The organism is Paracoccus shanxieyensis, from assembly GCF_009711265.1.
GTDB classification, from domain to species: domain Bacteria; phylum Pseudomonadota; class Alphaproteobacteria; order Rhodobacterales; family Rhodobacteraceae; genus Paracoccus; species Paracoccus shanxieyensis.
In genome coordinates, this window is the sequence record NZ_WMII01000021.1 from 1 (window position 1) to 53,678 (window position 53,678).

At 63.8% G+C, this 53,678-nt stretch carries 55 protein-coding genes, 1 tRNA gene and 2 pseudogenes; 46 read left to right on the forward strand and 12 right to left on the reverse strand.

Features of this window, described 5'->3' with window-relative positions:
• Window positions 1–151, reverse strand: a 151-nt coding sequence (locus GL284_RS17365; protein WP_155045905.1) for an FAD-dependent oxidoreductase, incomplete at its 3' end; no start/stop codon positions are given.
• Between the two features lie 293 nt (window positions 152–444).
• Here GL284_RS17365 and GL284_RS21350 point away from each other — a divergent pair.
• Together GL284_RS21350 and GL284_RS21580 are read left to right on the forward strand one after the other, a co-directional pair.
• Complete coding sequence (locus tag GL284_RS21350) at window positions 445–726, forward strand: hypothetical protein (RefSeq protein WP_196216802.1); 282 nt, start codon at window positions 445–447, stop codon at window positions 724–726.
• Window positions 707–1,220, forward strand: a pseudogene (locus tag GL284_RS21580) (integrase core domain-containing protein); the annotation flags it as partial. The gene GL284_RS21350 and the pseudogene GL284_RS21580, both read left to right, overlap by 20 nt.
• 934 nt (window positions 1,221–2,154) lie before the next feature.
• Here the strand turns inward: GL284_RS21580 and GL284_RS17380 are convergent.
• From GL284_RS17380 to GL284_RS17400, 5 genes are all read right to left on the reverse strand, one after another.
• The gene (locus GL284_RS17380; RefSeq protein ID WP_155045865.1) at window positions 2,155–2,979 is read right to left on the reverse strand and encodes an N-acetylmuramoyl-L-alanine amidase; all 825 of its coding nucleotides are present in this window, start codon (window positions 2,977–2,979) and stop codon (window positions 2,155–2,157) included.
• Between the two features lie 3 nt (window positions 2,980–2,982).
• A complete protein-coding gene (locus GL284_RS17385) occupies window positions 2,983–4,197 on the reverse strand; it encodes a hypothetical protein (protein ID WP_155097805.1) in 1,215 nt (404 codons plus the stop codon).
• The gene (locus GL284_RS17390) at window positions 4,188–5,006 is read right to left on the reverse strand and encodes a hypothetical protein (protein ID WP_155045867.1); all 819 of its coding nucleotides are present in this window, start codon (window positions 5,004–5,006) and stop codon (window positions 4,188–4,190) included. Before GL284_RS17390 ends, GL284_RS17385 begins: the two co-directional genes overlap by 10 nt.
• A 10-nt stretch (window positions 5,007–5,016) precedes the next feature.
• Window positions 5,017–5,397, reverse strand: coding sequence for a hypothetical protein (locus GL284_RS17395; RefSeq protein ID WP_155045868.1), 381 nt, complete (start codon window positions 5,395–5,397; stop codon window positions 5,017–5,019).
• A 419-nt stretch (window positions 5,398–5,816) separates the two neighbouring features.
• Window positions 5,817–6,257, reverse strand: a complete 441-nt coding sequence (locus tag GL284_RS17400; protein ID WP_155045869.1) for a hypothetical protein — start codon at window positions 6,255–6,257, stop codon at window positions 5,817–5,819.
• A 264-nt stretch (window positions 6,258–6,521) separates the two neighbouring features.
• On the opposite strand from GL284_RS17400, the gene GL284_RS17405 reads away from it, so the two are divergent.
• Window positions 6,522–7,793 (forward strand): tyrosine-type recombinase/integrase, encoded by a 1,272-nt coding sequence (locus tag GL284_RS17405; protein ID WP_155045870.1) that lies wholly within the window; start codon window positions 6,522–6,524, stop codon window positions 7,791–7,793.
• Between the two features lie 3 nt (window positions 7,794–7,796).
• On the opposite strand, the gene GL284_RS17410 is transcribed toward GL284_RS17405, so the two are convergent.
• Window positions 7,797–8,399 carry a hypothetical protein gene (locus GL284_RS17410; RefSeq protein ID WP_155045871.1) on the reverse strand — a complete coding sequence of 201 codons (603 nt, stop codon included), beginning with the start codon at window positions 8,397–8,399 and terminating at the stop codon, window positions 7,797–7,799.
• Between the two features lie 621 nt (window positions 8,400–9,020).
• On the opposite strand from GL284_RS17410, the gene GL284_RS17415 reads away from it, so the two are divergent.
• From GL284_RS17415 to GL284_RS17490, 17 genes and pseudogenes are all read left to right on the forward strand, one after another.
• Complete coding sequence (locus GL284_RS17415) at window positions 9,021–9,269, forward strand: helix-turn-helix transcriptional regulator (protein ID WP_230383153.1); 249 nt, start codon at window positions 9,021–9,023, stop codon at window positions 9,267–9,269.
• Window positions 9,266–9,502, forward strand: a complete 237-nt coding sequence (locus tag GL284_RS17420) for a hypothetical protein (RefSeq protein WP_155045872.1) — start codon at window positions 9,266–9,268, stop codon at window positions 9,500–9,502. Before GL284_RS17415 ends, GL284_RS17420 begins: the two co-directional genes overlap by 4 nt.
• Window positions 9,502–9,897: a VRR-NUC domain-containing protein gene (locus tag GL284_RS17425; RefSeq protein ID WP_155045907.1), complete on the forward strand. Its 396-nt coding sequence runs from the start codon at window positions 9,502–9,504 to the stop codon at window positions 9,895–9,897. Before GL284_RS17420 ends, GL284_RS17425 begins: the two co-directional genes overlap by 1 nt.
• On the forward strand, window positions 9,894–10,901 hold the full coding sequence (locus GL284_RS17430; protein ID WP_155045873.1) for a helix-turn-helix domain-containing protein: 1,008 nt from the start codon (window positions 9,894–9,896) through the stop codon (window positions 10,899–10,901). Before GL284_RS17425 ends, GL284_RS17430 begins: the two co-directional genes overlap by 4 nt.
• Window positions 10,902–10,972: 71 nt before the next feature.
• Window positions 10,973–11,368 (forward strand): annotated as a pseudogene (locus tag GL284_RS21585) (DNA cytosine methyltransferase); the annotation flags it as partial.
• A gap of 49 nt (window positions 11,369–11,417) precedes the next feature.
• Complete coding sequence (locus GL284_RS21590; RefSeq protein ID WP_230383154.1) at window positions 11,418–11,990, forward strand: DNA methyltransferase; 573 nt, start codon at window positions 11,418–11,420, stop codon at window positions 11,988–11,990.
• Window positions 11,987–12,667 carry a hypothetical protein gene (locus tag GL284_RS17440; RefSeq protein ID WP_155045875.1) on the forward strand — a complete coding sequence of 227 codons (681 nt, stop codon included), beginning with the start codon at window positions 11,987–11,989 and terminating at the stop codon, window positions 12,665–12,667. Before GL284_RS21590 ends, GL284_RS17440 begins: the two co-directional genes overlap by 4 nt.
• Window positions 12,668–12,733: 66 nt before the next feature.
• On the forward strand, window positions 12,734–14,272 hold the full coding sequence (locus tag GL284_RS17445; RefSeq protein ID WP_155045876.1) for a class I SAM-dependent DNA methyltransferase: 1,539 nt from the start codon (window positions 12,734–12,736) through the stop codon (window positions 14,270–14,272).
• On the forward strand, window positions 14,269–15,528 hold the full coding sequence (locus GL284_RS17450) for a restriction endonuclease subunit S (RefSeq protein WP_155045877.1): 1,260 nt from the start codon (window positions 14,269–14,271) through the stop codon (window positions 15,526–15,528). Before GL284_RS17445 ends, GL284_RS17450 begins: the two co-directional genes overlap by 4 nt.
• 157 nt (window positions 15,529–15,685) lie before the next feature.
• Window positions 15,686–16,312 (forward strand): NYN domain-containing protein, encoded by a 627-nt coding sequence (locus GL284_RS17455; protein WP_028030966.1) that lies wholly within the window; start codon window positions 15,686–15,688, stop codon window positions 16,310–16,312.
• 9 nt (window positions 16,313–16,321) lie between these two features.
• Window positions 16,322–19,456 carry a type I restriction endonuclease subunit R gene (locus GL284_RS17460; protein WP_155045878.1) on the forward strand — a complete coding sequence of 1,045 codons (3,135 nt, stop codon included), beginning with the start codon at window positions 16,322–16,324 and terminating at the stop codon, window positions 19,454–19,456.
• 3 nt (window positions 19,457–19,459) lie between these two features.
• A complete protein-coding gene (locus GL284_RS17465; protein WP_232419302.1) occupies window positions 19,460–19,852 on the forward strand; it encodes a hypothetical protein in 393 nt (130 codons plus the stop codon).
• 92 nt (window positions 19,853–19,944) lie between these two features.
• Entirely contained in the window at window positions 19,945–20,952 is a 1,008-nt protein-coding gene (locus GL284_RS17470; RefSeq protein ID WP_026155156.1) for an exonuclease domain-containing protein, read from the forward strand.
• Window positions 20,953–21,284: 332 nt separating this feature from the next.
• Window positions 21,285–22,040, forward strand: a complete 756-nt coding sequence (locus tag GL284_RS17475; protein ID WP_143794888.1) for an SDR family NAD(P)-dependent oxidoreductase — start codon at window positions 21,285–21,287, stop codon at window positions 22,038–22,040.
• Window positions 22,041–22,226: 186 nt separating this feature from the next.
• On the forward strand, window positions 22,227–23,489 hold the full coding sequence (locus GL284_RS17480; RefSeq protein WP_155045879.1) for a site-specific DNA-methyltransferase: 1,263 nt from the start codon (window positions 22,227–22,229) through the stop codon (window positions 23,487–23,489).
• Window positions 23,486–24,808 (forward strand): site-specific DNA-methyltransferase, encoded by a 1,323-nt coding sequence (locus GL284_RS17485; RefSeq protein ID WP_155045880.1) that lies wholly within the window; start codon window positions 23,486–23,488, stop codon window positions 24,806–24,808. The genes GL284_RS17480 and GL284_RS17485 overlap by 4 nt, the downstream gene beginning before the upstream one ends.
• A 21-nt stretch (window positions 24,809–24,829) precedes the next feature.
• Window positions 24,830–25,906: an HNH endonuclease signature motif containing protein gene (locus tag GL284_RS17490; RefSeq protein WP_155045881.1), complete on the forward strand. Its 1,077-nt coding sequence runs from the start codon at window positions 24,830–24,832 to the stop codon at window positions 25,904–25,906.
• 4 nt (window positions 25,907–25,910) lie between these two features.
• Here the strand turns inward: GL284_RS17490 and GL284_RS17495 are convergent, their stop codons facing one another.
• The 3 genes from GL284_RS17495 to GL284_RS17505 form a co-directional block, all read right to left on the reverse strand.
• Window positions 25,911–26,480 carry a DUF3489 domain-containing protein gene (locus GL284_RS17495; protein ID WP_155045882.1) on the reverse strand — a complete coding sequence of 190 codons (570 nt, stop codon included), beginning with the start codon at window positions 26,478–26,480 and terminating at the stop codon, window positions 25,911–25,913.
• Between the two features lie 95 nt (window positions 26,481–26,575).
• Window positions 26,576–26,800, reverse strand: coding sequence for a hypothetical protein (locus tag GL284_RS17500; RefSeq protein ID WP_155045883.1), 225 nt, complete (start codon window positions 26,798–26,800; stop codon window positions 26,576–26,578).
• A gap of 111 nt (window positions 26,801–26,911) precedes the next feature.
• Entirely contained in the window at window positions 26,912–27,127 is a 216-nt protein-coding gene (locus GL284_RS17505) for a hypothetical protein (RefSeq protein WP_036708719.1), read from the reverse strand.
• A gap of 133 nt (window positions 27,128–27,260) precedes the next feature.
• Between GL284_RS17505 and GL284_RS17510 the strand changes: the two genes are divergently transcribed.
• From GL284_RS17510 to GL284_RS17550, 9 genes are read left to right on the forward strand one after another with little or no spacing between them, the layout of a single operon-like run.
• Complete coding sequence (locus tag GL284_RS17510; protein ID WP_155045884.1) at window positions 27,261–27,797, forward strand: hypothetical protein; 537 nt, start codon at window positions 27,261–27,263, stop codon at window positions 27,795–27,797.
• Complete coding sequence (locus tag GL284_RS17515) at window positions 27,745–29,811, forward strand: phage terminase large subunit family protein (protein WP_155045885.1); 2,067 nt, start codon at window positions 27,745–27,747, stop codon at window positions 29,809–29,811. Before GL284_RS17510 ends, GL284_RS17515 begins: the two co-directional genes overlap by 53 nt.
• Window positions 29,811–30,023, forward strand: coding sequence for a phage head-tail joining protein (locus GL284_RS17520; RefSeq protein WP_155045886.1), 213 nt, complete (start codon window positions 29,811–29,813; stop codon window positions 30,021–30,023). The genes GL284_RS17515 and GL284_RS17520 overlap by 1 nt, the downstream gene beginning before the upstream one ends.
• Window positions 30,024–30,025: 2 nt before the next feature.
• A complete protein-coding gene (locus GL284_RS17525) occupies window positions 30,026–31,537 on the forward strand; it encodes a phage portal protein (RefSeq protein ID WP_155045887.1) in 1,512 nt (503 codons plus the stop codon).
• A complete protein-coding gene (locus GL284_RS17530; RefSeq protein WP_155045909.1) occupies window positions 31,537–32,859 on the forward strand; it encodes a S49 family peptidase in 1,323 nt (440 codons plus the stop codon). Before GL284_RS17525 ends, GL284_RS17530 begins: the two co-directional genes overlap by 1 nt.
• Window positions 32,860–32,912: 53 nt before the next feature.
• Window positions 32,913–33,293 (forward strand): head decoration protein, encoded by a 381-nt coding sequence (locus tag GL284_RS17535; protein WP_155045888.1) that lies wholly within the window; start codon window positions 32,913–32,915, stop codon window positions 33,291–33,293.
• Window positions 33,294–33,321: 28 nt separating this feature from the next.
• Complete coding sequence (locus GL284_RS17540; RefSeq protein WP_155045889.1) at window positions 33,322–34,347, forward strand: major capsid protein; 1,026 nt, start codon at window positions 33,322–33,324, stop codon at window positions 34,345–34,347.
• 11 nt (window positions 34,348–34,358) lie between these two features.
• Window positions 34,359–34,673, forward strand: coding sequence for a head-tail joining protein (locus GL284_RS17545; RefSeq protein ID WP_155045890.1), 315 nt, complete (start codon window positions 34,359–34,361; stop codon window positions 34,671–34,673).
• A complete protein-coding gene (locus GL284_RS17550; RefSeq protein WP_155045891.1) occupies window positions 34,670–35,302 on the forward strand; it encodes a DUF6441 family protein in 633 nt (210 codons plus the stop codon). The genes GL284_RS17545 and GL284_RS17550 overlap by 4 nt, the downstream gene beginning before the upstream one ends.
• Before the next feature lie 97 nt (window positions 35,303–35,399).
• Here GL284_RS17550 and GL284_RS17555 read toward each other — a convergent pair whose 3' ends face one another.
• Window positions 35,400–36,470 carry a hypothetical protein gene (locus GL284_RS17555; protein ID WP_155045892.1) on the reverse strand — a complete coding sequence of 357 codons (1,071 nt, stop codon included), beginning with the start codon at window positions 36,468–36,470 and terminating at the stop codon, window positions 35,400–35,402.
• A 210-nt stretch (window positions 36,471–36,680) separates the two neighbouring features.
• On the opposite strand from GL284_RS17555, the gene GL284_RS17560 reads away from it, so the two are divergent.
• From GL284_RS17560 to GL284_RS17635, 17 genes are all read left to right on the forward strand, one after another.
• Window positions 36,681–37,103: an acyl-CoA transferase gene (locus tag GL284_RS17560; RefSeq protein ID WP_155045893.1), complete on the forward strand. Its 423-nt coding sequence runs from the start codon at window positions 36,681–36,683 to the stop codon at window positions 37,101–37,103.
• A gap of 27 nt (window positions 37,104–37,130) precedes the next feature.
• Window positions 37,131–38,069 carry a phage tail tube protein gene (locus GL284_RS17565; RefSeq protein WP_155045894.1) on the forward strand — a complete coding sequence of 313 codons (939 nt, stop codon included), beginning with the start codon at window positions 37,131–37,133 and terminating at the stop codon, window positions 38,067–38,069.
• 2 nt (window positions 38,070–38,071) lie between these two features.
• Window positions 38,072–38,509 (forward strand): hypothetical protein, encoded by a 438-nt coding sequence (locus GL284_RS17570; protein ID WP_155045895.1) that lies wholly within the window; start codon window positions 38,072–38,074, stop codon window positions 38,507–38,509.
• A gap of 68 nt (window positions 38,510–38,577) precedes the next feature.
• Window positions 38,578–38,739: a DUF7697 family protein gene (locus GL284_RS21800; protein ID WP_425274247.1), complete on the forward strand. Its 162-nt coding sequence runs from the start codon at window positions 38,578–38,580 to the stop codon at window positions 38,737–38,739.
• Window positions 38,732–41,194: a phage tail tape measure C-terminal domain-containing protein gene (locus GL284_RS17575; protein ID WP_155045896.1), complete on the forward strand. Its 2,463-nt coding sequence runs from the start codon at window positions 38,732–38,734 to the stop codon at window positions 41,192–41,194. The genes GL284_RS21800 and GL284_RS17575 overlap by 8 nt, the downstream gene beginning before the upstream one ends.
• A complete protein-coding gene (locus tag GL284_RS17580; RefSeq protein WP_155045897.1) occupies window positions 41,194–41,820 on the forward strand; it encodes a DUF2460 domain-containing protein in 627 nt (208 codons plus the stop codon). The genes GL284_RS17575 and GL284_RS17580 overlap by 1 nt, the downstream gene beginning before the upstream one ends.
• Window positions 41,817–42,701 (forward strand): DUF2163 domain-containing protein, encoded by an 885-nt coding sequence (locus tag GL284_RS17585; protein ID WP_155045898.1) that lies wholly within the window; start codon window positions 41,817–41,819, stop codon window positions 42,699–42,701. Before GL284_RS17580 ends, GL284_RS17585 begins: the two co-directional genes overlap by 4 nt.
• Window positions 42,698–43,144 carry an NlpC/P60 family protein gene (locus GL284_RS17590; protein WP_155045899.1) on the forward strand — a complete coding sequence of 149 codons (447 nt, stop codon included), beginning with the start codon at window positions 42,698–42,700 and terminating at the stop codon, window positions 43,142–43,144. The genes GL284_RS17585 and GL284_RS17590 overlap by 4 nt, the downstream gene beginning before the upstream one ends.
• A gap of 9 nt (window positions 43,145–43,153) precedes the next feature.
• Entirely contained in the window at window positions 43,154–47,152 is a 3,999-nt protein-coding gene (locus GL284_RS17595) for a baseplate multidomain protein megatron (RefSeq protein ID WP_155045900.1), read from the forward strand.
• A gap of 11 nt (window positions 47,153–47,163) precedes the next feature.
• Window positions 47,164–49,089: a DUF2793 domain-containing protein gene (locus GL284_RS17600; RefSeq protein ID WP_155045901.1), complete on the forward strand. Its 1,926-nt coding sequence runs from the start codon at window positions 47,164–47,166 to the stop codon at window positions 49,087–49,089.
• 32 nt (window positions 49,090–49,121) lie between these two features.
• Window positions 49,122–49,430 carry a hypothetical protein gene (locus tag GL284_RS17605; RefSeq protein WP_143794867.1) on the forward strand — a complete coding sequence of 103 codons (309 nt, stop codon included), beginning with the start codon at window positions 49,122–49,124 and terminating at the stop codon, window positions 49,428–49,430.
• Between the two features lie 72 nt (window positions 49,431–49,502).
• Complete coding sequence (locus GL284_RS17610; protein WP_155045902.1) at window positions 49,503–50,177, forward strand: YcbK family protein; 675 nt, start codon at window positions 49,503–49,505, stop codon at window positions 50,175–50,177.
• Window positions 50,174–50,419: a hypothetical protein gene (locus GL284_RS17615; RefSeq protein ID WP_341870497.1), complete on the forward strand. Its 246-nt coding sequence runs from the start codon at window positions 50,174–50,176 to the stop codon at window positions 50,417–50,419. Before GL284_RS17610 ends, GL284_RS17615 begins: the two co-directional genes overlap by 4 nt.
• Window positions 50,406–50,573 carry a hypothetical protein gene (locus GL284_RS17620; protein ID WP_341870498.1) on the forward strand — a complete coding sequence of 56 codons (168 nt, stop codon included), beginning with the start codon at window positions 50,406–50,408 and terminating at the stop codon, window positions 50,571–50,573. The genes GL284_RS17615 and GL284_RS17620 overlap by 14 nt, the downstream gene beginning before the upstream one ends.
• Before the next feature lie 337 nt (window positions 50,574–50,910).
• Entirely contained in the window at window positions 50,911–52,695 is a 1,785-nt protein-coding gene (locus GL284_RS17625; protein WP_155045904.1) for a DUF262 domain-containing protein, read from the forward strand.
• A 121-nt stretch (window positions 52,696–52,816) separates the two neighbouring features.
• Window positions 52,817–53,071, forward strand: coding sequence for a ribbon-helix-helix domain-containing protein (locus tag GL284_RS17630; protein ID WP_155045911.1), 255 nt, complete (start codon window positions 52,817–52,819; stop codon window positions 53,069–53,071).
• 4 nt (window positions 53,072–53,075) lie between these two features.
• Window positions 53,076–53,387 (forward strand): type II toxin-antitoxin system RelE/ParE family toxin, encoded by a 312-nt coding sequence (locus GL284_RS17635; RefSeq protein ID WP_341870499.1) that lies wholly within the window; start codon window positions 53,076–53,078, stop codon window positions 53,385–53,387.
• A gap of 137 nt (window positions 53,388–53,524) precedes the next feature.
• Here GL284_RS17635 and GL284_RS17640 read toward each other — a convergent pair.
• Window positions 53,525–53,601, reverse strand: a tRNA-Met gene (locus GL284_RS17640).
• Window positions 53,602–53,678 lie beyond the last annotated feature (77 nt).

Here is a 53,678-nt window from a genome sequence, read left to right on the forward strand (position 1 = left end):
TGGTCGAGGCGCTGGAGGTCCCCTGCGCCAGATCGCCCTTCTCGGCCACGGTCACGGACAACCCCCGCCCCACCGCATCCCGCGCAATCCCGCAACCGTTGATCCCACCGCCAAGGATGAAGAGATCCGCCACCGCAGCTTGCGCCGACATGTCTGCCCGTTCCGTCACGAAATCCCCCCTGCGAAGTCCTCCAACTTCGTAAGCGCGAAACTGCACCCGCCTCACGCCTTCGTCAACAGATATTTTCGTTTATGTTTTATTTCGCGTATAAACGAACATTAACTCCGGATATGACGTGGCGTTTTCGCGTATTTCAGCAGAGGCGCGCATTGGCGAATGACCTAGGGTCACGGCTGGCGTGCGGGCGGCAGAACGGGCGGCAGCGGTGGGATTGAGCATCCGGCAGGGGAGATCCTGAAGCTGCCCGGGCCAGGTGCAGGGTTATGGTCGAGGATCTGGCCGGGCGTTTCGACGTTACCCAGCAGACCATCCGCCGCGATAATGGCCGAGGCGAGCTTGCCGGACCGAGCGGTGCGGCGCTGCGTGAGGGCGCGGTCAATCTGGGCGATGGATCGCGCCACCGTATGACTGCCGAAGGACAAGGCCGCCATCGGTGCCGCCTGCCCCCGGCTGAACAGCGCAGGATCATCTTGCCGTTGCCGGTGAGAAGGTTGCCGCTGATCCGGTTGGCGCTGCAATGGCTCATTGATGGACGTGGAGGATGATGTCACGCGCGACTGCCTGACGGCGATCCCTGACACATCAATCTCGGCCGCCGGGTGGCGCGCGAGCTGACAGCCCTGATCGAGCAGCGCGGCAGGCCGGGATGATTGTTTCTGACAATTGCACCGAACTGACCCCGAACGCGATCCCGAGATGGCGCGCCGAGCAGAAGATCGAATGGCATGACATCGCGCCGGGAAAGCAAATGCAGAACGGCTTCGTGGAAAGCCTCGATGGTCGGATGCGGCACGAATTTCTCAATGAGACGCGGTTTCAAGCGATATCACCCATGCTCTCGCATCTGATCGCCGCATAGGTCACCGATGACAACACCGAACGGCCAAACTCAATCATCGGTTGTCAGATCCCGGCAGGCTTCGCCCCAGCCTTCGCAATGGCTCGCCCCGCTGCGCTATATGAAAGGTTAAGCTCCGCGCGCCAGATGATTGTTCAAACCGCGCACAAGAGCGTAAGTGACCAAAGGGCTGCGGTCGCACTGGATGAAGGTTCAGTGGCAGGGCGTCTGAATGTGGACCTGATACCCGCACAGCAAAAAGCCTCCCGATTACGGGAGGTTGTTGAAAGTGTAGGATTTGGTTGCGGGAGTAGGATTTGAACCTACGACCTTCAGGTTATGAGCCGAACTCCTTAATTCTCATGACTCTTTTCTTTTCAGAGACTTAACGTGCAAGCCTTTGAGACGGCAGACTTTTTCGAGAACTATCGGCGCTTCTCGCCGGATTTGGACGGATCAACGTGCGCACAGCGACGCATTCGCGGGTTGACCAGACGTTGACAAGCGATGTTCATCGAACGCGAAAGCCATCCCTACATCCCTTGGATCGGTCTCGACGCGAAGGGCGAAGAGCGGACGGTCGCTGCGCAAAGGATGGAGGTCAGCAATGCGGGACAAACCGGCCGTTCGCGCCCGCAGCACGGGAGTGTTCGCACTTGCAACATGAACAGTCCGCCGGGCGGTTAGCGGCCCGCTGCGGGGCATCATGGCAATCAGGACATGGCTGCGGAAGCAATCATTCAAGTGCCGCGCAGCGAAACCAGATCGGGCAGTGAACGGTCGTTTGCTGCATCCTGAACGAATGGAAACGACGAGCATGAAGCGGGATTTGACTAAGCAACTCAGAGATAGCTGGGCAAGACGCCTAGACGCCATGATCGGGCAGTATGCTAAACTAGGTTGGCGGCCTCTCCCGCGACACTCTCCGTTCGAGGGTTGCACCAGTTTGGCTGGTGCCAAGCCTCATGTTTTGATTCCCCCTTCGAACGCTTGATCACCTCCGACAAAGTCCTGCCGGCGATGAATCATGTTCTGCAATCCGCGTCGAGAGCCAACTATTTTCAGCAGGCTGATAACCGCCGGATTACTCGAGACTCTCGACCACAAAAACAAGCTGAAAATTCTGGTTCAGAAGCTAATTTTCAGACGATGGTAGTGTTACTATATACCTCAGTGAAGCCGCTAGGTTGCTTGCTATTACTGGGGATGTTTCAATGAGCTTATCCTCGATTTCGGGGCAGGTTAATTCACCAATTTCCAGTAGTCCAGACATGATATCCGCATTGACTTTAGGATACATATAGTATTTGGCAGAATTCGCAGTATATCCATCTTTCATGAAATCATCATATTCGTATCCAAACGCTCTCGCAAGCGAAAAACCAACAGCATGCATCGCGTGCAGAGAACTCGTATCCTTATATGCCAAACTTGGGCCTACGACGCAGCCTTTTGCGTTGCCATCTGCGTGTACGCTCAAGAATACCTTCGCTTTAAGTGGAGAAGATACTCCATCTGCCGGCACGACGAGCACATTGAATTGCTCATCCTTAAGTTTTTTAGCAGCGTGAGAAACTATGTATGCGACAATTCTTTGCTCGGAAACTCTTGCTCCCTGCGCCCCTGTGGCGCCGGTTTTTCTCTTGTAATGTCCAGGCTGAAGAATGATATCGTATTCCGCTCCCACTTCACCCGTAGAAGTACCTTCAATTTCAGGGAGAGAGTTTATTTCAGATAAGAGAACTGAAAATTGGTCATCAGACATTGCCCCTAGTTCTATGCTGCTCAACTCGGAAGCTAAGCTCGATAACCTAAGAGCTTGGATGTTCTCTGTAAGTGATTCTATAATCTCTTGAGATGTTTCCTCTATGATAGGCACTTCAGCCTCCTCAGCGCTTAATCCACTAGGAAGAGAAGCTAGCAAAATCGCAGCGACTACTATGGTTGGCACAGTTTTCATAAGTCATTCCTCCGTTAGACTTTCTATATCGTCTTCTATATCATTCATTATTTTATAGTACTCCGCCTCCACATCTTTAGAACATTCGCCAACGCCAAGGATTATAAAGAAAATAGACCCATACTGCCCGGGCTGGCCGTCTCCATATCGAACGGGCATTGCAAGTGCCACCATTAAGCCGGCACTGGGATCACACCGAGGTGTCCCTGGAGTATAAGAGGTAACTCCGACTAGTTCACCATAGCTTATCAATTTACTCGGCACCACTCCAGAAATATTGTTTAAAATAAAATCAGAGGAGGCTGTTCCGAACAGCTCAACTTCCTCGGCTGGGGTTAGGCGATTGAAGCTGCTATTCAGTAGAATGTTATCTAGCCATTCACCCGCCTTACTAAGGGTGTACGATCTCCTATCAGATATCTCTAGTGCTCGCCGGAAACCGCTCATCAGATTGAGGGAGATGACTCTTGCTTTGAACATTGTATCAACTCCGTGCGCCTTGGCGGCTCGGTCGATTTCGTAATTAAAATCCGTAGTGTCATCCAGTTCGGCAAATGCAAGTGTATCAGACCTGGAGGGGTCAATTTTTTTAGCTATTAGACCAGGAGGTAAGCCGCCATCAAAGTAATATACGAGTTCGTAAGAGTTAAAAGAACTAAATTTAAACCTCTCATCAAGTGTGTTAAATGAATGCAAAAAGTACCCACCTTTCCTCGCCCTGTCCGCGACGAACCCAACTCGCTGCGATGAAATCATTTGCAGCGGAATCGGTAGCAATGTTGGCGGCGCAAAGGATACGGTTTCCATTTCCGATCCACACATCGTCGCTTCGGTTAAGTAATCATTTACAGTGTTAACGTATTTATCCCGATAGTTGAGCACCAAGTCCTCGGAGAAGTCAGGACTTATAGGGCGTGCACACACAACCGTCATTCCGCTTGAGGATTCTGAATAAAAGCATGAAAAATCGGTAGGCAAGCCTTTTGGACTTTCACGCAAACATAAAGTTTCTCCCAGATGATGCGCAAACAACTTTTCAAGCGCATTAACGGGCTCTCTGCATGAAATAGACCCATCGCCCTCTGGTGGATCCGCAATTTCACGCGAAAGCTCGCAATTGTTTAAAACACTTAATTCACTAGCACCAGCGGTTAGCGGCATGAGGAGGTTGGCGTGACTGATTGCGACAATGGTTGCCAATGCCTTGATCAATCGCATTTCTCCACTGCCCCTTTGAAATCATTAAGCCGAGACGTTAAAACTATATTCTTAGCATACTGATAAACATCCTCGATTTCCGTTGCTTGAATTGTCGTAGGAGCGTAATAACCGAACCTAAACGCAATCGAACGATCATGTGGCCTTCCGTGTGCGTCTCGAATGCTCGGATCAAAATCACCAATCAATTTCAGATTATGATTAAACAAGTTTATGTTGCCCTCGTCGAGGGCTGTTTTAAACAAGAATCCCGCTAGGACATCCGCTCCAAGCTCTAATTTGAGTCTGCATTCCTTTATGGCCGCGGCCATGCTTCCTGATCGTTTGAACTGATAAATGTGTGATAGTTCATGCGTAATTGGAGCGATATAGCTTTCATGAGGCGCGGCAATCTCTTCATAGATGGGATACCTAATAGTATAGGTTCTTTCTCCACTTGGCTTTGAAACTCCCTCGGTTGATGAAAATTTTCCGTTCAAACATCCGATGAAAGCTATGTTGTTCAAATCTAAACCAAGGGCATTTGACGCAAGTCGCACATATTTCTCATCTTTAATTTTGTAAGGGTCATCCTGACAGGGCGGAGTTGATGGGCTGTGGACTAAAGATTTGGCAAAAGTGCTTTCTGGTGTGGTTAAAGTTGCAATGGTTAGAGTTATAAAAGCCCCAGCAGATCTGCTGGATTTATTTGAGCACCCAACGAATGAGAACGCTCCGTAAATCCAAGAAAACATAGCACCTGCAGTATTGCAGCAGCTTAAGCCCGATAATGGCTTGTCCTTGTATATTTGATATCTGAATTTTTCCACTGATTTTCAATTAGTTTGACGGTGTAAAGCTGATGAAATAAACCTTTCCCGTCGACGGCCGAATTCCAATCGTCCAATCTATGATATTTCCGCCTGCGTGCCTCGCTCTATAGAGTGACATGGTTCCGTCATTATGATCTTTTTGATCTATCAAATCCATGTCGATAGCCGGACCTGCAACTGCGATTGCTTGATAGCAACCCATGCCGCCCGTCTGGCTGGCAATTATATTGAAGACGTTTTGTTCCAGCACTTGGTATGCTTCAGGGGGGCCGCATTTCTGAAATGCGGAGATCAGACTCGCTAAAATTTTGTCTGGTTGAGACTGCGCATTGCTTGCCGTTGGTATCGAAAGCGCAATCAATAATGAAGCCAGAAGCTTGGTTAACATTTACATTCCCCCTCGTAAGCAGAGGTATTGTCAGTGCGAATCGGTTTTTTTTCAATTATTCTTTTCGGTGTCGGCATTCGCCGCCCTTGAGCGCCGATAGATATGCGTCCCGGACCGCGTTCCAACCCAGCGACTACCATGCATTGTTTATCGTCATGGGTATGCTGCACCCACGAACGACGGCTTCGTCCGGCTCCGCTGTAAGCTCACCAAGGATTTCGCTGTGCCTTGTCTCAGCGGCCGCTTCAGAGAGATGCGGCAGGGCAGCATGCGTCTCGGTAGGGGGGTGTGTGGCTCACTTCTTCGCTGCTCCCGCGAACGCACGCGTACGCTGCGGGCAGGACGAGTGTCTGCGAAGGGCTCCAAGTGGACCTTCGTTGCAATGAAGTCGAACGGCAGCTCTGGGCAACTCTCCGCCCCTACCCCTTCGGCGTCACATCCTTCATCCCATGCTGCAGCAACAATGAGACCTGTTCTGCGGTGAACTTGAACTCCTGGCCATCTGGGATCCGCTCGGCTGACACCGGGTATTTCGGGCGGCGGGGGTCGATGCCGGTGATGCGGAACTGCTCGCGCCCGGTGCTGAACTGGCGGCCGTAATCGGCGGGGGAAAGCCCAAAGGCCTCGGACAGCGCCTCGAACCGAAGCCGCTCGGGATCGAGAGCGCTGCCATCCGGCAGGGGGATCGAGACGCGGAAGGTGGCATCGAACCCCCAGCGCAGGTCGGCGCCGGTGATGTCGCGCGGCTCGACCACCAGGCCATGACGAGCGGCGACGGCTTCGCAGGCCTTCAGCATTTCAGCTTGCAGGCGCCGGCACAGCACGGGCGTCAGGTTTCTTGGTGGCTTGGCGCTGGGCATGGAAGTTTCGTGTTTGGGGTGTGCCGACAGGATTACCTCTTGCGCGGCCTCCGATCAAACCATCGGCGCAGAAGGGGGCGGGCGTCCGTCTGTTCCCCACCCCGTGCGCAGGGCAAAGTCACCTAACACCTTGTTTTTCTTTTTTAGGAATTGTCACCCGGCCTTCAATTCCACCTTCCGCCTATATTCCGGTCCCGGTCCCGTGATCCGACTTGATCGTGGCGCGGGTCTACGCCTGTGTCGTCGGGCAAGGAGGCGGGATGGATGGTCAAACGACTGAAACTGAGTGAGAAAACTCTGCGCGAGGCGGAACCCAAGCCCGGCGTCAGCTATCAGATTTTTGACACGGAGGTTATCGGCTTCGCCGCCCGGGTGCAGGCTTCCGGGGCGCGGACCTTCACCATCGACTACCGGCACGCCGGTCGGCAGCGGCGGATGACCATCGGGCGATGGCCGGAATGGAGTGTCACGGCCGCGCGCGAACGCGCCAAGGAACTGCGCCGCGCCATCGACGAAGGGCAGGATCCTCTGGCGGCGCGCGACGAGTGGCGCGGGGCCCCGCGCGTCACGGACTTGATCGACCGCTACATCGCCGAGCACCTGCCAAAACTTGCCAAGACCAATGCGGGCGACCAGGTCTCGATGCTGAAGAAGATGGTGGAACCGGCCTGGGGCACCCGGCTGGTGACGGAAATCACCAAGTCCGACGTCGCGAAGTTTCTCGATTTCGTGGCCGAGGGCCGCCCCCGCCCCTGCAAGCCAAAGCCCAACAACCGGGCCCGCAAGCTGCAGGGTCACAAGCCTACCCCGATCCGCGCCAACCGCATGGGCGAGGTGCTGCGCAAGATGTTTACGCTGGCGATGGAATGGGAATGGCGGGCGGACAATCCGGCGCAGGGGTTCCATCGGAGGCTCGAACATGCCCGCGAGCGGTTCCTGTCGCCCGAAGAACTGACCCGGCTGGCATCCGTGCTGGATGCCGCCGAGGATCAGCGCGCCGCGGCGATCATCCGCATGTGCATGTTGACGGGCGCCCGGGTGGGCGAGGTCCGAACGGCCCGGTTCGAACAGTTCAACCTCGACTATGCCATCTGGTCGAAACCCGCCTCTACCACCAAGCAGCGCAAGATCCACCGCGTGCCGATTTCGCAGGACGTCGCAGCCATCGTGCGCTTGCGCCAGCAGGTGGTGCCGAGCGGCAATCCGTGGCTTTTTCCCGGCGACACGGTTGGCCAGCCTGTGCGGGAAATCCGCCGCTTCTGGGCCAAGGCTCAGAAGGATGCCGGGCTGGCCGACGTCCGCATCCACGATTTACGCCACACCTTCGCCTCGCTTCTGGTCAGCGGCGGCGCGTCGCTGGAAATGATCGGCAAGCTCTTGGGCCACAGTCAGATGCAGACCACCCAGCGTTATGCGCACTTGATGGATTCCCCCCTGCGGGCGGGCGTCGATACGGTGGCCAGCCTCCTGCGCCCCCGGCCGCGCCTCGTGCATGACGCGGCGCAGGACGGGGCCGACCTGCCGAAATCGGCCTGACCCTCACACGGTTTCCTCGCCGCGCAGCTTGCGCCAGAGCGAGGTCAGCCGTTTGCGGATGGTGCTTTCATCCGGCACCTCGCCCGACTTCGAATTCTGGACGAACCAGTCCTGCACCAGTGAAACCAACGCTGTCTGTGTGTCCGGAACGCCTTTTTCGAACAGGAGAACGGTCAGCCACGCGTACATGGAATCCCAGTCGTACCGCGGGCTGGCACCGACGGTGGAGGCCGGGCGGCGCAGCAGATCGCGCTCTTCCTCGAACTGCTGCAAGGATCCTGCCGACAGGAGAAGGTCCGACGACCGGATCGGCACGCCGTCGGGAGGGTCGGTCACCTTGAGCCAGTTCTTGGTCCCGGGCGGCATCACGCGCCGCAGCCACGCCTGTTCGTCGCTCGGGCCGATCCTTCTGAACATTGGCATCAGCTCTGCAATCGGCACTTCGACCAGACCGGCGACCGTTTCCTCGCCGCAACTGACCGGTGGAATGCCAGCCAGAACCTGAAGGTGTCCTGCCGCGGCCCAACCTGCGACGTCGGCCGGGGGACAACCCCAGCGCACGGCAATTTCGTAGATCGAATAGAAGGCGACGGGCGGCAAAGGCATGATCGAACTCCTCTCAGACATACGGCATCCTTCGGCCAGGGCCGTTGGATTGCGGGTTACAAAAACCCGCCGTGCCAAGCACGCGGGTGGACCGGCTGCAGCCCACGTCGTCGAGGAAAACTGCCTGAAATTGGGCACCCCACCCCAAGAGGCGCGGCACCTGACTGCGGTTGCCTTGTCGATTCTTATGTTCTGCTCAACCACGAATCTACGCATCCGGAAGGCGAGCGATCAACCAGAATCCTACGCTGGTGCGACGGAACAAAAAAAGAACTTGTGGATATCGTCCAGAACCCCCGGAACCCGACCGGAACGGTCCATTCCGGCAATTCCGGTCGCTGCGAAACCGGCGAAACCGCCTCAGCGCCGCCCAATCAGCCCCAAGCCGACGAAGCGATGGCGACGAAGTGCGGATCGCGCCAGGAACCGGCGCTTGGGATGCGCTGCGAGGGCTGCGGCAACGCCTGTCGCGCCGCGCGCTATCCGCTGAAAGTCCAATAAAACAAGGGGTGGAATTGGGAGATAGCGGCCAGTTCCACCTTCCGCCTGTCTTCCGGTCCTCGCGCTCTGCTTCGCTGGAACCGCCCCCGGCAGAGGGGCGCGAGGCGAACGGAGCAGCCCATGAAAGACATGCAAGATGACCCGGTGGAGGAGACCCCTGACCTCCTGGCCGACTGGATCAGCCGCGAGCAGCTGGCCCGCGCGCTGGGTTTGACCACAGACACTTTGTCGCGGTGGGAGGCTCGCCGCCAAGGGCCGCCCTGCACACGCATAGGTCGCAAGACCTTCTATCGCCGCGCCGCCATCCAGGAATGGATCCGCGCGCAGGAACAGGCCCACCCGGTGCGCAAGACGCGGGGGCGGTCATGACCATCCAGCCCCGCAATTCAGCCTGGCCCGCTGAGCGAGTGACCGAAGCCCGCGCCATCATCGCCGATGTCGCCCATCACAGCGACCAGCTGATCCGACTCGCCTGCAACGTACTCGTCCAGCATGGCGAGACCTCAGCCGAGCGGGAGGAGGCGCAGCGCCTGCTGGTTGTCGTCGACGCACGACGGCCGGTTCGGCGCGCCCAACGTGAGGACCAGGGGAGGGCCCCGTGATGATGCGCCGTGGTACCCCCGAAGCCGATCTGCAGCGCGCAGTGGTTCAGGCCCTGCGCATCGCCCTACCCCGCTCGACCATCATCCATCACTGTGCCAACGAGGTGACCGAGGCCGGGCCTCGCGGCGCCAAGCGCCAGGCGATCCTCGTCGGCATGGGCGTGCACGCCGGGTTCGCCGACCTGATGGTGATCTGCGATGGCCGCATCCTGTTCCTCGAGCTGAAAGCGCCGAAAGGGCGGCTGCGGCCGGAGCAGGTGGCGTTCCGCGAAGCGGTGCAGGCGCAGGGGTTCGGCTGGGCGCTGGTGCGCAGTCTCGACGATGCGCTGGGCGCGCTGGCCGATCACGGCTTCACCACGCGCATCACCCTTTCCCAGCGGAGGCCCGCGCCATGAGCCACGAGGCCACCAACTGGGCCATCAAGCAGCGTGGGTTGAAGCCGACGACCAAGATCGTGCTCTGGCATCTCTGCGACCGGTTCAACCCGGATTACGGCTGCTTCCCCTCGCAGGACCGGCTGGCGCATGACTGCGAAATCAGCCGGTCGACGTTGAACGAACATCTTGGCCAGCTGGAGGCGGTAGGCTTGCTGCGCCGCGTGCCGCGGCTCGATCCCGTGACCAAGCGCCAGCTGCCCACCCGCTACATCCTGGGGTTCGAGCCGGGCTTTACACCTGTGGCTGTAGTGCCGTGTCCGGAAACCGGACACGGGGAATGCCCCCATGCAGAAATCGCCGACATGGCAGAGGGTTCGCACGTCGACGTGGGGTCGGAGGGGCTGCCGTGTCCAGATTTCGGACACGGGATCGACGCCGGAGCCGTGTCCGATTTTCCGGCCGAGCCGTGTCCGGAAAATGCCCAAAGCCGTGTCCGGATTTCGGACACTAACCCTGTAAGGGAACCTCTAAGTAAACCAGTAAAGGAGGAGGAGGGCGCGCGGGCGCGCGCGGCGATTTCCGATCAGGTTTTCGGGGAACTGCTCGACGCGCTAGGCCTCGACCCCGACGCCCTGCCCGGCTGGTGGCAAGGCTGGCCGCCCCGACTGCATGTCCAGCGCTGGTGCGACGAACTGGGCCTGACCGAAGCGGAAATCGTGCCTGCGGCCGAGGCCTCCCGCCAGGAGCACCCCGAACCGCCCGATGGCCCGAAGGCACTGGACCGGGCGATGCAAAGGGCGGCCCAGCACAAAGCTGAAGATGCAACGCGGAAGCGCCGAAAGCCCAAGGCGGCCCCTGCCCCGGCCACGAAGCCGATCACCGACCTCCCTGCCTTCTACGCCGATCTGGTCAACTCCGACCGCTACCTGCCGGTCAGCGCGATCAGCAACACGATGCGCGACGCCATGCTGGCCCGGGGGCTCGTGACAGCCGAACGCCTGCGCGAGCGCGGGGTGCGGTGAATGGCATGGTGCTTCGTCCCCGGCACGGATTGTCCCTCTGCGCAGGCGGCGGAGGCCTTGATCTGGGCCTCATGCTCGCCGAGCCCGGCTATCACACCCGCGCCTTCGTCGAATGGGAGGACTGGCCAAGGGCGGTCCTCATCGCCGCGCAAGCAGCCGGATACTTCGTCCCGGCCCCAATCTGGACCGACCTGCGCAGCTTTGACGCCCGTCCCTTCCGCGGCGCCTTCGATGCCATCCTTGCTGGATATCCCTGCCAGCCCTTCAGCGCGGCAGGAAAGCGTGGCGGCGCCGACGACCCCCGCCACCTCTGGCCCGACGTCGCGCGGGTCATCGGCGAATGCCGCCCGGAATGGGTCTTCCTCGAAAATGTCGCCGGGCATGTCACCCTCGGCCTCGAGACCGTCCTGCGAGAGCTTTGGAGCATGGGCTACACGCCTGCGGCGGGCCTGTTCTCGGCGGCAGAGGTCGGCGCGCCGCATGAGCGGCTGCGGATCTTCATCCTGGCCCACACCGATGAGCCTGCATCCCGGCACAAGCCGCGACAACCCGGCCGGGAACAGCGACTTCACGAGGATGGCCGAGGCGCTGGCGCTGGGCATCGCGAAAGCCCTGCCGAGCCACTGGCCCACCCCGGCGGCCCAGAACTGGAAGGGCAGCAGCGAAGCGAGCATCACCCGCACCGACGGCAAGTCCCGGATGGACCTGCTGCACTATCGGGCGGAGCAGGGCTTCACCCGCCCGGCCCCGGCGATCTCGCTGCATGGGCTGCGGTCCTCGCCGCACGCCCCGATCTCGCGCCCCCTCTGGGCTTCGATGATTGCCTCGCATGGGCGCGTCGTCTCGCGGCGGATCCTGAAGGGCCGGTCGCGGCGGCGGCTGCACCCGCTCTTCGTCGGATGGCTGATGGGCTGGCCCATCGGGCACGCGCTCTGCGCCTGCTCGGCAACGGAGTTCACCCTCTGGCAACGGCACATGCGTGGCGCTCTCTCGCAGCTGCCCATGGCCTCGGGCCCGTGGATCTGGTGGCCGACGGACAATGCCCAGCGCCCGGCGCAGATGGATTTCCTTGAAGGATTGCAGTCATGAGTTTCCACGGCCGCGTCAGCGGCACCAGGATCAAGCGCGCGCTGGGCGTGCAGGCGGCGCTGGAATGGGCGTTCCGGATCGAACAGGCGCAGCTGGAACTACCCCTGCCCCCGGACGTCACCGAGGAAGGTTTCGGCTTCGGCCTGGAATACGTCCTGCTCCAGCGCGCCGTGCTGGGCTGCATGATCGACGGCGGTCAGCACAAGATCGGCGGCTATACCCACGAGGACGCCGAGGTGATCGCCGCCACCGTCGCCGGGATCCCCGACAGCCTGGGTGGCAAGCGCATGGCGATCCGCGTTGCCGAACTTGCCCGGGCCGGGCTGACCCCCGACTGGATGCCTGGCGCCATCCCGCGCTGCGTGCCCACCATCGTGAAACAGAACCAGCATGGGACGCATGCAGGCGCCATCGTCGTGGGCACCGAACGCATCCGCGTGCGCGGCCCGGGCGCGCGCGCAGCATGGAAAACCATCGATGTCCTCGCATGTCCCGTCACCTTCCGCCCCCATCCCCATCAGATCGAGGCCGCCCGTCGCGGCTATGACGACTGGCGGCAGGCGCTGGGCTGGGTCCGCGAGGGGCTCATCGCGGGCGGGATGCTGCGCGAGGTCGAGGTGACGGCGGCTATGCCGAAGGCGCGGCCGTGGGAAAGAACCCCGCCAAGCCGCTGTTAGCGGCTGGATTTCGCCCTCCGGCTGAAATACCGTCTGGAAAAGACTTACCGGGGGGCAGATTTCACAATGGCATCAATCGACAATGGCTCCGACCTCGGCATTGAAGCCGCCCTCTTTAAAGCCGCGGACAAGCTGCGTGGCAACATGGAGCCGTCGGATTACAAGCATGTCGCCCTTGGCCTGATCTTCCTCAAGCACATCTCGGACGGGTTCGAGATGAAACGCCAGGCGCTGCTCGCCGAATACCCCGAAGGCGCCGAGGATCCCGACGAATACCTTGCCGACAACATCTTCTGGGTGCCGCCGGAGGCGCGCTGGTCGCATCTGCAGGCGAACGCCAAGCAGACCACCATCGGCCGCCTGATCGATGAGGCGATGATCGCCATCGAGAAGGTGAACCCCTCCCTCAAGGGCGTCCTGCCCAAGGACTATGGCCGCCCAGCCCTGAACGCCGTCATGCTGGGCGAGCTGATCGACCTGATCTCGGGCATCGCGCTGGGCGAGGGCAAGGACAAGGCGCGCGACCTGCTGGGCCGGGTCTACGAATACTTTCTTGGCCAATTCGCGGGCAGCGAGGGCAAGCGCGGCGGCGAGTTCTACACCCCCCGTTCGGTCGTCCGCACCATGGTCGAGATGCTCGAACCCTACAAAGGCCGCGTCTATGACCCCTGCTGCGGCTCGGGCGGCATGTTCGTGCAGTCGGAAAAGTTCGTCGAGGCGCACGGCGGCCGTCTGGGCGACATCGCCATCTACGGTCAGGAATCTAACTATACCACCTGGCGGCTGTGCAAGATGAACCTTGCCGTCCGCGGGATCGACGCAGACATCCGCTGGAACTCGGAGGGCACCTTTCACAAGAACGAACTGCCCGACCTGCGCGCCGACGTGATCCTGGCCAACCCGCCCTTCAACATCTCGGACTGGGGCGGCGAACGGCTGCGCGAGGATGGGCGCTGGAAATACGGCATCCCGCCCGCAGGCAATGCCAACTTCGCATGGCTGCAACACATCCTGCACCACCTGTCGCCCACCGGCACGGCGGGGGTGGTGCTGGCCAATGGCTCGATGTCCTCAACCCAGTCGGGCGAGGGCGAGATGCGCCGCGCGATGATCGAGGGTGAGGTGGTCGATTGCATGATCGCCCTGCCGGGGCAGCTGTTCTATTCCACCCAGATCCCGGCCTGCCTGTGGTTTTTGGCGAAGGACAAGTCGAACGGCATCGCGCGCGACCGAAAGCTGCGCGACCGGCGCGGCGAGGTGCTGTTCATCGACGCCCGCAAACTGGGCCACATGGTGGACCGCACCCGGAAAGAGTTTTCCGATGCCGACATCGCGCAGATCGCCGACACCTACCACGCTTGGCGCCTGGGCGAGGGCTATGCCGACGTGCCGGGCTTCTGCAAATCGGCGAGCATCGAGGAAATCCGGTCCCACGGCCACGTCCTGACCCCGGGCCGCTATGTGGGGGCCGAGGCGGCAGAGGAGGACGAGACGCCCTTTGCCGAACGCTTCGCGGGGTTGCAGGATCAGTTGGAGGCGCAGTTCGCCGAGGCCGAGGCACTGACGGCGACCATCCGGGCGCGGCTGGCGGGAGTTGGGGTGTGAGTGAAGAGTGGCAAGTGCTGTCCCTCGCTGATGCGGGGGTGACCCTCCTAGACTGCGACCACAAGACGCCTGAAGCGGTTGATTCTGGCTGGCCATATGTCGGCATCCCACAGATGACTACCGGGCGAGTTGACTTCTCGACAGCGCGGCGCATCACGCATGCCGATTTCATCGCCTGGACCAGAAAAACGAAGTATCAAAAGGACGACGTGATCCTTTCCCGGCGGACAAATCCGGGGGTGACGGCGATTGACGATACAGGCACAGAGTTTGCCTTGGGTCAAAACCTCGTGCTGCTTCGCGCCGACGGACGTAAAGTCTATCCGCCGTTTCTTCGCTGGCTCGTTCGCGGCCCGGAATGGTGGGTTCAGATTGAGAAGTTCATCAATGTGGGCGCGGTCTTTAGCAGTCTGCGCTGTCGGGATGTCCCGAATTTTGAGCTGACCATCCCGCCCCTCCCCGAACAGCGCGCCATTGCCGCCACCCTCGGGGCGTTGGATGACAAGATCGAGTTGAACCGGAAGATGAACGCCACGCTCGAGGCCATGGCGCGGGCGCTGTTCCGCGACTGGTTCGTCGATTTCGGCCCCACCCGTGCCAAGATGGAAGGCGCCGCGCCTTACCTCTCCCCCGACCTCTGGTCCCTCTTCCCCAACCGGCTGGACGACGAGGGCAAACCGGAGGGGTGGGAGGTTTCAACCATCGGCGACTTTATCGAACTGCTGGACCACAAGCGCGTGCCTTTGTCTTCTCAGGAGCGCGCTAAGCGACAGGGGCCGTATCCCTATCATGGGGCAACGTCTGTGATGGATCACATCGACAGTTACCTCTTCGATGAACGGATCTTGCTGCTTGGTGAGGACGGATCAGTGGCAAAGGAAGACGGTCGGCCTTTCACACAGTACGTCTGGGGCAAGCTATGGGTAAACAACCATGCACACGTGATCAAAGGGCGCAACATGAGCGTCGAGCAACTCAAGTTGTTCTTTGACCAGATAGACATCCGACCCTTCGTGACCGGCGCTGTGCAGCCAAAGTTGAATCAAGCGAACCTCCGGCGAGTGCCATATCTTCGCGCCAGCGATGCAATTCATTCGGCCTTCGATGCCACCATCGCTCCACTTTATGATCTGGTAAGGCAACTGAATGAGGAATCCCGCACCCTCGCCCAGACCCGCGACCTCCTGCTGCCGCGCCTGATGTCGGGGGAGTTGCGGCTGGCCGAGGCCGAACGGGCGGTGGAGGCGGCGCTGTGACCAAAGAGACTCACGCCCCGATGCGTTGCGTTTTCCGCAACCGGACCCTTGACCTGGTGCAGAAAATGTCCACTTATCCGTTCATATCTCCCTCGGTGCTTCGGTGCCGGGGCGCGCGGCGGCCCCAGTGGCCGCTGCTGCTTTTTCGGGGGTTCGCATGAGAACCCACGTCTATGTCGACGGTTACAACCTCTACTTTGGTTGCCTCAAGAAGACTCCGCACAAGTGGTTGAATCTTCACGCGCTTTGTAGCGCGCTGATGCCGCAGAACGACATCCGTGCCATCCGCTACTTCACCGCGCAGGTCAGCGGCACCCCGCATGATCCAGACCAGCCGACCCGCCAGCAGACCTACTTCCGGGCCCTGCGAACCTTGCCGCAGGTCAGCATCCACCTCGGTCATTTCCTGACCCACGAGGTCAGCATGCCCGACGCCGCCGACTGGCAGCGCGGAAGATACACCCCGCGGCGGGTGATGAAGACCGAGGAGAAGGGCTCGGACGTCAACATCGCCACGCATCTGTTGATCGACGCCTTCGATGATGCGTTCGACGTGGCAGTGATCGTCAGCAACGACAGTGACCTCAAGGAACCTATCTCGGTGGTTCGCAACCGGTTCGGCAAGACTATCGGGATTCTCAACCCCCAGGCCAAGGTCAGCCGCGCCCTGCAACCGCTGGCGCATTTCATCAAGCCGATCCGGCCAGGCGCCTTGGCGAATGCGCAGTTTCCGGCCGTGATGCAAGACGCCACTGGCCAGTTTCACAAACCGGCGCGTTGGTAGGGGATCGGAATGGCAACATTGACCGAAGCCGAAGTTGAAGCCGTCCTGCTCGATCACCTCGGACGGCTGGGCTATGCCTGCCTGAACGACGCGGTTTCCGGCCCTGATGGCAGCGCACCCGAGCGGGAGGCGTATTCCGACACCATCCTGGCTGCGCGGCTGCGGGATGCGATGGCCCGGCTGAACCCCCACATCCCCGAGGACGCGCGCGAGGATGCCCTTCGGCGGGTGGTGGCCAGCGACCGACCCTCGCTGATCGAGGAGAACCGCCGCTTGCACCGCTTCATGGTCGAAGGCGTGCCGGTCGAATACCGGGCAGACGATGGTACGATCCGCGGCGATGCGGTGCGGCTGGTGGACCCGGAGGACGGGCTGAACGACTGGCTGGCCATCGCGCAGTTTACGGTCATCGAGAACGGCAACAACCGCCGCCCGGATGTGGTGGTGTTCCTGAACGGGCTGCCGGTGGGCGTGATCGAGGTGAAGAAGCCGGGGGCCGAGGCCGCGACCCTCGGCGCGGCCTTCAACCAGCTGCAGACCTACAAGGCGCAGATCCCGTCACTCTTCCGTGCGAATGCCGTGCTGGTCACGACCGACGGTATCCAGGCCCGCATCGGCTCGCTGACCGCCGATCTGGAACGCTTCATGCCCTGGCGCACCATCGACGGCGCCGATGTCGCGCCCAAGGGCGCGCCGGAAATGTCGGTGCTGATCGAGGGCGTGTTCGCGCGGCCGCGCCTGCTGTCGCTGATGCGGGATTTCACGGTATTTGGCGATACCTCCGGCGGCATCGCCAAGATCATCGCGGGCTATCACCAGTTCCATGCAGTGAAGCGTGCGGTGATCAGCACGGTCGATGCCAGCCGGTCGGGGGGTGATCGCAAGGCGGGGGTGATCTGGCACACTCAGGGGTCGGGCAAAAGCCTGCTGATGGCGTTCTACGCGGGCCAGCTGGTGCGTGAACCCGCGATGGAAAACCCGACCATCGTGGTGATTACCGACCGCAACGACCTGGACGACCAGCTGTTCGGCACCTTCTCGATGTGCCGTGACCTGATCCGACAGACGCCGGTGCAGGCTGAAAGCCGGGAAGATCTGCAGAAGGCCCTTTCGCGCGCCTCGGGCGGGGTCGTGTTCACGACGATCCAGAAATTCGCGCCGGAGAAAGGCGAGGCCTATCCGCTGCTGACAGATCGGCGCAATGTGGTGGTGATCGCGGATGAGGCCCACCGCAGCCAATACGGATTCAAGGCGCGGATCGAGAAGACGGGCGAGATCGCCTATGGTTTCGCCAAGCACCTGCGCGACGCGCTGCCGAACGCGTCCTTCATCGGTTTTACCGGCACGCCGATCGAGCAGGACGACGTGAACACCCCAGCGGTGTTTGGCCACTACATCGACGTCTACGACATCAGCCGCGCTGTCGAGGATGGGGCGACGGTGCCGATCTACTACGAAAGCCGCCTCGCGCGCATCGAGCTGCCCGAGGAGGAAAAGCCAAAGGTCGATGCCGAGATCGAAGAACTGACCGAGGACGAAGCCGTCAGCGAGCAGGAGCGCCTGAAGCGCAAGTGGTCCACGGTCGAGGCCCTTGTCGGGGCCGAAAGGCGGCTGCGAATGGTTGCCGAGGACCTCGTCGCCCATTTCGAGGCGCGCGTGCAGGCGATGGACGGCAAGGCCATGGTCGTCTGTATGAGCCGCCGCATCTGCGTAGACCTTTACAACCAGATCATCGCGCTGCGCCCCGAATGGTATTCTGACGACGACAATGCCGGGCTGGTGAAGATCGTGATGACCGGATCAGCCTCGGACGCCGAGGCCTGGCAACCCCATATCGGAGGCAAAGCTCGCCGCGACCTGCTGGCAAAGCGTGCAAAGGACCCCAAGGACCCGCTGAAGCTGGTGCTAGTGCGCGACATGTGGCTGACCGGCTTCGACAGCCCCTCGACGCACACGATGTACATCGACAAGCCGATGCGGGGCCACGGGCTGATGCAGGCGATTGCCCGCGTCAACCGCGTGTTCCGCGACAAGCCTGCAGGGCTGATCGTCGATTACATCGGCATCGCCCAAAACCTGAAGTCCGCGCTGGGCCAGTATTCCAAGGCGGACCAGGAACAGGCGGGGATCGACGAAGCCGAGGCCGTCGCCGCGCTGCTGGAGCGGCTGGATGTCGTGCGCTCCATGTTCCACGGGTTCGACTACTCGGCTGGATTGACCGGCACCCCGCACCAACGGCTCGTCGCACTGGCAGAGGCGTTGAACTGGATCCTCGCCAGGCAGGACGAAGCCGCCCAGCGCGAAACCGACAAGGAGGCGAAGAAGGCTTCGCACCGCCGATACCAGGACGCAGTGCTGGCGCTCTCCAAGGCCTTCGCCCTTTGCTCCGCCAGCGATACGGCCCGCGATGTCCGCGACGAGGTGGGCTTCTTCCAGACCGTGCGAGCCGCGATGGTCAAGGCGGCCGACAGTTCAGGTACGTCGGCAGCCGACCGCGACCTCGCAATCCGCCAGATCGTCAATGCTGCCGTAGCCTCAACCGAGATCGTCGACATTCTGTCGGCGGCAGGGCTGTCATCGCCGGACATCTCCATCTTGTCGGATGAGTTCCTTGCCGAAGTTGGCCAGATGCAGAAGAAGAACCTCGCCCTGGAGGCCTTGAGGAAACTGCTGAACGACGAAATCCGATCACGCAGCAAGAGCAATGTGATCGAGACACGGAAGTTCTCGGAGCGGCTCGAAGAGGCCATCGCGCGCTACCACACCAATGCCATCAGCACGGTCGAGGTTCTTCAGGAACTGATTGCGCTGGCCAAGGACGTTCGCGACGCACGAAGCCGCGGCGAAGAGACCGGGCTGACACCAGAAGAGGTCGCATTTTACGATGCGCTGGCCGACAATCAGAGTGCGGTTGACGTGCTCGGCAACGATCAGCTGAAGATCATCGCCCATGAATTGCTCAAAGGGCTCAAGGCCAATGTCAGCATAGATTGGGCCCATCGCGACAGCGCCAGGGCAAGATTGCGAGTGCTCGTGAAGCGTATCTTGAGAAAGTATGGTTATCCGCCGGACCTCGAGGATGCCGCAGTGCGCGGTGTCCTGGCGCAGGCGGAGGCTATGCTGTCTGAAATGTCGGGGTCATAAATCGTGGCTATCAAGCTGACGCGAGTTCTTCTATCACTTCTGGTCCTTGCGGCTGCTTCCCCTGCGCTGGGACAGAGCTTCTCCTGTCGAATTGGCACGCAGCCCGCATGCCTGGACTACGGTGACAAGGTCTGCTCGAGCAGCGGCATGTGCGTCGACCGTAACGCAGCCTGCTTCGATCAGTATCAGTGCAACTACGAGGGTTTCACCTGCAAATCAAACGTCACCGAATGCGTCGAAGCACATGACTCCCTGCTGCGAAAACACAATGAGCTGGTCGACGATTTCAATGAGAACCTTGAGATTGCCAAGAGAATGGCAGCGCGCTTGGACGACATCGAAAGCTGCCTGATCTATGCTAGTACCCTCGAGGCTGCGAAGCGATGTGCGCCATGAACCCGAAGCTGAAGATCATGATCATACAATGAAAACCGTGCCCCTAGCAGAAACAATTGGTCGGTTGCGGTATTTTGGGGAGCAGTTTCTGCATGGCGCCTTTTAACTGGCTGTTCGGCCGCACCCCAAAACCGATCCAACAGAACCAGCCCGCACCCTTGGAGGAATTTCGGCCATCTCCGATCATCCGTGCTCCCGCCAGACCAGCATTATCGCACGCGGTCAGGGTGCCGGAGGGCAGCTTCCGCTTCGTCGCGCTGGATGTCGAAACCGCTTGCAGTGATGCCGCCAGCATCTGCCAGATCGGCCTGGCCTGCGTTCAACCCGACAACCAGATCCAGACCTTCTCCATGCTGGTCAATCCCGGCACCAGGTTCGACGCCTTCAACATCCAGCTCCATGGCATTGGCCCGGACCATGTGGCGGATGCACCGCGGTTCCCTGACGCCTTGGATGCTTTGCTCCCTTTGCTGTCGCGCCACCATCTCATCCAGCATAGCAACTTCGACAAGCAGGCAATGAATGCCGCCTGCAGTTTCTGCGGCATCGACGCCCCTGACCTGCGCTGGGCCGACAGCGTCCAGATCGCGCGACGGGCGTGGCCCGAGTTGAAGGGTAACGGCGGGCACGGATTGGCGAACCTCAAGCGAACGCTGAACCTTCAGTTCCACCACCATGATGCAGGCGAAGATGCCCGCGCAGCCGCATTGGTCGTGCTGCACGCCGAGCTTCATCTTCGCCTTCCGTTTGAAGAACTGATCAAACCGGCCGCCAGAAAGAGCTACTCAGCCGCGATCACCATGGACGGCGACCCGACAGGCGTACTGGCCGGGTCGGTGGTGGTCTTCACCGGCGCATTGGGCATGTCCAGAAGCGAAGCAGCCGAGCTTGCTGCCCGCGCAGGTATGTCCGTGAAGGCTGGCGTGACCAGGGAGACGACCCATTTGGTTGTAGGTGACCAAGATTTGAGCGTGCTTGCCGGGCACACTAAGAGCAGCAAGCACCGGAAGGCCGAAGACATGCAGAGGGCGGGGCATCCCATTCGCATTATTGGCGAGAGCGCCTTCAAATCCCTCGTGGCTAAATCGAAAGCAAGCTGATCCCCCCTCCTCTGGTTCCTCCCCGGCCCTGAACGTATGCGGGGGGGCGCAGCGCGGCAGTTCGCTAGCGACTGGATTCCTCACCGGGGAATCCACTTGGAAGCCACCCCGAATGCCATCAGACAAAAAGTCGTTAGAAGTCATGCGCTTGCCAAATCACGATCTTGGCGAGGTGGATTCCCGACCGGAATCCACCCTGGCCAGTTTTTGGAATCCACCTGGCACAGAAACAAGCGTAGAATTTCCATCGTGCCAACCGCACCGCGTGACATCCTCCCGCTGGGCTGGCTATCCTGTGCTCCACGAACAAATGGCAGGCGAAGGAGGACAGCATGGATCTGCGTTTTGACGGAAAGACGGTGATCGTCACCGGTGGTGGCTCGGGCATCGGGGCAGCCACGGCAGAGGAACTGGCCAGCAGTGGCGCAACCGTCATTGTCGCCGACCTCAACCTCGAGCATGCCGAGAAGGTGGTGAAGGGGATCACTGACCACGGCGGGAAGGCCTCTCCCTTCGCGGTCGATGTGGCGAAGGCCGATCAGGTGAAAGCCATGGTCGATTTCGCCGTGGCAAAGACCGGCGCAATTTACGGCATCGTCAACAACGCCGGAATTGGTGGACCTGCAGCCCCGACTGGCAGCTATGACCTCGAGGGCTGGCAGAAGGTCATCGACATCAACCTGTCGGGCGTTTTCTACGGCATGCGCTTTGCCATCCCTGAGATTGAGAAGGCAGGCGGTGGCGCGGTGGTGAACGTGGCCTCCATCCTCGGCTCAGTCGGCTTTGCCAATTCCACGGCCTATGTCAGTGCCAAGCATGCGGTCGTCGGCGCGACGAAGAACGCGGCGCTTGAACACGCCGCGGGCAGGGTGCGGGTCAATTCCGTCGGTCCCGGCTTCATTCAAACGCCGATGGTCGCCGATGCACTGGATGAGGCCACGCTGAAGTTCCTCGAAGGCAAGCACGCCCTGAACCGCCTCGGCCGGTCAGAAGAGGTGGCCGCGCTGATCGTATTCCTGCTGTCGGAGCGAGCCAGCTTCATCACGGGCTCCTACCACCTCGTCGATGGCGGCTACACGGCACAGTAACGGGACCCAGTGTCAACGCAGCAAGCCAAAACTGAGAATCGACTGAAGCGATTGAATCCGCTTCACTTTTCGGGTTGACAGACCTGCCCCCATTGACCTACCCCTTGATCATCGAAGAATTGCGCCCGGAGGAACCCCCTCGCGGGCGCTTTTCCTTTTCCTCCTCCACATCCCGAGCCCCATCCCATGGACCTCGTCTTCGCGCCGAGCCAGGTTGAATCCTGGCCGATTGCCCGGCTGCGCCCCTATGCCCGCAATGCCAAGATGCATGGCGACGATCAGGTGGCGAAGATCGCCGCCAGCATGGCCAAGTTCGGTTGGACCGTGCCCTGCATGGTAGCCGACGACGGTGAACTGATCGCGGGCCATGGTCGGGTGCTGGCCGCGACCATGCTCGGGCTGACTGAGGTGCCGGTGATCCGGCTCAGCCACCTCGACGAGGCCGAACGCCGGGCCTACCGGATCGCCGACAACAAATTAACAGAACTGGGCGAATGGGACGAGGCGCTGCTGCGCGACGAGATCGCGGGGCTCTTGGCCGAGGATTTCGACCTGACGCTGCTCGGCATCAGCGACGATGACCTCGACGCGCTGCTGCGGGATCCCGAGACGCTGGGCGGCGATGGCCCGGTCGAGGGCGAGGACGATGTTCCGGAGCTTCCGGTCACGCCGGTGTCCGTACCGGGCGATCTCTGGCAGCTTGGCGCGCATCGGCTGATCTGTGGCGACAGCACTGCGGCCGATGTCGTGGGGCGGCTGCTCGGTGATGTGCGCCCCCTGCTGATGGTCACCGACCCACCCTATGGTGTGGAATACGATCCCTCTTGGCGCAACCAGGCCGGCGCGGCCAAGACCAAACGCACCGGCAAGGTGCTGAACGACGACCGGGCCGACTGGCGCGATGCATGGGCGCTGTTTCCCGGCGACGTCGCCTATGTCTGGCACGGCGCGCTGCATGCCGGGACCGTGGTGGACAGCCTGACCGCTGCGGGTTTCGCCATCCGGTCGCAGATCATATGGGCGAAGGACCGGCTCGTCCTCAGCCGGGGCGATTACCACTGGCAGCACGAACCCTGCTGGTATGCCGTCCGCGCCAAGGGCAAGGGTCATTGGGCCGGGGACCGAAAGCAGACGACGCTCTGGCATATCGCCAACCGGGATCAGGACGCCGACACGGTGCATGGCACGCAGAAGCCGGTCGAGTGCATGCGGCGGCCGATCCTGAACAATTCCAGCCTCGGCCAGGCGGTCTATGAACCCTTCATGGGATCTGGCACCACGCTGATCGCAGCCGAGACGACGGGGCGGGTGTGCTTCGGGATCGAGTTGAACCCGGCCTATGTCGACGTGGCCATCGAGCGCTGGCAGTCGTTCACGGGTCAGGAGGCCGTGCTGGCGGAAACCGGCGAGACCTTTGCCGCCCTCAAGGCCAAGCGGCTCGCGGCATGAACACGCACCTCCTGCCCGGCCGGATCGAGCATTGGCCGCTGGCCCGGCTCCGCCACTACGCGCGTAACGCCAAGACCCACGACGCCGACCAGGTCGCGAAGATCGCCGCGAGCATAGCCGAGTTCGGCTGGACTGTGCCCTGCCTCGTCGGGGCCGACGGCGAGCTGATCGCGGGCCACGGCCGCGTCCTGGCCGCGGCCCGGCTGGGTCTGGCCGAGGCACCGGTCATCGTGCTGGACCATCTGACCGAGGCACAGCGGCGCGCGTATCGGATCGCCGACAACAAGCTGACCGAACTGGGCGGGTGGGACGACGCGCTGCTGCTCGAGGAGTTACGCGGGCTGATGGCCGCGGATTTCGACCTCGGGCTGATCGGGATCCCCGAGGACGAGCTGGACGCGCTGCTGCACGATGCCGACGACCGTGCGCCCATCGACAATGACACCGCCGACACCATCCCCGAGGCCCCGGCCGAACCGATCACCCGCCCCGGCGACATCTGGGCGCTGGGCGATCACCGGCTGATCTGTGGCGATGCGACCGACCCGACCGCGGTGGCCCGGCTGATGGACGGGGCGGCGGCGTCGCTCATGTTCACTTCCCCGCCCTATGCCCAGCAGCGCGACTATGGCGCGGCGAAGGAAAAGGTCGGCGATTGGGATGCGCTGATGCAGGGCGTCTTCTCCGCAGCGCCGGTCACCGTCGATGCCCAGCTGCTGGTGAACCTCGGCCTCGTCCATCGCGATGGCGAGTGGATCCCGTATTGGGAGGGCTGGGTTGACTGGATGCGCGCGCAGGGCTGGCGGCGCTTCGGCTGGTATGTGTGGGACCAGGGGCCCGGCCTGCCGGGCGACTGGAACGGGCGGCTCGCGCCCTCACACGAGTTCATCTTTCACTTCAACCGCACGCCCCGCAAACCGAACAAGACGGTCGAGAGCAAGCACGCGGGCGAGACCCTCGGCGGCGGCGGCCTGCGCGGGGCCGACGGCACGGTCCATCGCAAGACCGGCTACGGAAACGCGATCCAGAGCCACCGTATCCCGGATTCTGTGTTCCGGATCATGCGCCACAAGGGCGGGCTGGGCGCGGCCGGATCGCACCCGGCCGTGTTCCCCGTGGCGCTGGTCGAGGCGGTGCTGGAGGCATTCACCGATCCCGGCGACCTGGTGTTCGAACCCTTCTGCGGCTCCGGCACACAGGTGATCGCCGCGGAACGCACCGGGCGGCGCTGCTGCGCGGTCGAACTGGATCCGGTCTATTGCGACGTCGCGGTGCGGCGGTGGGAGATGGCAACGGGGCGGAAGGCCAGCCGCGATTGACCAGTTGGCCCGAACTTGCGAATGTTCGCCCAGAAGGAGAATGGGAAATCGGCCTACCGCCTTCGGCACTTGAATGGTCGAATTTCGCCGGAGCAGTTGATGCGTAGCCCTTCCCTTTCGTCCCCCGGCAAAGCCGACCAACTCATTGATATCTTTGAACGCGAGGTGGAGGTCGAATATCGGGGCGAGCGGTATCGGGTTCGCGACAATGGTTCCGCGCATCGTCTGCCCCAGAAACGGCAGAAGACCAGACCGCTTGATGACCAATGGACCTTTGGGCGGCAGGGGTTGTCGACTGGCTACATGTATCTGAGCGGCGTGCCCGTTCATCGGATCGTCTGCTGGGCTTTTCATGGCGAGCCGCCCACTGACCGTCATGTCGTTGATCACATCGACACGAACAGGGCGAACAATCGACCGGAAAACCTGCGGTGGGTCACGCGGCTGGAAAACGTCCTGCTCAACGAAATCTCCGCTCGGCGCATCGAACTGGTCTACGGCTCGATTGAAGCCTTCTTCGCTGACCCCAACCGGGTCCAGACTGATAAGGTGTTTCCCGACATATCCTGGATGCGCACCTTGTCGAAGGACGAGGCGGCAGCCGCAAAAGCACGTTTGCAGGAATGGGCAAAGAGCGGTTCTGTCCCAAGCGGTGGCGCGCTGGGCGAGTGGCTGTATGGGACAAGAGAGCGGGCAAGCTATGAACCTCCCTCGGAAGAGTATGAGTCGCTGACGCCGTCGGTCGTGCAGGTCAAATGGAAGGTGCCGACAGAATTCCCGCTTTGTCCCGAGGCAGTGACCGAGGACGCGCTCGAACGCTACGCGGAAAACCTGAAGTTTGGCCGTGTTTTCGCACGAAACCATCTCTACCAGAGTTTGGTCGTGCAACATGGCATGACCGAGGACAGCCTCGTGGTCCTTACGCACGATCCTAGCGACAATGCGATCAAGGACTGGGCGGTCGCGCATGTCGGTGTCCGGGGCGAATTCTTCTACCACCGCAGCGAACACCAGTATTTTACCCTGCAGGGGGCCCTCAAGACTTTCTGTGAACTGACCGGCGACAGCTACGACGACTGCATGGACGACTACTGCTGATCGATCAGCTACCTTCGGGGAGCCGGTACACCATCCCCCTGCCCTCGACTTTCTCCGCTGCGATGGGCAGACTCAGCTTTTTCTTCAGGGCGCCAGAGATGCAGACCCTGACCGTGTGCGCCAACCATCCTGTCGCCGCGACCATTTCGGCGACCGTCGCGCCCTCGGGGCGCTGGAGCATGGCAATGACCTGCGCCTGCTTGGTGCCAGCGCGGATGGCGACGGGTTTCGCGGTGTCGGTGTCGTCGGGCGTCTGCACCGGTTCCGCCCTGGGCTTCGCCCTCCGCACGCTGGCTACGGCGCTGGCCGCCAGCGGCTCGATCCCGATGGCTTCCAGCCCGGCCTCTGTCACGATCAGCGTGGTGCCATGGCCGTCGCCCGTCTCGCGCCACATCGGCTCGCCGCGGCGAAGGTTGGCCTCGACCTCCTCGAGCCAGCCGCGGGCGATCATCTTGCCGACGACCATCTTGGCAGCGGCGCCGACCAGCCCATCGGGCAGCGGCAGGGCGAGGTTGCCGGGCCGGGTCGCAGCGCGGGACAGGATCAGGGTCTGGGTGTCGGACGGGGTGGTCATGGGGGCCTCCGTGGCTTTGGGCGCGCGGTGTGCGCGCCTTCTACGAAGGCAAGCCCCGTCATCGGACGGGGCGGCCGTCGCGCCGTGTGGGCGCGTCAGGCGGCGTGTTCGCCTTTCTTGAAGGCGCTGTCGGTGATCTGGCGCAGCAGGCCCGCGTAGTGCTTCAGCGTCCCGACATGGCCCCAATGGATGTCGTCGGGGTGGGTCTCGAAGTGGTCGTCGCTGAGGGCCCTCAGGCGCTCCAGCATCACGTCGATCTCGGCCTTCGCGGCGATGAAGGCGTCGAGAGCTTTGGAATTGTCGGCGGCGCGGCGGGTCATGGCGGGGCATCCTTCGGTGAGTTGCATCGTTCTGGTGCGAACACCATCGCTCTGTCGGGCGGATGATCGTAGGCAAATCGGAGCAATATCAGTGCTTTCTGATCATGCCGGTCAGATCAGCCGCATCTCCGCCAGCGTGCGGCTGGCAGCGCCAAGCTGGGCGGTCGGCAGTTCGATCTTCAGGTGCGACAGGACGTCGGACGCCTCGGCCGGGATCCCGCTCTCGCGCAGCGCCTGCTCGATGACCTCGGCAATGGCGTCCGGACGGCTCAGGTCGAAGCCCTCGGGAAGGGTAGAATAGTCGATGCGGATGGTGGTCGTGGTCATGGTGAAGCCCTCCTGGGGTCCGCGCAATGCGGCCTGTTGATGGGAACAGACTCGCTCTGACGGCGGACACAATCAACGGGAATGATTGTTTTTTCCTGTTTATTTTCAATATCTTGACAGGCATGACGGCGCCATGAAGGGCATGAGCGAACGCGAGTATGCGGCGCATTCCGGCCTCTCTCGCGGCGGGGTACAAAAGGCGCGCAAGAACGGACGGCTGGTGGTCCATGACGACGGGTCGATCAATGCCGCGGCCTCCGACGTGCGCCGGGCGGAAATGACGGACCCTGACCAGCAGCGGCGCAGCTTGGGTGGTGACGGGCTGACGAGCGGCCCCGGCGACACGACGTCCTACATCAAGGCGCGCACGGCGCTGACGGTCTACGCGGCGCAGGAACGCCAGCTGGCCGTCCAGAAGAAGAAGGGCACGCTGGTCGACCGCGCGCGGGCGGAGACCCTCGTCTTCCGGCTCGCGCGGCAGGAACGGGATGTCTGGGTCACCTGGCCCGGACGGGTGGCCGCGCTGATGGCGGCGCAGATCATGGCGGAGGTGGAACGGCAATCCGGGGCATCGGTGACGATCGAGACCGCGATCATGCAGAGGGTGCTGGAAGCCCATGTCCGCGAACAGCTCGACGCCCTCGCCGACCTCCGGGTCTCGCTTGCATGATGAGGAGGTTGAACACGGGCGGACGTCCAACGACCTGACGGCCGACCTCGACCTCGGCTTCGACGGCGCCGAGGACCTGCTCAGGGTCTGGCGTCAGGGCCTGCGCCCCGACCCGAACCTGACGGTGTCGGAATGGGCAGATCAGCATCGCTGGCTGTCATCGCGCGGCGCGGCCGAGCCGGGTCGCTACCGCACCGCCCGCGCGCCTTATCTGCGCGAGATCATGGATGCGCTGTCGCCCGGCCATCCGGCGCAGCGCATCACCTTCATGAAGGCGGCGCAGGTCGGGGCGACCGAGGCGGGCAACAACTGGATCGGCTTCGTCATCCACCATGCGCCGGGGCCGATGCTGGCGGTGCTGCCGAGCCTGGAACTGGCCAAGCGCACCTCGCGCGGCCGTCTTGATCCCTTGATCGCGGACAGCCCGGCGCTCCGCGAACGGGTGAACCCGGCCCGGTCGCGCGATGCGGGCAATTCGATGCTGTCGAAGGAATTCCCCGGCGGCATCTTGGTGCTGACCGGGGCGAATTCCGCAACCGGCCTGCGATCGATGCCCGCGCGCTATGTCTTCCTCGACGAGGTCGACGCCTATCCGGCCTCGGCCGACGAGGAAGGCGATCCGGTCACGCTGGCTGAGGCGCGGACCACCACCTTCTCACACCGGCGCAAGGTGTTCATGGTCTCGACGCCCACGATCCGGGGGCTGTCGCGCATCGAGCGCGAGTTCGAGGCTTCGGATCAGAGGCGCTACTTCGTGCCTTGTCCGCATTGCGGGGTGATGCAGTGGCTGCAATTCGACCGGCTACGCTGGGCGAAGAGCCGACCGGAAACGGCGGCCTACCATTGCGATGGGTGCGAGCGTCCCATCGCCGAGCACCACAAGACCGAGATGCTGGCCCGCGGCGAATGGCGGGCGACAGCAGTTTCCAAGGATCCGAAGGCCATCGGCTTCCATCTCTCGGCGCTCTATTCGCCCTTGGGCTGGAAAAGCTGGTCCGACGTCGCGCGGGAATGGCTGGCGGCCCAGGGGTCGGACGAGACGCTGCGCGCGGCGCGCAACACGCTTCTGGGCGAGACATGGGTTGAAAGCGGAGACGCACCGGAATGGCGGCGGCTGGCGGATCGGCGGGAATCCTGGAAGCCGGGCGCGGTGCCGATGGCCGGGCTGTTCCTGACGGCCGGGGCGGACATCCAGAGGGACCGGATCGAGGTCGACATCTGGGCCTGGGGCCGGGGCATGGAAAGCTGGCTTGTCGATCACATCGTGATCCCGGGCGGGCCTGACGATGCGGGCGCCTGGGACAAGCTGACGGAGCTTTTGGGGAAAAGCTGGCAGCATGCAAATGGTGCCTTCATGACGGTGGCACGGCTTGGCATCGACACCGGGTACGAGGCCGCGGCGGTCTATGCCTGGTCGCGCAAGGTTGGCTTTGAACAGGTGGCACCGCTGAAGGGCCTCGAGGGGTTCAACCGCGCCGCGCCCGTGTCTGGGCCGACCTATGTCGATGCCACCATCGGCGGGAAACGCCTCCGCCGCGGCGCGCGGCTCTGGTCGGTGGCCACGGCGACGTTCAAGGCGGAGACCTACCGCTTCCTGCGGATAGAACGGCCCTCGGACGAGGACCGCGCCACCGGGGCGCTCGATGCCCCCGGCACGATCCACCTTCCCGGCTGGGCCGACACCGAATGGCTGAAGCAGCTGGTGGCCGAGCAGCTGGTCACCATCCGCAACAAGCGCGGCTATGCCCGTCAGGAATGGCAGAAGATGCGCGAGCGGAACGAGGCGCTTGACTGCCGGGTCTATGCCCGCGCTGCAGCGTGGATCCTCGGCGCCGACCGCTGGGACGAGGCCACCTGGCGACGGCTCGAGGCGCAGGCTGGCGTGGAAACACGTCTGCCGGTGGCCGTCGCTGCGGCTCCGACACCAGCCGACCCGGCCCAGCCCAAGGCCGGAACCCTGACCACGCCACGCCGGAAGCGGCGGGCCTACACCCCGAACTTCATGAGGGACTGATGGACCTGGAACGCATGCAGGCCCTGCTCATGGCACTGCAGGAAGCCCGCTTCGCCGGGCTGCGCAGCGTCAGCTATGACGGCAAGACCGTGACCTATGGCTCTGACGCGGAACTCGCCGCGGCCGTTCGCGACTTGGAAGGCCGGATAGCCAGTGCCTCCGCTACGCCGCGCCGCCGTCGGTGGGGCACCGTGGCCACGAAGGGTCTGTGACCATGGTGTTCGACGCCTTCCGCGCGCGCCTTGGCACGATCATCGGCGGGTTCGACGCGGCGCAGTCCCACCGGCGCATGCGCGGGTTCCGCGCCACCCGGGCGCATGTGAACACGCTGATCACCGCCTCGGGCGAGACCATCACCGCCCGGGCGCGCTGGCTTGTGCGGAACAACGGCTACGCCGCGAACGCGGTCGACGCCTTCGCGAACCACGTCGTCGGCGACGGGATCAAGCCTTCGTCGAAGATCGCGGACGCAGTGAAGAAGGAGGAGCTGCAGAGGCTCTGGCTCGCCTGGACCGACGAGGCGGACGCCGAAGGGCTGACCGACTTCTTCGGGTTGCAGCGCCGGGCAGCGCGCGAGGTGTTCCTCGCGGGCGAGGTCTTCCTGCGCATCCGCACCCGGCGTCCCGAAGATGGTCTCACGGTGCCGATGCAGCTGCAGATGCTGCCCTCGGAAATGTTGCCGCAGGACATGACCCGCGTCCTGCCCGGCGCGGGGTCGATCCGGCAGGGCATCGAGTTCGACGGGATCGGGCGGCGCGTGGCCTACCACTTCCTGCGCCGCCACCCGGGCGACATGACCGATCCGGGGCTGGCAGGGGAAACCGTGCGCGTGCCCGCCTCGGAGGTGATCCACATCCTCGACCCGGTCGAGGCGGGCCAGCTGCGCGGTGTCTCACGCTTTGCGGCTGCTGTGGTGAAGCTCTTCACCCTCGACCTCTACGATGACGCGGAACTCGAGCGGAAGAAGACCGCGGCGATGTTCGCGATGTTCATTACGTCGCCCGCCCCGGAAACCGCCCTCGATCCGGCAGAGGACGATCTCGAGGTCGAACCGGGCCAGGTAGTGCGGCTGGACCCCGGCGAGGACGTGACCACGCCATCCACCCCGGACTCAGGCAGCACCTATGAACCCTTCCAGTACCGCACGCTCCTGCAGATCGGCGCGGCGCTGGGCGTGCCTTATGGCTATCTGACGGGCGACACGGCGAAGGGGAACTTCTCCAACACCCGGATTGCCCTCGTCGACTTCCGCCGCCGCATCTCGGCCTTCCAGCATTCCGTGATGGTCTATCAGCTCTGCCGCGCCGTCTGGACGCGCTGGATGGACATGGCGGTGCTGGCGGGGGCCATCGACCTGCCAGGCTATGCGACGGAGCGGCGGCAATACCTCTCCTGCGACTGGCTGCCCACCAAATGGGACTGGATCGACCCGGCCAAGGATGCCGCGGCCGAGATCCTGCAGATCGAGGCGGGCCTGAAATCTCGCACACAGGCCATCGCCGAGCGGGGATACGACGCCGAGCAGGTCGACCGGGAAATTGCTGCGGAACGGAAACGCGAGGCGGAACTGGGTCTGGACTTCCGGCGGCCGGGGTCGCCCGCGCAGGCGGCGGGTGGCGGCACTGGGCCGGGTGATGCCGAGGGCCAGCAGGAAAATCGGCAGGACGGCAGCAATCAGGATGACGACGGCGAGAACCGGGAACCAAGGCCTGCGGAGGACGCATGATGCACCACACCCAGATCGCCCAGCGCGTCTTCAACACACCGCTGATGGTCGATCCCGCAAAGGCGCTGGCCTTCCTGACCGGGCTTGGCCCCCGGATCGTTGGGCGGGAAATCAGCGTCGAGGGGCTGGAGATTGCGGCCATAGATCGGGATGCGGCCAGCCTGCCCGCGCGCGCCTCTATCTTCGGCGACGACCTGACCAGCCGCCAGGCGCGCAACGGCGGCCAGCCCTTCGCGGTCGTCGACGGAATCGCCATCATCGAAATCGCTGGCACGCTGGTGCATCGCGGCGCCTGGATCGGGCAATCCTCGGGTCTCACCTCCTATGAAGGGATCGCGGCGCAGCTGCAGGCGGCCGTCGCCGATCCGGCGATCCGCGGCATCGCCCTCGATATCGACAGCTTCGGCGGCGAAGTGGCCGGAGCCTTTGACCTCGCCGACCGCGTCCGGGCCGCGCGTCAGGTGAAACCCATCCATGCCTTCGTCGCCGACCACGCCCTCTCGGCCGCCTACGCACTTGCCTCACAGGCCGACCGCATCGTCCTGCCGCGCACGGGTTCCGTCGGCAGCATCGGCGTCGTGGCCATGCACAGCGACATGAGCGGGGCGCTCGACCAGAAGGGCATCGCCGTGACGCTGATCCATGCTGGAGCCCGCAAGGTCGATGCGAACCCGTATCAGCCGCTGCCCGAGGCCGTCCGCGCCCGGATCGCAGGCGAGTTGGAAGATCTGCGTCAGCTCTTCGCCGAGACCGTCGCCGAAGGTCGTGGTCGACGCCTCGACACCCTACGGGCGCTGGGCACCGAGGCCGCCGTATTCCGCGGGGAGGCGGCGGTCTTCGCCGGTCTGGCCGATGAGGTGGCCGATCCCGTCACCGCCTTCCGCGCTTTCGCCGCCGCACCCCGCGGCACAACCACCCTCAAATCCAACCCCAAAGGAAAGGGCCCGATGATGACCACTGCCCCCGAAGATCATGCGCAGCCTGCAGCCGCGCCTGCCGCCAGCACCCCGCCGGAACCGGCCCCGCCAGCGGCAGTCGCACCGCTGCAAACCGCGGCGGCCGCGATGTCGCCCGAAGCCATCCGCGCCGAGGCGGCCGAGGTCGCACAGGTCTGCGCGCAGGCCGCGCGCCTGGGCATCCAGATCGATGCTGCCGATGCCGTCACCAAAGGCGTGAAGCCCGAGGCGCTGCGCGCCAAGATCCTGGCCGATCTTGCCGCCCGCAGCGATGCCGCGGGCATCATCGCCACCGCCCCGGCGGCTGGCGCGAAGGAAAGCCCCATCGTCGCGGCCGCGAAGAAATCGGCCGCTGCCTCGCGCTGACAATTCTGCCCGCGCTGGGCGCCCCCATCCCCCAACATCCTGGAGACTGAACCATGCCCGTCCTGACGGAACCGCCCAGCATGGGCGATGTCCTCAAATATGAGGTCAACCCGAACTACACCCGCGAGGTGGTGACGCTGCTCGCGGGCATGCCCTACCCTGTCGGCGCCGTCCTCGGACGCATCACCGCCAGCGGCAAGTACAAGCTGGCAACCAGCGGCGGCACCGATGGCGCGCAGACTGCCTCGGCTGTTCTCCTCTACGCTGTGGACGCGACCCTCGCGGACGCCACCGGCATCGTCGTCGCCCGTGGCCCCGCAATCGTCTCGCGCGCAGCGCTCGCCTACGACGCCACCGTCGATGACGGGGCCAAGATCACCACCAAGATCGGCCAGCTGGCCGCCGCAGGCATCGTCGCCCGCGACGGCGTCTGATCCCCCTCGTTCCCCCGGAGCATCCCCCATGACCCTCGTCCGCAATCCCTTCGACGCTGGCGGCTATTCGCTGGCCGAGATGACCCAAGCCATCAACATCCTGCCCAACCTCTACACGCGCCTCGCCCAGATCGGCCTCTTCCGCTTCGAAGGCGTCAGCCAGCGCTCGGTCATCATCGAACAATATGAAGGCGTTCTGAGCCTTCTCCCCTCCGTCCCCCTCGGCGGCCCCGCCACCGTCGGCACCCGGGAAGGCCGGTCCATGCGGTCCTTCGCCCTGCCGTGGATCCCGCATGACGACGTGGTCCTGCCTGCCGACATCCAGGGACAGCCCGCGCTGGGCGGCGCGTTCGATGCTGCCGATCCCCTCGTCGAGGTGATGAACCGCAAGCTGCTGCTGATGCGGCGCAAGCATGCCCAGACCCGTGAATACATGGAGATGAACGCGCTCCGCGGCATCGTGAAAGACGGCGCGGGCACCACCCTCTACAACTACTTCACCGAACTCGGCCTGGCGCAAATCTCGGTGGATTTCCTGCTGGGAACTGCTGGCACCAACGTGCAGGGCAAGGTGCGCGAGGTGCTGCGCGCCATCGAGGACAACCTCCTCGGCGAGGCAATGACCTCGGTCCATGCCCTCGTCAGCCGCGAGTTCTTCGACAAGCTGATCGCGCATCCGAAGACCGAGGAGGCCTACAAGTTCTACGCCTCGACCGGCGCCCAGCCCCTGCGCGAGGATGTGCGGCGCAACTTCCCCTTCGCCGGGATCCTGTTCGAGGAATACTCCGGCACCGTCACTCTTTCGACCAAGGCCACCGAACGGCTGGTCCCGGCCAACGAAGGTATCGCCTTCCCCTTGGGCACGATGGACACCTTCACAACCTATGGCGGCCCGGCCAACCTGCTGGAGGCCGCGAACACCCTCGGCCTGCCGCTCTACGCCCGTCAGCATCTCGACGAAAAGGGCCGCTGGATCGATGTTATGACCGAGGCCTCGATCCTGCCCGTCAACAAGCGACCCCGGCTGGCGATCCGCCTGCACACGTCGAACTGACGGACCCACCCATGTCCGCCTTCGCCGCCGCCATGGACCGCATCTTCACCCATGCCTCCATGGCGGCCCCGGCCCTCTGGATCTCGGCCACCACGTCCGAGGAACGTCCGATCCGGATCATCCGCCGCGCCCCCGACCGCGTCACCGACTTCGGGGCGGGCCGGTTCGTCAGCGACACGACGGTGGTGGATGTCCGCGTCGCCGACCTCCCCGCCCCGCGCCCGGGCGACATGATCATCATCGGCGCCGACAGCCTTGCAATCCAAGGGGAGCCGCTGCGCGATCGCGAACGGCTGATCTGGACCATCGATCTGAGGCCAGCATGAAGCTGAAGCTGGAAATCAGCCCCGACCTTGCTGCCCTGATGCAGGCGGAAATCGCCGCCGGTGAAAAGGCTGTCACCACCGCCATGCGCGAGGCGGGTGCGGGCCTAAAATCCGCCTGGCGCGGCCAGATCACCGGCGCTGGGCTTGGCACCCGCCTCGGCAACTCGATCAGACTCGCCACCTATCCCAAGGGCGGCGAAAGCATGAACGCTGCAGCATTGGTCTGGTCGAACGCCCCGGTGATCGTCGGCGCGCATGACACGGGGCCGCTGATCCGGTCGCGCAACGGGTTCTGGCTCGCCATCCCCACCCCAGCGGCGGGGAAAAGCACGAAAGGCGGTCGCATCACCCCCGGCGAGTGGGAACGTCGCACGGGACTGCGGCTCCGCTTCATCTACCGGCGCCGCGGGCCGAGCCTGCTCGTGGCCGAGGGGCGCCTGAACAGCAAGGGGCGCGCTGTGGCCTCCCGCGCGAAAACCGGTCGCGGGCTGACCACCGTGCCGATCTTCCTCCTGGTGCCGCAGGTCAAGCTGCGTAAGCGGCTGGACCTCGCGCGGGATGCGGAGGGAGCCATCGACGGCGTGCCGGGGCGGATCGTGGCGGGGTGGGTCGCGGGACATCACAACTGATGTTGGCATTGCCAACAGGACCAGTACACAATCATCACTTATCGGCTTCTTGTTCACCGAAAAGCGAGGCGCCGAATCTTCCAAGGGCTTTGACCAATCATAGCTCCCCAACCTGTTCGAGGGCACCGAGATTGTACTGCTTTAAGAACTCTAGGAACTTTGTATTGCCTGGAAAATGCGTCTTTGCGACATCAAGGTCGTACTGCCTATAGTGGTAGAGCTGAGCGTAGTAATCACTCGATGGCCGCAAGTCATTTTTTGGAATATTCGATTTTTCTACGATTTCCTCTGGAGCATGGAACTTCACCCCCACATCTTCAAAAGTACAGATTCTGGACTTCATTGAGTGGCGCCCAATCATTCTAGACGCAGCGTATTCTGATTCCACCAAAGCTGCGTATTTCTCATCGTTCATTGCAGCTTCGATCAGAATGGCTTGAAATACTCCGACCTGCGGTTTGTGAAAGGGGAAATCCAAGACAGGTGTCTTCATCTCAGACTCGGCTGAAAAGTTTTCAATGTATGCTCTTTCATCCCTGTACGAAACCTCGTTAGGGAAAGGGAAACCCATGTTTTTAGAGAGCAGGAACTCTGATGAAAGGTTCAAGAATATAAGACCATTAACGGCGAGAATGAAAGACGAGGGTTTGTGCATGAATACGGGGTCAGAGGCTCCACTCATGACCAGCCCCCTAAATTCAGGCCGGTTAGGATATACAAGGAGACAACGGTCCTTCTTGCCAATTCTCTCGTCGATGTGGAAATTTGGTGTCGGTGTCGGCCAGTCCTTATTCAAAAGCATGTTGCCTAACCAAAGGCCAACTCGAACCTTGTCAAACCAATCGAGCAGATCGTCCCACTCAGACGCTTTCAAATCGCCACCTTCTAGAAGCCGAACCATGAAGCCTTTGGTTCTCCCCTCCAGATCGGAATATCTTTCGTTACACTCTGTGCATGCGGGAAACTGAAACTGTTGTGCTGAAAACTGTCGAAGCTTTCTATTCGGGTCGCTCGTCTCAACGCCAAGATGCCAAATCCTTTTTGGGTCACCTGTGAGCCCAATTAGCCATTTAGGAACAACATGCTCTTTGTTTTTAGATTTTGGCGGCTTGCCGCAGAAAATACACTTCTTTTCACTTTGCGTTGGTAATGCGTCAGCATCGACCATATCGCCTCTCCTCTGCTCAATGCTTCGAACCGTTGCCTGCAACTTCATAACACTCTTGATCGGGAACGACGCAAGCCGGAGAGTCTATGAATCGCCAGCGGAAAGTGCATTTTTTATCGAAGCACAGATGCGGTTCGAGTGAACTGCCTTCAGGTTGGCACGCGGGGTCGCACAGCTTGCGCTCGATCCGACCACTGAATACTGGAAAACATGCCCACCACCCGCGAAACCGTCCTCGCCGCGCTGTATGCGCGACTGCAGCCGCTTGCCGCCCTCACCCTGCGCGATGAGGTGCTGCCCGAGCGGATTCCCGCGGCGGGGCTGATCATCCTACGCGACGGCCAGCCGGGAGAGCCGGAGGTGACGCTGTCACCGCTGCGCTATCACTACCAGCACCGGGCCGAGCTGGAGGTCGTGGTCCAGACGGGCACCGGCCGGGCCAGCGCTTTCGACGATCTGATCGCCGCCATCGGCGCAGCGCTGGAGGCTGATCGTACCCTTGGCGGCCTCTGCGACTGGGTCGAACCGGAAGCACCGGCTTCGGTCGATCTGCCTGTCGAGGGCGCAGCAGCGCTGAAGACGGCGGTGATCACCGTCGTCCTGCACTACACCACCACCGGCCCTCTGGCCTGACATCCCCCACATCCACAGGAGACCCCCATGGCACGCGCACACGGCGCGCGGGCGCAGATGGCGCTTGCGTTCGAGACGGTTTACGGCGCCCCGCCCGCCAGCGGCTACCGGCTGATGCCCTTCGCACGGACCACGCTTGGCGCGGAACAGCCGCTCTTGAACAGCGAACTGCTGGGCTACGGCCGCGATCCCCTCGCCCCGATCAAGGACGCCGTCACCGCCGATGGCGAGGTGGTTGTGCCGATCGATGTGGAGGCCTTCGGCTTCTGGCTGAAGGCGGCCTTCGGCGCCCCGACCACGACGGGGACCACGCCCAAGACCCACACGTTCCAGTCGGGGAACTGGACGCTGCCCTCCATGGCTATCGAAGTGGCGATGCCCGAGGTGCCACGCTTCGCGATGTACGCGGGCTGCGTGATAGACCAACTGTCCTGGCAGATGAGCCGGTCGGGCCTGCTGACCGCCACCGCACGGCTGATCGCGCAAGGCGAGGCCATCGCGGCCACCACGGCCGCAGGCACGCCCACCGCGCTGGGCCTGCAGCGCTTCGGCCATTTCAACGGGGTGGTGAAGCGCAACGGCACGGCCTTGGGCAACGTCGTCTCGGCCGAGATCACCTATGCCAACGGCCTCGACCGGATCGAGACCATCCGCAACGACGGCAAGATCGAGGGCGCCGATCCCGGCATGGCCGCACTGACCGGCCGGATCGAGGTGCGCTTCGCCGATAGCGCCCTCGTAACCCAAGCCATCGACGGCACGCCCTGCGAGCTCGAGTTCGCCTACAGCCTCGGTGCCAATGCCAGCTTCACCTTCACAGCCCATGCCGTCTACCTGCCCGTCCCGCGGATCGAGATCCCGGGGCCGCAGGGCATCCAGGCCAGTTTCGACTGGCAGGCTGCCAAGGCCACCAGCCCCACCCGCATGTGCACCGCCGTCCTCGTCAACACCGTCACGGGATACTGACCATGATCCGCCTGAACCTGTCGAACCGGCCCGAATGGCTGGACCTGCTGCCCGGCCTTCGCGTGCTGGTGGCCCCTCTCACCACCGCGCTGATGGTCTCCGCCCGCGCCGATCCCTTGATCGACAATTTGTCGGAGGCATCAAGCCAAGAGCACATGGCGCTGGCCATGGCCAAGGCCGTCGCCCGCCGCGCTGTGCTGGAATGGGAAGGGGTCGGCGACGATGCGGGCAACCTCGTCCCAGTCAGCCTGGCCGGGATCGACGCCCTTCTCGAAATCTGGCCCGTGTTCGAAGCCTTCCAGGCGCAATACGTCGCCCGGGGCCTGATGCTGGATCAGGAAAAAAACGCCTCCGCGCCCTCGCCAACTGGTCCTTCGGCGGGGGCGACGGCTACTGCGCGGCCTGCTCGGGCCCCTGCCCCGACTGCCCCGCAAGACTGAATCGGCCGCAGACGGTCGAGGGCTGGCAGGTCTGGGACCTGACCCAGCGCCTTGGCGGCCAGCTGCGCATCGCACCGGGGGCCGTCATCGGATGGGACATGGGCGCCGCGCTTTCACTGGCAGGCGGCTTGGGCGTCAACGCCCTGATCGCCGCCGAACTGCTGCCCGAGATCGAGGCGGTGATGGTGCGCAAGCTCAACGAGCAGATGGAAGGACGCCGGAATGGCTGAGAAGAAGGTCTCCGTCCGCCTCGTGGCGGAGGGCGGACGGCGCGTGCGCGCCGAGCTGGAAGGCGTCGGCGAAGCCGGGGCCCGCGGCTTTGGCCGCCTTTCGCGCGAGATGGAACTGGCCAACACCCGGCTGGCCGCCTTTGCGCGCCGGGCGGGCTTGGCGCTCGGGGCCGCCGCAGCAGCTGCCACGGCTTCGCTTGGGCTGATCGTCCGCTCTACAGCCGAGAGCGCGGCGCAAATCCGGCAGTTCGCGCAGGTCGCCAATGCGACGCCCGAGGCGCTGCAACGCTGGTCGGCCGGGGCGCGCACGGTTGGCATCGAGCAGGAGAAGCTGGCCGATATCCTGAAGGACGTGAACGACCGGGTCGGGGATTTCCTGCAGACCGGCGGCGGGCCGATGGCGGATTTCTTCGAGAGTGTCGCCCCTAGGGTAGGCGTCACCGCTGACCAATTCGCCCGCCTCTCCGGCCCCGAAGCCCTCCAGCTCTACGTCGACACGTTGGAACGCGCCGGTCTCAGCCAGCAGGAGATGACCTTCTATCTCGAGGCCATGGCCTCAGACGCGACACGGCTGCTCCCCCTCCTGCGCAATGGCGGGGCGGAGATGGCCCGGCTTGGGGATCAGGCCTCCGATCTTGGCGCGGTTCTGGACAGTGATGCCCTCGAAGCCCTGCGCCGCACGCAACTGGCTCTGGGCACAGTCTCGCTGGTGTTCGACGGACTGCGCAATCGGATTGCCGTGGCCGTCGCCCCGACCATCGAGGCGCTGGCCAATGCCTTTGTGGCGCTGGCCTCGGACGGCGGCATCCTGCGGTCGGCCATCGACACGCTGATCGGCAACCTCGGGCGACTTGCCTCCTATGCCGCGACCTTCGCTGCCGTCATGGCCGGGCGCTGGGTGGCGGGAATGGCGGCCGCAGCCCTGTCCGTGCGCGGCCTCGCCACCGCACTCGCGTTCCTGCGCGGTGCCCTGATCCGCACCGGTATCGGCGCACTGATCGTCGGCGCGGGCGAACTGGTCTACCAGTTCTCGCAGCTGGTGGCCCGGGTCGGCGGCGTGGGCGAGGCGTTTCGCCTGCTCGGTGACCTGGCCCGCGAGGTTTGGTCGCGTATCGGTCTGTCGCTCGACGCGGCCCTTGCGCGAATGGCGGCCGGATGGGAGGGCCTGAAGGCGGCGGGCCTCTCGGCGCTGGAAGGCACCATCGCGGGCGTCGTCAGCTTCGGCGACCGGACGGCGGCGATCTTCCAGGGGGCCTACGATGCCGCTGTCACGATCTGGGGCAGCCTGCCGGGAGCCATTGGTGACTTCGCCTTCCAGGCCGCCAATGGCCTGATCTCGGGCGTCGAGGCGATGCTGAACGGCGTCGTCACCCGCATTAACAGCTTCATCGAGACGCTTAATGCTGCCCTCGCGCTGCTGCCCGAATGGGCCACCGGCGAGGGCGGGGTGCGGATCGGCATCCTCGACCCGGTGGAACTTGGGCGTATCGGCAATCCGTTCGAGGGAGCCGCGACCGCCGCAGGCGCTGCCGCTGCGGATGCCTTTTCGGCGGCCCTCGCACGCACCTACCTCGAGCCGCCCGACCTTGGCCTCGGCGACATGGCCGACGATGCCCGTGCTCGGGCCGATGGTTATCGCGAAGCGGCCGGGATGCTCGCCGATGCCGCCGGTCGGCCCTTGGCCAGCTGGCAGGCGCTGAAGGATGCGGTGACCAGCACGGGGACCGAAGCAGAGACCGCGCTGGCGGATGCGGCTGGCGCGGCCGATGCCCTGACAGCCGGGCTGAACGACACCACCACCGCCGCCGATGGCGCGGGCGGGGCTGCTCGCGATGCCGGTGCGGCTGCAGCTGAAGGCGCGGACACGGCCCTTACCGGCTGGCAGGCCGTCACGGCCGCGCTGGCCGATTATGCCGCCAAGGCGCGCGACATTGGCGGGGATATTGGCAGCGCACTGGTGGGGGCCTTCTCCTCGGCCGACAACGCCATCGGCGACTTCGTGAAGACCGGCAAGCTCGACTTCCGCGATCTAGTGACGTCGATGATTGCCGACCTCGCCAAGCTCGCTGCCCGGCGTTTCATCCTCGGCCCCATCGCCAATGCCCTTTCCGGCGCGCTGGGCGGGGCGGGTGGGATCTTCGCCAACATCCTGCATGCGGGCGGAATGGTCGGCGCCCCTGGCCCCGGACGGATGGTCCCGGCCTTGGCCTTCGCGGGAGCCCCGCGCATGCACAACGGCGGCTGGGCCGGTCTGCGGCCGGATGAGGTGCCCGCGATCCTGCAGCGCGGGGAACGGGTTCTGTCGCGGCGCGAAGCCGCAGGTTACGGCCAGGCGGGCGCCTCGACCGTTAATGTCACAATCAACGCCCGCGACGCCGAGAGCTTCCGCCAGTCGCGCACGCAGGTCGCGAGCGACATTGCCCGCGCCGTGTCGTTGGGCCGGAGAGGGATGTGATGGCATTTCACGAGGTCCGGTTTCCGGACAACATCAGCCGCGGAGCACGCGGTGGCCCGGAACGCCGCACCCAGATCGTCGAGCTGGCAAGCGGGGCCGAAGAGCGCAATGCCAGCTGGGCCAACAGCCGCCGCCGCTACGACGTGGCCTATGGCATTCGCCGCGCCGATGATCTGGCAGCAGTCGTCGCCTTCTTCGAGGCTCGGAATGGCCGCCTCCACGGTTTCCGCTTCAGGGACTGGGCCGACTTCAAATCCTGCCTTCCGTCGCAGACGCCTGGCCCAACCAACCAGCCCATCGGCACCGGCAACGGGGCGGCCACCCTGTTTCAGCTGACCAAACGCTACACCTCCGGCGCGCAGTCCTGGTCGCGGGCCATCACCAAGCCCGTCGCCGGAACCGTGACCATCGCCCTGAACGGCACGCCGCAAGCCTCCGGCTGGTCGGTCTCGACCGCGACAGGCTTGGTGACCTTCACCACCGCCCCCGCCGCTGGCATCGCCATCACCGCGGGCTTCGAATTCGACGTCCCGGTCCGCTTCGACACCGATGTCCTCGACGTCACCCTCGACCTCGAGCGCCTCGGGTCGATCACCTCGATCCCCCTCGTGGAAATCCGAACATGAAGTCCCTGAATCCGGCGCTGCAGGCCCATCTCGAAGAAGGCACGACCACGCTCGCATGGTGCTGGCGTATCACCCGCGCCGATGGCGTGACCTTCGGTTTCACCGACCACGACCGGACCCTTTCGTTCGACGGAACCGAGTTCGAACCGGAAAGCGGGCTGACGGCCTCCGAGGTGCGGTCGGGGTCTGACCTCTCGGTCGATGCGCAGGATGCCCAAGGTGTGTTGTCGTCGGACCGCATCACCGAAACGGACATCCTTGATGGCCGATGGGACAATGCAGCGGTCGAGGTCTGGCGCGTGAACTGGTCGGCTCCGGCACAGCGCGTTCTCCTCCGGCGTGGGGCCATCGGCCAGATCCGGCGCGGGCGGCTGGCCTTCGTGGCCGAGGTGCGCAGCCTCGCCCATGTCCTCGGCCAGACGGTCGGGAGGACGTTCCAGGCCAGCTGCGATGCCGCGCTGGGCGACGCGCGCTGCGGCGTGAATCTCGAGGCCCCAGCCTTCAAGGGGACCAGCGCGGTCATCGATGTGCTGCGCGACAGGGCATTCACGGCCTCCGGCCTCGGCACCTTCGCGGCGGGCTGGTTTGCGTTTGGACTTGCCGAATGGACCAGCGGTGCGAATGCCGGGCGGCGGGTCGAGGTGCTGTCGCATGATCTCGTTGACGGAATTGCAATCCTGACCCTGCTGGAAGCCCCAGTGCGCCCGATCACGGCGACGGATGCGTTCGTGGTCCGCGCCGGTTGCGACAAGCGCCTTGCGACCTGCGACGCGAAGTTCGCCAATGTCGCGAACTTCCGAGGGTTTCCCCACATCCCGGGCCAAGACGCCGTGCTGCGATACGCCACCAAGGATGGCGGTCACGAGGGGGCGGTGCTTTGACCCTATCCCATCGAACCGCCGATCCCGCTCTTGTCATCGCTGTTGCGCGGTCATGGCTCGGCACGCCGTACCACGACCAAGCCAGCCTGCGCGGCGTTGGCTGCGACTGCCTCGGCCTCGCGCGGGGCGTCTGGCGAGAAGTCGTCGGCCCGGAACCATTCCCGATCCCGCCCTACAGCCGGGACTGGGGCGAGACCGGTCCGCGCGAGGTGCTGGCGGACGGGGCGCGGTCGATGATGCCGGAGATCGCACCCGCCAATGCCACACCCGGTGCGTTGATCCTGTTTCGGATGATGCCGCGCGCCATCGCCAAGCATGTCGGGATCCTCACCGGCCCCGACACCTTCTTTCACGCCTATGAACGCCTCGGCGTGATCGAGGAACCGCTGACCCTCACCTGGCGACGGCGCATCGCCTTCGCTTTCCTCTTCCCTGCACGCTGAGACCCTCTCATGGCCACGCTCGTCCTCGGCGCTGTCGGTTCTGCCATTGGCGGAGCCTTTGGCGGCGCGATCCTCGGCTTTTCTGGCGCCGCAATCGGTGGCTTCATCGGCTCCACCATCGGGTCGGTGGTCGACAGCTGGATCGTGTCCTCACTGGCCCCCGCGCAGAAGATCGAGGGCCAGCGCCTCGACAGTCTTCGGATCACGTCAGCGACGGAGGGAGCGATCATTCCGCGCCTCTATGGCCGCATGCGCATCGGCGGCAACATCATCTGGGCCACGGATTTCCGCGAGGAGACGAAGACCACGACGCAGGGTGGCGGCAAGGGTGGTGGCGGTGGCCGGGTCCAGACGACCGAGTATCTATACTATGCCAGCTTCGCGGTCGGCTTGTGCGAAGGCCCGATCACCGGCATCGGCCGCATCTGGGCAGACGGCAAGCCGCTCGACATGACCGGTATCACCTGGCGCTGGTATCCCGGCGGCGAGGCGCAAGCAGCCGATCCCTTCATCGCGGCCAAGATGGGGGCGGCCAACACCCCCGCCTATCGCGGCACAGCCTATGTCATCTTCGAGGAACTGCCGCTTTCCACCTACGGCAACCGTCTGCCGCAGCTGTCATTCGAAGTGTTTCGGCCGCTCGCGGATCCCGACGCCGCCGAGGGGCTGGTTAAGGCCGTCACCATGATCCCCGCATCGGGCGAGTTCGCCTATGCGACCGAGGCTGTCCGCAAGACGGTCGGGGCAACGACCACCACCTTCGGCCAGACCACGGGCGGCACGACCTCGGCCGAGAACCTGAACGCGCTGCCCGATGAGGCCGATATCGTCGTTGCTCTCGATCGGCTGCAGGCCATGGCCCCGGCCGTCGAGAGCGTCAGCCTCGTTGTCGCCTGGTTCGGCAATGATCTGCGGGCAGGCAACTGTGCGATCAAGCCGGGCGTCGAAGTGGCGGCCAAGGTCACCAGTCCCAAGGTCTGGACAGTCAACGGGGTGGCACGGGCCGCCGCCCATCTCGTCAGTCGCGACGTCGAGGACCGGCCCGTCTACGGCGGCACCCCTGCCGACTTCGCAGTGGTGCAGGCGATCCGCGAGATGAAGACGCGCGGCCTGCGCGTCACCTTCTATCCGTTCCTGCTGATGGACATCCCGCCCGGCAACACGCTGCCCAACCCCTATTCGAACAACGCCGCCACGCCGGGCCAGCCTTCCTTCCCCTGGCGCGGTCGGATCACGTGTTCCCCGGCAGCAGGCTATGCCGGGACGGCCGACAAGACCGCCGCTGCCACGACGCAGGTCTCGGCCTTCTTCGGCGCGGCTGCCCCGGCACAGTTCTCGGTGTCGGGCGACAATGTCAGCTGGACCGGTCCCTCGGGCGACTGGGGCCTGCGCCGCATGATCCTGCACTACGCCAATCTCTGCGCGGTCGCGGGCGGCGTCGATGCCTTCCTGATCGGCACCGAGATGCGGGGCCTGACGACGATCCGGTCCAGCACCAGCGCCTATCCCGCCGTCACTGCGTTCAAGGCGCTGGCGGCGGACGTGAAGTCGGTCCTCGGGCCGGGCACCAAGGTGGGTTACGCCTCGGACTGGTCAGAATACTTTGGCCACCAGCCGGGGGACGGCAGTGGCGATGTGTATTTCCACCTCGACCCGCTCTGGTCGGACGGGAACATCGATTTCATCGGCATCGACAACTATATGCCGCTCTCCGACTGGCGCGGCGGCTTCGACCATGCCGATGCCCTCGAGGGCTGGCCCGCCATCCATGAGCGCGGCTATCTGCAGGCGAACATCGCGGGCGGCGAAGGTTTCGACTGGTTCTACGCCAGCCCGGCCGACCGCTCGGCACAGATCCGCACCCCGATCACCGACGGCGCCGCGGGCAAGCCGTGGGTCTTCCGTTACAAGGATCTTCGCGCCTGGTGGTCGAACCCGCATTACAACCGGCCGGGTGGCGTGGAAAGCGGCACGCCGACATCATGGGTGCCGCAGTCCAAGCCCGTGTGGTTCACGGAACTGGGCTGTCCCGCCATCGACCGGGGCACCAACCAGCCGAACGTCTTCTTCGATCCGAAGTCGTCGGAGAGCTTCACCCCGTATTTCTCGCGCGGCTGGCGCGACGATGCCATCCAGCGCGCCTATCTCGAGGCGAGCTACCTCTGGTGGGGTCAGGGCACGAACAACCCGACGTCGTCCGTCTACGGCGGCCGGATGGTCCATCTTCCGGAATGCGCCGCATGGACCTGGGACGCGCGGCCCTATCCGTTTTTCCCCGGGCTGACCGGCATCTGGACGGACGGGCCGAACTGGCGGCTTGGCCACTGGCTGACGGGGCGGCTGGGTGCGGTGTCTTTGGCTGCGCTGGTGCGCCATCTCTGCCTGCGCGCTGGTTTGGCCGAAAGCCTCATTGATGTCTCCGGCCTCTGGGGCGCAGTCGAAGGCTATGTGATCGGCGCGTTGGAAAGCCCTCGCGCGTCGATTTCCACCTTGGCCCGGCATTTCGGGTTTGACGCCATCGAGACCGAAGGCGTGATCCGCTTCGTCATGCGCGGTCGCGCTTCGGTCGCTACGCTGGCCATCGACGATCTGGTTGCCACCCGCGAGAGCGAGGCTTTCGAGCTGACGCGCGGCCAGGAGACCGAACTGCCGCAGGCGCTGAAGTGGCAGGTCGCGCGGGCGGATGAGGACTATGATGCGGCGCTGGTTGAAGCGCGGCGCATCACTGTCGACACCACGCGCATCGCCTCCGAGAGCTTCCCGATGGCGATCCCGCCAGAGGAGGCCGAACGCCGTTGCCGCCGCGCGCTGATGGAGGCCTGGATCGGCCGGGAAAGTGCCACCTTCCGCCTGCCACCGTCTCGACTGGCGCTGGATCCGGCCGACGTGATCCGGCTGGCACATGACGGCCGCGAGTTGGAGTTCCGCCTTGTTTCTGTCGCCGATGCCGAGGCGCGGGGCATCGAGGCGGTGCGTCAGGACCGCGCCGCCTACGATCTGCCGCCGGGCGATCCGCGGCCCGCTTCGCTTGCCAGTCCCGTCGTCTTCGGCACGCCCGAGGTGGTGATGCTGGACCTGCCGCAGATCAGCGAGGAGCAGCTTGCCCATCGCCCCCTGATCGCTGCCCATGCCAGCCCCTGGCCGGGCCAGATCGCCGTCTTCCGCAGCGCGTCCACCGACGGGTTCAACCTGCTGACCACATTCGGCAGTCGTGCTCGGGTCGGGACCCTGGCCTTCGATTTCTTTCCGGGTCCAACCTCGCGGTTTGATCTGGGCAACGCGCTGGTCGTCGATCTGCTGTCGGGGACGCTCGAGAGCGTAACTGACATCGCGCTGTTCGGCGGGGCAAATGCACTGGCGGTCGAGACGGCGGCCGGGTCGTGGGAAATCGTCCAGGCTGGTGTGGCCGAGCTGATCGCCCCCGGCCGCTACCGACTGACCCGCCTCCTGCGCGGCCAGCGCGGGACGGAACATGCGATGGGCAACCCGGCTCCCGCAGGGGCGCGTGTGGTGGTGCTGGACACGGCGCTGGCCTCACTGCCCATCGCGGAGGCGGACCTTGGGTTGCCGTGGAACTGGCGGATCGGCCCTGCCGCCCGCGCGGTCAGTGATGCAAGTTATGCCGCGCTGGGCTTCACGCCGACCGGGCGGGGCCTTGTCCCGTTCGCGCCAGCCCATGTCGAACAGCCGTGGCGGACGGCCCGCAGCCCGGGCGATCTGACCATCCGCTGGACGCGCCGATCCCGCGCGCTGGTGGCCGATGCTTGGGAACAGGTCGAGGTGCCGCTGGGCGAGGACCTGGAATCCTACGATGTCCAGATCCTCGACGGGGTCGCCGTCAAGCGCACGCTGACCAGCACCACGACCTCCGTCCTCTATACCGCCGCCCAGCAGACTGCCGATTGGGGTGCGTCGCTCGGCCCCGGCCAGACGCTCTCGCTCCGCATTTACCAGCTTTCGAACCGCCTCGGCCGCGGCACGCCTGCGACCGTCACCCTCCAGTTCTGACGGGAACCCTCATGTCCGACACCACGACCCATCTGGGCCTGCCCTACCTTCTGGCGGCACAGGCGCAGAAGCATGTTACGCACAACGAGGCGCTGCGCCTGCTAGATGCCATGGTGCAACTCTCCGTCCTCGACCGGACGCGCACCGCGCCACCGCCCAGCCCCGCGGATGGCAACCGGCATCTGGTGGCCTCGGGTGCGACCGGCCTCTGGGCAGGATGGGATCTGAACATCGCCTTCTGGGTTGACGGCGCGTGGATCCGGTTGGTGCCACGCACCGGCTGGCTCGTGTGGGTCGCGGCCGAGGGGCTGTTTCTGGTCTGGACCGGCAGCGCTTGGGAGGTTGTGGGTGAACCCCGTGACGTCTCGGACGCGGTTTTTAGCCTGGTGAACGACAGCGATCCGACGAAGAAGGCGACGTTCTCGCTGGCGGGGATCAGCGCGGGCACCACGCGCAGCTACACCCTGCCGAACACCTCATCCGAACTGGCGATCCTCGCGGGCACGCAGACCTTCTCTGGCAACAAGACCTTCTCGGGCACCCTGACGGCTTCCGGAACGATTACGGTCTCGGCTGCCAGCGCCACCATTGGCACCGCAACGACGACCGCCACCTACGGCATGGGCACCGGGGCCACGACGAACGGCGTCACCAAGACCGTGAACATGGGCACCGGCGGCGCGTCCGGATCAACGACGGTCGTCAACATCGGCTCGGCCACTGCTGGCGCGGGCGGCACGACCGTCATCAACACGCCCACGGTCACCTTCGCCAATGCGGTGACGCAGGTCGGCATGCCCCAAGCGAACCTGACCGCGCAATTGCTCGGTCTCGGCGGGGCGACGGCGGACAGCTACAACCGGCTCTCGGTGAACACCCCGGCGGTGCTGCTGAACAACGCGGGCGCCGGGATCGAAGCCACCGTCAACAAGGCGGCCGCGGGGAACGATGCGGCCTTTGCCTTCAAGACCGGGTTTGCGGCGCGGGCGCTGATCGGCCTTCTCGGCAATGATGACTTCAGCTTCAAGGTCAGCCCAGACGGGTCGGCCTTCTACGATGCGATCCGCATCGACCGGACCAGCGGCCGCGTCGAGCTGGCCGGACCGGTGATCCTGCCCGCCCATGACGCCGTCCCCTCGCCGCCGCCCGCGGGTAAGCTCGCACTCTATGCCCGCGACCGGGCGGGAATGGGCTGGCTCGACGTCGAACGCCCCTCCGGCCGCCATTTCCCGCTCCAGCCACATTTCGGGGTCAATCGGATCGCGACATGGGCGCCCTCGACCAGCACCACGATCAACACCAACGGCATGCCGCGCACGGCCGTCGGCACCGCGGCGACGCCGACGCTCGCCACCACCAACCTCTCCACCTCCATGCGCCGCTGGCGGATGACGTCGGCGGCCACGGCCGGGGCGGCGGCCGAGGAACGCTCGGCAGGCTGGGTCTGCTGGCGCGGCAATGCCGAGGGTCTGGGCGGCTTCACCTATTTGAACCGGCTGTCGCTGGTCACGCTGCAGGCGACCGGCATGGGGTTCTTCGGCCTGATCGGATCGGTCGCGGCGCTCTCGACCACGCTGACTCTTTCGGCCGTCGTCAACGCGCTGGGCATCGGGTTCGAGCGCGGCACACATGCCAACTGGCAGATCGTCCACAACGACGGTGCGGGCGCGCCAACCCTGATCGACCTCGGCGCAGGCTTCCCGGTGGCCAGCACGACGAACGTCCTGACCCTCTACATCGCGGCGGCCCCCAACGACAGCGCGGTGGGGATCCGCGTGGTCGAGGAAGTCTCGGGCGCAGTCGCGGAGGCCACGATCACCACCGACATGCCCGCGGCGACCCAGCTTCTGAGCCCGCGCAACTACCTCAACAACGGCACCGCCGCTGCGGCCGTCGCCTATGACTGCTCGGGCGTCTACGTCGAGACCGATTACTGAAGCGCCACGCCCCGTGGCCGGAAAGGACCATGATGGATAACCAGACCACTCTCGCCGGGGAGGTCGCGCGGGCCTTTCGGGACCACGGGATCACCGCCGCGCTGACCGCTCTGATCGGGGGCACCATGGCCCTGATTGCGGCGATCACGAGGAAGGCCTTCACGAACGAGGCCCTGCTGGATCGCCTCGACCGCGAACTGATCGCCGACCGGGACCGGATCGACCGCCAGCGCAGCGAGGACCGCAAGGCCGACGGCGACCGCCTCGACCGGATCGAAACCGACATCCGCTCGATGCGCGACATGCTCTTCGACGCGTTCCAGCGCGGCCGATCCGACTGACCTAACGCCACTCCCCATCCCAACCGCCCCCGACCCGCCCCAGAGGCAGGTATTTCATTTGGAGGATCCACCATGCCCACCCTCACCTATCCCCACTGGCGCGACGTTCCTGCCAATACCTGGCGCTGGCCGAACTTTTCGGCGGCCGAAATCGCCTGTCGCGGCACCGGCGCGATCAAGATCAACACGGAAGCCTTGGACAAGCTGCAGGCCCTGCGCGACCGGCTGGGCAAGCCGCTGATCATCCGCTCTGCCTATCGCAGCCCCGAACACAACCGCGCTGTCGGTGGCGCCCCGGCGTCCAAGCACATGCAGGGCACGGCCTTCGACATCGCCATGTCGAACCATGATCCCGCGGCCTTCGAGGCGGCGGCGCGGGCGGTCGGGTTCCTCGGCTTCGGCTATTACCCCCGCTCCGGCTTCATGCACATCGACCTTGGCCCGGCCCGCTCCTGGGGCGATCCCTTCCCGGCGCGGCCCGTTCCCTTCGCCCTGGAACTGCCGCCTGCACGCGAAGTCCTGTCGGAAAGCCGCACGCTGCGCGGTGGCGGCGCGGCGGGCGCCGCAACTGTCGGTGCGGCTGGGGTCGAAGTGCTGCAGGACGTTCTTGCCGAAACGCAGACCACGATCCAGCCGCTGGTGCCCTACCTCGATACCCTGCGCTGGGTGCTGATCGCCATCGCGCTGATCGGGATCGCCGTGACCATTCACGCGCGGCTCGATGACTGGAAGCGGGGACAGCGGTGACCCCCTGGCTCCTGACCCATGGCCCGGCGCGCAAGGCGCTGGGCCTGATCCTCACCGCCGCAGCGATCCTGCTGTTCCTGCTGAACTTGCGCCGCACCGGCGAACGCGCCGGGCGCGCGGCCGAACGGCTTGATGCCCGAGAGAGAAACGATGCCATCCACCGCCAGATGCTCGACGCCGCCGCCCGCCGCCCTGCTGATCGTGATGCTCTGTCTGACCGGCTGCGCGATGGGCGGTTCTGACACCCGGGCGCCCTGCCCACCTGTCGTCGACTACACGGCCGCCGATCAGGCGCGGGCCGCCGACGAGGTCGCGGCGTTGTCGGAAGGGGCCGTCATCGTCCGGATGCTGACCGACTACGCCGTGCTGCGCGACCAGGCGCGGGCGTGCAGATGAAACACGGGCCGGGCGAAGCTTCCATAGGAGGCGTCGGACGCCTCGACCGAGGCGCATCGCCCGGCCCGGTTCACGGATTCACGCTGTCAACGAGCGGCAGGGTTTCGCTGCGGGTTGATGATGTCAGGTGCCGTCCTGCCTGTCCTGCATGGCGATGGGCACAATTGTGCACTTGGATGAAATGCGATGTCGTCAGACAGCTTGTCGACGGCTATTCCACCTTGGCCTCTGGCTGAGCACTTTTCGGGAGTGACATGCGATCGCTGAAAATCTGGTCTGGAAGAATTCCGCAGATTTTGCGACGACTTATCTGTGTCAACGGGAGGGAAAAGCGCAGATGGCCATTCAGAAGATCCAGAGTGAAGACTGCTCGGTCGCCAGCCTCTTCCAGTCCTTCTATGCTGTCCCCGATTATCAGCGCGAGTATGTCTGGGATACCGACCAAGTCGAACAGCTTCTGAAGGACGTCCGCGAAGAGATGGGGGACGGCCCCGCGCAAGATGCCCCAGAGTACTTCATAGGCAGCATCGTCGTCTGCCCTGGCCGCGATGGCGTGCTTGACCTGATCGACGGCCAACAGCGGATGACAACTCTTTACATCACGCTCTGCGCGATCCGGGATCGGTTCGCTGAGCTGGGAGCGCAGCCCTCCTCAGTGCTGAATTCCCAGATCGCCGATGCTGCGGTTGACGTTTCCGGCGAGGAGCGTCGACGCTATCGGCTCGACCTTCAGTATGAAGACAGTGGCGATGCGTTGACGCGCCTCGCTGATGGGAAGCGCATCGAGACGCCCTCCACCCAGTCGATGCGAAACATGCAGAACGCCCATCATGTCGTCACCCGGTTTCTCGAGTCCGAATTCGGTCAGGATGCCGCAGCCGTCCGCAAACTCTACGGGTATCTGACGAACAAGGTGAAGCTGATCCGCATCGAGACCGAAGACGTCGCGAAAGCCCTGAAGATATTCGAAACGATCAACGATCGTGGCGTTGGACTGAACTCGATGGACCTTCTGAAGAACCTGCTCTTCATGAAGACGCCCAAGGGACAGTTCGACCGCCTGAAGGATACGTGGAAGGAGCTGCAGGACACGATCTTTCGCATGGGCGAGAAACCCCTCCGATTTCTCCGCTACTTCATCTTCAGCAGGTACGACGTGGATCTCCTGCGTGAGGACGAGATCTATGGCTGGTTCACGAAAAACGATGCGCTGGTCGGGTATGGACGCGATCCAATCGGTTTTGCCAAAGAACTCGTGTCGGCCGCACGGGCCTATGAGCGGTTTCGCGAGGGCAAGAATGAAAAGGGTGACCGCAACCGCTATCTCGACAACATCCGGCTACTGGGCGGCCAAGCAGCGCGTCAGCACCTGATACTGCTTCTTGCGGGGCGCCATCTTGGTCCGGCGCTGTTCGATCGTCTGGCCGCCGAAGTGGAGAACCTGTTCTTCTGCTATGTCATCACGCGAGAGCCGACGCGGGATTTCGAGCGCAACTTTGCAAAGTGGGCAACGGAGCTGCGGTCTATCAAGTCGGACGAGGAGCTTGATGCGTTCATCGTCGCACGCTTCGACAAGGCGAAGGCAGACCTGGCGAATCGTTTCGATGACTCGATGGGGCGTCTCGCTCTGCGCAGCTTGCAGCTGTATCGGTTCCAGTACGTGCTGGCCAAGCTTACCCAGCAGGTGGATCTCCTGGCATATGGTGAGACCGAAGGTACGAGGTGGCTTGGGAACTATGTCAGCGGCGGGTACGAGGTCGAACATATCTTCCCGCAAACGCCGAACGCAGAGGCCGCCGCGGAGTTCGGTTCCGTCAGCGATCCGGAGGTCGTGCAACGGCTGGGTAACCTCGTCCTTGTCGAAAAATCCATAAACACCTCGCTCGGGAACCGCCCGTACAGCGAAAAGAGGCCGGTGTATCAGCAGTCCAAGCTGCTGTTGACACGGGCGCTGAGCGAACGGCCAAAGGTCGGTACGAACACTCGCATTGACCGGGCGGTCGCCTCGATCGAGCCGTACTCCACGTGGAATGAAGGGGCCGTTCATCAGCGTCAGCGTTCACTTGTTACGCTTGCTCGCGCCGTCTGGGGCCTGCCGGAGCAGGCTGCTTCAATCGGTTGAGAGCCGCAGCGTGGCGATTTTGAAAGCGTAGCCGATCTCACTTGCGGAGATTGGTTACATGGCGCGCCTTGCCTTAGTGTTCATTATTGCTTATCGTGAAGACAAGCAGTCGGAGGCCACCATGTCCCAGACCACAACGATGACGGTCCGCATCAGCGGCGCGCTGAGCGAGTTCGTGGCGTCGAACGTGGGCGAGAATGGGTCGTACGAGAACATCAGCGAATACGTCCGCGACCTGATCCGGCGCGACAAGGAGCGGGCCGAGCGGGAGGCGTTTGATCGTCTGAAGGCTGAACTGACGCGCGCCTTCGCGGCTCCGGAGGAAAGCTATCGCCCGTTGACCGCGACCGAGGTGATCGCCCGGAACCGGGGCTGACGACGTGGCCATTCGCGTTCAGGAGGCCGCATCGCTGCGGCTTGACGAGATCTACCGATACACGCGCGACCGCTGGGGCGCCGAGCAGGCGGATCGATACATCACCGACATCTTCGCGGCGTTCGACCAGATCGAGAGCCACGGCATCGCGTCGCGCCCTATCCCGGCCGAGTTCGGGGTCGAAGGCTTCTACTTCCGGCACGAGCATCATTTCGTGTACTGGCGGCGGCTGTCGAACGGGGATGTCGGCATCGTGACGATCCTGCATGAGCGGATGCATCAGATGGACCGGTTTCGGGAGGATCTTCCGAAGTGACGGATGCCTCCGGCGACGATTATCCGCACCGTCGATGGGGGGCTCGGTAAACGTTGACCAGGTGTTGACAAGAATTTCAAAAGCAAAAACCCGACGGTTTAGGTCGAGCCCTAACACTTTGATATCTTTTAAGATTCTGGTTGCGGGAGCAGGATTTGAACCTGCGACCTTCAGGTTATGAGCCTGACGAGCTACCGGGCTGCTCTATCCCGCGTCCGTGCCCTGCTTTTGGGTTATTGCGGGGCTTTTTGATCGTTTCAGAGAGATGTCGCTTCTTTTCAGGTCTGGCGG

Coding starts and splice junctions, on each gene's coding strand:
- GL284_RS21350 (WP_196216802.1), top strand. CDS start 445: ATGGTCGAGGATCTGGCCGGGCGTTTCGACGTTACCCAGCAGACCATC.
- GL284_RS17480 (WP_155045879.1), top strand. CDS start 22,227: ATGGACCTCGTCTTCGCGCCGAGCCAGGTTGAATCCTGGCCGATTGCC.
- GL284_RS17555 (WP_155045892.1), bottom strand. CDS start 36,470: ATGGTCGATGCTGACGCATTACCAACGCAAAGTGAAAAGAAGTGTATT.
- GL284_RS17600 (WP_155045901.1), top strand. CDS start 47,164: ATGTCCGACACCACGACCCATCTGGGCCTGCCCTACCTTCTGGCGGCA.
- GL284_RS17625 (WP_155045904.1), top strand. CDS start 50,911: ATGGCCATTCAGAAGATCCAGAGTGAAGACTGCTCGGTCGCCAGCCTC.
- GL284_RS17410 (WP_155045871.1), bottom strand. CDS start 8,399: ATGCCTTTGCCGCCCGTCGCCTTCTATTCGATCTACGAAATTGCCGTG.
- GL284_RS17440 (WP_155045875.1), top strand. CDS start 11,987: ATGAGTTTCCACGGCCGCGTCAGCGGCACCAGGATCAAGCGCGCGCTG.
- GL284_RS17505 (WP_036708719.1), bottom strand. CDS start 27,127: ATGACCACGACCACCATCCGCATCGACTATTCTACCCTTCCCGAGGGC.
- GL284_RS21590 (WP_230383154.1), top strand. CDS start 11,418: ATGAGCCTGCATCCCGGCACAAGCCGCGACAACCCGGCCGGGAACAGC.
- GL284_RS17525 (WP_155045887.1), top strand. CDS start 30,026: ATGGTGTTCGACGCCTTCCGCGCGCGCCTTGGCACGATCATCGGCGGG.
- GL284_RS17545 (WP_155045890.1), top strand. CDS start 34,359: ATGTCCGCCTTCGCCGCCGCCATGGACCGCATCTTCACCCATGCCTCC.
- GL284_RS17580 (WP_155045897.1), top strand. CDS start 41,194: ATGGCATTTCACGAGGTCCGGTTTCCGGACAACATCAGCCGCGGAGCA.
- GL284_RS17540 (WP_155045889.1), top strand. CDS start 33,322: ATGACCCTCGTCCGCAATCCCTTCGACGCTGGCGGCTATTCGCTGGCC.
- GL284_RS17485 (WP_155045880.1), top strand. CDS start 23,486: ATGAACACGCACCTCCTGCCCGGCCGGATCGAGCATTGGCCGCTGGCC.
- GL284_RS17575 (WP_155045896.1), top strand. CDS start 38,732: ATGGCTGAGAAGAAGGTCTCCGTCCGCCTCGTGGCGGAGGGCGGACGG.
- GL284_RS17565 (WP_155045894.1), top strand. CDS start 37,131: ATGGCACGCGCACACGGCGCGCGGGCGCAGATGGCGCTTGCGTTCGAG.
- GL284_RS17460 (WP_155045878.1), top strand. CDS start 16,322: ATGGCAACATTGACCGAAGCCGAAGTTGAAGCCGTCCTGCTCGATCAC.
- GL284_RS17475 (WP_143794888.1), top strand. CDS start 21,285: ATGGATCTGCGTTTTGACGGAAAGACGGTGATCGTCACCGGTGGTGGC.
- GL284_RS17380 (WP_155045865.1), bottom strand. CDS start 2,979: ATGAAAACTGTGCCAACCATAGTAGTCGCTGCGATTTTGCTAGCTTCT.
- GL284_RS17560 (WP_155045893.1), top strand. CDS start 36,681: ATGCCCACCACCCGCGAAACCGTCCTCGCCGCGCTGTATGCGCGACTG.
- GL284_RS17500 (WP_155045883.1), bottom strand. CDS start 26,800: ATGACCCGCCGCGCCGCCGACAATTCCAAAGCTCTCGACGCCTTCATC.
- GL284_RS17630 (WP_155045911.1), top strand. CDS start 52,817: ATGTCCCAGACCACAACGATGACGGTCCGCATCAGCGGCGCGCTGAGC.
- GL284_RS17550 (WP_155045891.1), top strand. CDS start 34,670: ATGAAGCTGAAGCTGGAAATCAGCCCCGACCTTGCTGCCCTGATGCAG.
- GL284_RS17400 (WP_155045869.1), bottom strand. CDS start 6,257: ATGCCCAGCGCCAAGCCACCAAGAAACCTGACGCCCGTGCTGTGCCGG.
- GL284_RS17445 (WP_155045876.1), top strand. CDS start 12,734: ATGGCATCAATCGACAATGGCTCCGACCTCGGCATTGAAGCCGCCCTC.
- GL284_RS17385 (WP_155097805.1), bottom strand. CDS start 4,197: ATGCGATTGATCAAGGCATTGGCAACCATTGTCGCAATCAGTCACGCC.
- GL284_RS17415 (WP_230383153.1), top strand. CDS start 9,021: ATGAAAGACATGCAAGATGACCCGGTGGAGGAGACCCCTGACCTCCTG.
- GL284_RS17605 (WP_143794867.1), top strand. CDS start 49,122: ATGGATAACCAGACCACTCTCGCCGGGGAGGTCGCGCGGGCCTTTCGG.
- GL284_RS17520 (WP_155045886.1), top strand. CDS start 29,811: ATGGACCTGGAACGCATGCAGGCCCTGCTCATGGCACTGCAGGAAGCC.
- GL284_RS17425 (WP_155045907.1), top strand. CDS start 9,502: ATGATGCGCCGTGGTACCCCCGAAGCCGATCTGCAGCGCGCAGTGGTT.
- GL284_RS17535 (WP_155045888.1), top strand. CDS start 32,913: ATGCCCGTCCTGACGGAACCGCCCAGCATGGGCGATGTCCTCAAATAT.
- GL284_RS17495 (WP_155045882.1), bottom strand. CDS start 26,480: ATGACCACCCCGTCCGACACCCAGACCCTGATCCTGTCCCGCGCTGCG.
- GL284_RS17395 (WP_155045868.1), bottom strand. CDS start 5,397: ATGTTAACCAAGCTTCTGGCTTCATTATTGATTGCGCTTTCGATACCA.
- GL284_RS17430 (WP_155045873.1), top strand. CDS start 9,894: ATGAGCCACGAGGCCACCAACTGGGCCATCAAGCAGCGTGGGTTGAAG.
- GL284_RS17490 (WP_155045881.1), top strand. CDS start 24,830: ATGTTCGCCCAGAAGGAGAATGGGAAATCGGCCTACCGCCTTCGGCAC.
- GL284_RS17530 (WP_155045909.1), top strand. CDS start 31,537: ATGCACCACACCCAGATCGCCCAGCGCGTCTTCAACACACCGCTGATG.
- GL284_RS17620 (WP_341870498.1), top strand. CDS start 50,406: ATGGGCGGTTCTGACACCCGGGCGCCCTGCCCACCTGTCGTCGACTAC.
- GL284_RS17455 (WP_028030966.1), top strand. CDS start 15,686: ATGAGAACCCACGTCTATGTCGACGGTTACAACCTCTACTTTGGTTGC.
- GL284_RS17585 (WP_155045898.1), top strand. CDS start 41,817: ATGAAGTCCCTGAATCCGGCGCTGCAGGCCCATCTCGAAGAAGGCACG.
- GL284_RS17570 (WP_155045895.1), top strand. CDS start 38,072: ATGATCCGCCTGAACCTGTCGAACCGGCCCGAATGGCTGGACCTGCTG.
- GL284_RS17610 (WP_155045902.1), top strand. CDS start 49,503: ATGCCCACCCTCACCTATCCCCACTGGCGCGACGTTCCTGCCAATACC.
- GL284_RS17420 (WP_155045872.1), top strand. CDS start 9,266: ATGACCATCCAGCCCCGCAATTCAGCCTGGCCCGCTGAGCGAGTGACC.
- GL284_RS17510 (WP_155045884.1), top strand. CDS start 27,261: ATGAAGGGCATGAGCGAACGCGAGTATGCGGCGCATTCCGGCCTCTCT.
- GL284_RS17470 (WP_026155156.1), top strand. CDS start 19,945: ATGGCGCCTTTTAACTGGCTGTTCGGCCGCACCCCAAAACCGATCCAA.
- GL284_RS17515 (WP_155045885.1), top strand. CDS start 27,745: ATGTCCGCGAACAGCTCGACGCCCTCGCCGACCTCCGGGTCTCGCTTG.
- GL284_RS17595 (WP_155045900.1), top strand. CDS start 43,154: ATGGCCACGCTCGTCCTCGGCGCTGTCGGTTCTGCCATTGGCGGAGCC.
- GL284_RS17405 (WP_155045870.1), top strand. CDS start 6,522: ATGGTCAAACGACTGAAACTGAGTGAGAAAACTCTGCGCGAGGCGGAA.